This is a genomic window from Streptomyces sp. NPDC029138 (assembly GCF_055564375.1).
Genome location: NZ_JBVHWM010000028.1, coordinates 857 through 57626, shown reverse-complemented (window position 1 = coordinate 57626; position 56770 = coordinate 857). Strand labels below are relative to the sequence as shown.

General features: G+C 69.4%; 48 protein-coding genes and 9 pseudogenes (1 of these 57 only partly in view). 22 read left to right on the top strand and 35 right to left on the bottom strand.

Annotated features, from left to right (window positions below):
• On the top strand, nt 1-876 hold the 3' portion of the coding sequence (locus ACZ4WH_RS22225; RefSeq protein ID WP_468182967.1) for a LacI family DNA-binding transcriptional regulator. Its footprint begins 168 nt before the window's first position; 876 of the gene's 1044 nt are visible here — the last part of the coding sequence; its start codon lies off the left edge, out of view; it ends in the stop codon at nt 874-876.
• A 72-nt stretch (nt 877-948) separates the two neighbouring features.
• Here ACZ4WH_RS22225 and ACZ4WH_RS22220 read toward each other — a convergent pair.
• A pseudogene (locus ACZ4WH_RS22220) lies at nt 949-1320 on the bottom strand (thioredoxin domain-containing protein).
• A gap of 174 nt (nt 1321-1494) precedes the next feature.
• Here ACZ4WH_RS22220 and ACZ4WH_RS22215 point away from each other — a divergent pair.
• Nucleotides 1495-2383: pseudogene (locus tag ACZ4WH_RS22215) on the top strand (transposase); the annotation flags it as partial.
• 30 nt (nt 2384-2413) lie between these two features.
• Here ACZ4WH_RS22215 and ACZ4WH_RS22210 read toward each other — a convergent pair.
• Nucleotides 2414-2695, bottom strand: coding sequence for a YcaO-like family protein (locus ACZ4WH_RS22210; RefSeq protein WP_468183026.1), 282 nt, complete (start codon nt 2693-2695; stop codon nt 2414-2416).
• Here ACZ4WH_RS22210 and ACZ4WH_RS22205 point away from each other — a divergent pair.
• Entirely contained in the window at nt 2606-3103 is a 498-nt protein-coding gene (locus ACZ4WH_RS22205; protein ID WP_468183034.1) for a hypothetical protein, read from the top strand. The two genes, ACZ4WH_RS22210 and ACZ4WH_RS22205, sit on opposite strands and share 90 nt — an antisense overlap.
• Nucleotides 3104-3226: 123 nt before the next feature.
• Here ACZ4WH_RS22205 and ACZ4WH_RS22200 read toward each other — a convergent pair whose 3' ends face one another.
• Both ACZ4WH_RS22200 and ACZ4WH_RS22195 read right to left on the bottom strand, forming a co-directional pair.
• Entirely contained in the window at nt 3227-4099 is an 873-nt protein-coding gene (locus ACZ4WH_RS22200) for an IS110 family transposase (protein ID WP_468183024.1), read from the bottom strand.
• Between the two features lie 35 nt (nt 4100-4134).
• Nucleotides 4135-4815, bottom strand: a pseudogene (locus ACZ4WH_RS22195) (helix-turn-helix domain-containing protein); the annotation flags it as partial.
• Nucleotides 4816-4942: 127 nt separating this feature from the next.
• On the opposite strand from ACZ4WH_RS22195, the gene ACZ4WH_RS22190 reads away from it, so the two are divergent.
• Complete coding sequence (locus ACZ4WH_RS22190) at nt 4943-5725, top strand: FadR/GntR family transcriptional regulator (protein WP_468182965.1); 783 nt, start codon at nt 4943-4945, stop codon at nt 5723-5725.
• Here the strand turns inward: ACZ4WH_RS22190 and ACZ4WH_RS22185 are convergent.
• The 8 genes from ACZ4WH_RS22185 to ACZ4WH_RS22150 form a co-directional block, all read right to left on the bottom strand.
• Nucleotides 5710-6546, bottom strand: a complete 837-nt coding sequence (locus ACZ4WH_RS22185; RefSeq protein WP_468182963.1) for an amidohydrolase family protein — start codon at nt 6544-6546, stop codon at nt 5710-5712. The two genes, ACZ4WH_RS22190 and ACZ4WH_RS22185, sit on opposite strands and share 16 nt — an antisense overlap.
• The gene (locus ACZ4WH_RS22180; RefSeq protein ID WP_468182961.1) at nt 6543-6881 is read right to left on the bottom strand and encodes an L-rhamnose mutarotase; all 339 of its coding nucleotides are present in this window, start codon (nt 6879-6881) and stop codon (nt 6543-6545) included. The genes ACZ4WH_RS22185 and ACZ4WH_RS22180 overlap by 4 nt, the downstream gene beginning before the upstream one ends.
• Nucleotides 6878-8059 (bottom strand): mandelate racemase/muconate lactonizing enzyme family protein, encoded by a 1182-nt coding sequence (locus ACZ4WH_RS22175; RefSeq protein ID WP_468182959.1) that lies wholly within the window; start codon nt 8057-8059, stop codon nt 6878-6880. The genes ACZ4WH_RS22180 and ACZ4WH_RS22175 overlap by 4 nt, the downstream gene beginning before the upstream one ends.
• 31 nt (nt 8060-8090) lie before the next feature.
• Entirely contained in the window at nt 8091-8993 is a 903-nt protein-coding gene (locus ACZ4WH_RS22170; protein ID WP_468182957.1) for a carbohydrate ABC transporter permease, read from the bottom strand.
• A gap of 2 nt (nt 8994-8995) precedes the next feature.
• Nucleotides 8996-9949, bottom strand: coding sequence for a carbohydrate ABC transporter permease (locus ACZ4WH_RS22165; protein WP_468182955.1), 954 nt, complete (start codon nt 9947-9949; stop codon nt 8996-8998).
• Nucleotide 9950: 1 nt separating this feature from the next.
• Nucleotides 9951-11321 (bottom strand): ABC transporter substrate-binding protein, encoded by a 1371-nt coding sequence (locus ACZ4WH_RS22160; protein ID WP_468182953.1) that lies wholly within the window; start codon nt 11319-11321, stop codon nt 9951-9953.
• Nucleotides 11322-12475: 1154 nt separating this feature from the next.
• Complete coding sequence (locus ACZ4WH_RS22155; RefSeq protein WP_468182950.1) at nt 12476-13237, bottom strand: SDR family oxidoreductase; 762 nt, start codon at nt 13235-13237, stop codon at nt 12476-12478.
• Complete coding sequence (locus ACZ4WH_RS22150) at nt 13234-14253, bottom strand: zinc-dependent alcohol dehydrogenase (RefSeq protein ID WP_468182948.1); 1020 nt, start codon at nt 14251-14253, stop codon at nt 13234-13236. The genes ACZ4WH_RS22155 and ACZ4WH_RS22150 overlap by 4 nt, the downstream gene beginning before the upstream one ends.
• Nucleotides 14254-14405: 152 nt before the next feature.
• Here ACZ4WH_RS22150 and ACZ4WH_RS22145 point away from each other — a divergent pair, with 152 nt between their 5' ends.
• Both ACZ4WH_RS22145 and ACZ4WH_RS22140 read left to right on the top strand, forming a co-directional pair.
• Nucleotides 14406-15389, top strand: a complete 984-nt coding sequence (locus ACZ4WH_RS22145) for an aldo/keto reductase (RefSeq protein ID WP_468183022.1) — start codon at nt 14406-14408, stop codon at nt 15387-15389.
• 354 nt (nt 15390-15743) lie between these two features.
• Complete coding sequence (locus ACZ4WH_RS22140) at nt 15744-18155, top strand: right-handed parallel beta-helix repeat-containing protein (RefSeq protein ID WP_468182946.1); 2412 nt, start codon at nt 15744-15746, stop codon at nt 18153-18155.
• Nucleotides 18156-19144: 989 nt separating this feature from the next.
• On the opposite strand, the pseudogene ACZ4WH_RS22135 reads toward ACZ4WH_RS22140, so the two are convergent.
• Together ACZ4WH_RS22135 and ACZ4WH_RS22130 are read right to left on the bottom strand one after the other, a co-directional pair.
• A pseudogene (locus ACZ4WH_RS22135) lies at nt 19145-19666 on the bottom strand (hypothetical protein); the annotation flags it as partial.
• A 311-nt stretch (nt 19667-19977) separates the two neighbouring features.
• A pseudogene (locus ACZ4WH_RS22130) lies at nt 19978-20905 on the bottom strand (IS110 family RNA-guided transposase); the annotation flags it as partial.
• Between the two features lie 712 nt (nt 20906-21617).
• Here ACZ4WH_RS22130 and ACZ4WH_RS22125 point away from each other — a divergent pair.
• A complete protein-coding gene (locus ACZ4WH_RS22125) occupies nt 21618-23303 on the top strand; it encodes a ribonuclease J (protein ID WP_468182944.1) in 1686 nt (561 codons plus the stop codon).
• A 92-nt stretch (nt 23304-23395) separates the two neighbouring features.
• On the opposite strand, the pseudogene ACZ4WH_RS22120 reads toward ACZ4WH_RS22125, so the two are convergent.
• Nucleotides 23396-24012: pseudogene (locus ACZ4WH_RS22120) on the bottom strand (IS5 family transposase); the annotation flags it as partial.
• Between the two features lie 43 nt (nt 24013-24055).
• On the opposite strand from ACZ4WH_RS22120, the pseudogene ACZ4WH_RS22115 reads away from it, so the two are divergent.
• Nucleotides 24056-24301: pseudogene (locus ACZ4WH_RS22115) on the top strand (SCO5389 family protein); the annotation flags it as partial.
• Nucleotides 24295-25297: pseudogene (locus ACZ4WH_RS22110) on the top strand (GTP-binding protein). The pseudogenes ACZ4WH_RS22115 and ACZ4WH_RS22110, both read left to right, overlap by 7 nt.
• Before the next feature lie 239 nt (nt 25298-25536).
• On the opposite strand, the gene ACZ4WH_RS22105 reads toward ACZ4WH_RS22110, so the two are convergent.
• Entirely contained in the window at nt 25537-27141 is a 1605-nt protein-coding gene (locus ACZ4WH_RS22105; RefSeq protein ID WP_468182942.1) for a hypothetical protein, read from the bottom strand.
• 308 nt (nt 27142-27449) lie between these two features.
• On the opposite strand from ACZ4WH_RS22105, the gene ACZ4WH_RS22100 reads away from it, so the two are divergent.
• From ACZ4WH_RS22100 to ACZ4WH_RS22070, 7 genes are all read left to right on the top strand, one after another.
• A complete protein-coding gene (locus ACZ4WH_RS22100) occupies nt 27450-27908 on the top strand; it encodes a hypothetical protein (RefSeq protein ID WP_468182940.1) in 459 nt (152 codons plus the stop codon).
• A gap of 322 nt (nt 27909-28230) precedes the next feature.
• Nucleotides 28231-29403 carry a PP2C family protein-serine/threonine phosphatase gene (locus tag ACZ4WH_RS22095; RefSeq protein ID WP_468182938.1) on the top strand — a complete coding sequence of 391 codons (1173 nt, stop codon included), beginning with the start codon at nt 28231-28233 and terminating at the stop codon, nt 29401-29403.
• A 188-nt stretch (nt 29404-29591) separates the two neighbouring features.
• Complete coding sequence (locus ACZ4WH_RS22090) at nt 29592-30329, top strand: GAF and ANTAR domain-containing protein (RefSeq protein WP_468182936.1); 738 nt, start codon at nt 29592-29594, stop codon at nt 30327-30329.
• A 105-nt stretch (nt 30330-30434) separates the two neighbouring features.
• Nucleotides 30435-31763 (top strand): zinc-dependent alcohol dehydrogenase, encoded by a 1329-nt coding sequence (locus ACZ4WH_RS22085; RefSeq protein WP_468182934.1) that lies wholly within the window; start codon nt 30435-30437, stop codon nt 31761-31763.
• A complete protein-coding gene (locus ACZ4WH_RS22080) occupies nt 31760-31921 on the top strand; it encodes a zinc ribbon-containing protein (RefSeq protein WP_468182932.1) in 162 nt (53 codons plus the stop codon). The genes ACZ4WH_RS22085 and ACZ4WH_RS22080 overlap by 4 nt, the downstream gene beginning before the upstream one ends.
• Nucleotides 31922-31939: 18 nt before the next feature.
• Entirely contained in the window at nt 31940-32602 is a 663-nt protein-coding gene (locus tag ACZ4WH_RS22075) for a phosphoribosyltransferase (protein ID WP_468182930.1), read from the top strand.
• Between the two features lie 131 nt (nt 32603-32733).
• The gene (locus ACZ4WH_RS22070) at nt 32734-32928 is read left to right on the top strand and encodes a hypothetical protein (protein ID WP_468182928.1); all 195 of its coding nucleotides are present in this window, start codon (nt 32734-32736) and stop codon (nt 32926-32928) included.
• An 18-nt stretch (nt 32929-32946) separates the two neighbouring features.
• On the opposite strand, the gene ACZ4WH_RS22065 is transcribed toward ACZ4WH_RS22070, so the two are convergent.
• Together ACZ4WH_RS22065 and ACZ4WH_RS22060 are read right to left on the bottom strand one after the other, a co-directional pair.
• Complete coding sequence (locus ACZ4WH_RS22065) at nt 32947-33726, bottom strand: alpha/beta fold hydrolase (RefSeq protein ID WP_468182926.1); 780 nt, start codon at nt 33724-33726, stop codon at nt 32947-32949.
• On the bottom strand, nt 33723-35114 hold the full coding sequence (locus ACZ4WH_RS22060) for a hypothetical protein (RefSeq protein ID WP_468182924.1): 1392 nt from the start codon (nt 35112-35114) through the stop codon (nt 33723-33725). The genes ACZ4WH_RS22065 and ACZ4WH_RS22060 overlap by 4 nt, the downstream gene beginning before the upstream one ends.
• Nucleotides 35115-35506: 392 nt before the next feature.
• On the opposite strand from ACZ4WH_RS22060, the gene ACZ4WH_RS22055 reads away from it, so the two are divergent.
• Nucleotides 35507-35863: a hypothetical protein gene (locus tag ACZ4WH_RS22055; RefSeq protein WP_468182922.1), complete on the top strand. Its 357-nt coding sequence runs from the start codon at nt 35507-35509 to the stop codon at nt 35861-35863.
• Nucleotides 35864-35980: 117 nt separating this feature from the next.
• Here the strand turns inward: ACZ4WH_RS22055 and ACZ4WH_RS22050 are convergent, their stop codons facing one another.
• The 6 genes from ACZ4WH_RS22050 to ACZ4WH_RS22025 form a co-directional block, all read right to left on the bottom strand.
• On the bottom strand, nt 35981-36724 hold the full coding sequence (locus ACZ4WH_RS22050) for an alpha/beta fold hydrolase (RefSeq protein WP_468182920.1): 744 nt from the start codon (nt 36722-36724) through the stop codon (nt 35981-35983).
• Nucleotides 36721-37698, bottom strand: coding sequence for an SDR family oxidoreductase (locus ACZ4WH_RS22045; protein WP_468182918.1), 978 nt, complete (start codon nt 37696-37698; stop codon nt 36721-36723). The genes ACZ4WH_RS22050 and ACZ4WH_RS22045 overlap by 4 nt, the downstream gene beginning before the upstream one ends.
• 57 nt (nt 37699-37755) lie before the next feature.
• Complete coding sequence (locus ACZ4WH_RS22040) at nt 37756-38163, bottom strand: DUF2795 domain-containing protein (RefSeq protein WP_468182916.1); 408 nt, start codon at nt 38161-38163, stop codon at nt 37756-37758.
• 89 nt (nt 38164-38252) lie between these two features.
• Nucleotides 38253-38567, bottom strand: a complete 315-nt coding sequence (locus ACZ4WH_RS22035) for a plasmid stabilization protein (protein ID WP_468182914.1) — start codon at nt 38565-38567, stop codon at nt 38253-38255.
• Between the two features lie 162 nt (nt 38568-38729).
• Nucleotides 38730-39143 carry a DUF2267 domain-containing protein gene (locus ACZ4WH_RS22030; protein ID WP_468182913.1) on the bottom strand — a complete coding sequence of 138 codons (414 nt, stop codon included), beginning with the start codon at nt 39141-39143 and terminating at the stop codon, nt 38730-38732.
• A 117-nt stretch (nt 39144-39260) separates the two neighbouring features.
• A complete protein-coding gene (locus ACZ4WH_RS22025; RefSeq protein WP_468182911.1) occupies nt 39261-40604 on the bottom strand; it encodes an erythromycin esterase family protein in 1344 nt (447 codons plus the stop codon).
• A 272-nt stretch (nt 40605-40876) separates the two neighbouring features.
• Here ACZ4WH_RS22025 and ACZ4WH_RS22020 point away from each other — a divergent pair, with 272 nt between their 5' ends.
• The 4 genes from ACZ4WH_RS22020 to ACZ4WH_RS22005 all read left to right on the top strand — a co-directional run bounded on the left by ACZ4WH_RS22020 (nt 40877) and on the right by ACZ4WH_RS22005 (nt 44319).
• Nucleotides 40877-42112: a PP2C family protein-serine/threonine phosphatase gene (locus ACZ4WH_RS22020; RefSeq protein ID WP_468182909.1), complete on the top strand. Its 1236-nt coding sequence runs from the start codon at nt 40877-40879 to the stop codon at nt 42110-42112.
• Nucleotides 42113-42210: 98 nt separating this feature from the next.
• A complete protein-coding gene (locus ACZ4WH_RS22015) occupies nt 42211-42471 on the top strand; it encodes a GlsB/YeaQ/YmgE family stress response membrane protein (RefSeq protein WP_468182907.1) in 261 nt (86 codons plus the stop codon).
• A gap of 43 nt (nt 42472-42514) precedes the next feature.
• On the top strand, nt 42515-43294 hold the full coding sequence (locus tag ACZ4WH_RS22010) for an endonuclease/exonuclease/phosphatase family protein (RefSeq protein ID WP_468182905.1): 780 nt from the start codon (nt 42515-42517) through the stop codon (nt 43292-43294).
• A gap of 92 nt (nt 43295-43386) precedes the next feature.
• Nucleotides 43387-44319, top strand: a complete 933-nt coding sequence (locus ACZ4WH_RS22005; RefSeq protein WP_468182903.1) for an SDR family oxidoreductase — start codon at nt 43387-43389, stop codon at nt 44317-44319.
• A 53-nt stretch (nt 44320-44372) separates the two neighbouring features.
• Here the strand turns inward: ACZ4WH_RS22005 and ACZ4WH_RS22000 are convergent.
• The 8 genes and pseudogenes from ACZ4WH_RS22000 to ACZ4WH_RS21965 form a co-directional block, all read right to left on the bottom strand.
• Nucleotides 44373-44510: pseudogene (locus ACZ4WH_RS22000) on the bottom strand (VCBS repeat-containing protein); the annotation flags it as partial.
• Between the two features lie 98 nt (nt 44511-44608).
• Nucleotides 44609-46531 (bottom strand): ABC transporter ATP-binding protein, encoded by a 1923-nt coding sequence (locus ACZ4WH_RS21995; RefSeq protein ID WP_468182901.1) that lies wholly within the window; start codon nt 46529-46531, stop codon nt 44609-44611.
• Nucleotides 46532-46741: 210 nt separating this feature from the next.
• Entirely contained in the window at nt 46742-47200 is a 459-nt protein-coding gene (locus ACZ4WH_RS21990) for a carboxymuconolactone decarboxylase family protein (RefSeq protein ID WP_468182899.1), read from the bottom strand.
• 62 nt (nt 47201-47262) lie between these two features.
• Nucleotides 47263-47745 (bottom strand): cupin domain-containing protein, encoded by a 483-nt coding sequence (locus ACZ4WH_RS21985; protein ID WP_468182897.1) that lies wholly within the window; start codon nt 47743-47745, stop codon nt 47263-47265.
• A 15-nt stretch (nt 47746-47760) separates the two neighbouring features.
• On the bottom strand, nt 47761-48681 hold the full coding sequence (locus ACZ4WH_RS21980) for an NADP-dependent oxidoreductase (protein ID WP_468182896.1): 921 nt from the start codon (nt 48679-48681) through the stop codon (nt 47761-47763).
• Nucleotides 48682-48878: 197 nt separating this feature from the next.
• Complete coding sequence (sigJ, locus tag ACZ4WH_RS21975; RefSeq protein ID WP_468182894.1) at nt 48879-49769, bottom strand: RNA polymerase sigma factor SigJ; 891 nt, start codon at nt 49767-49769, stop codon at nt 48879-48881.
• 37 nt (nt 49770-49806) lie between these two features.
• Nucleotides 49807-50445, bottom strand: coding sequence for an HD domain-containing protein (locus ACZ4WH_RS21970; protein WP_468182892.1), 639 nt, complete (start codon nt 50443-50445; stop codon nt 49807-49809).
• A 227-nt stretch (nt 50446-50672) separates the two neighbouring features.
• A complete protein-coding gene (locus tag ACZ4WH_RS21965) occupies nt 50673-51500 on the bottom strand; it encodes an alpha/beta fold hydrolase (RefSeq protein ID WP_468182890.1) in 828 nt (275 codons plus the stop codon).
• 357 nt (nt 51501-51857) lie between these two features.
• Between ACZ4WH_RS21965 and ACZ4WH_RS21960 the strand changes: the two genes are divergently transcribed.
• Complete coding sequence (locus ACZ4WH_RS21960) at nt 51858-52346, top strand: SPW repeat protein (RefSeq protein ID WP_356340331.1); 489 nt, start codon at nt 51858-51860, stop codon at nt 52344-52346.
• A gap of 141 nt (nt 52347-52487) precedes the next feature.
• Here the strand turns inward: ACZ4WH_RS21960 and ACZ4WH_RS21955 are convergent, their stop codons facing one another.
• From ACZ4WH_RS21955 to ACZ4WH_RS21945, 3 genes are all read right to left on the bottom strand, one after another.
• Nucleotides 52488-53078: a hemerythrin domain-containing protein gene (locus ACZ4WH_RS21955; protein WP_468182888.1), complete on the bottom strand. Its 591-nt coding sequence runs from the start codon at nt 53076-53078 to the stop codon at nt 52488-52490.
• A gap of 11 nt (nt 53079-53089) precedes the next feature.
• Complete coding sequence (locus tag ACZ4WH_RS21950) at nt 53090-54289, bottom strand: hypothetical protein (protein ID WP_468182886.1); 1200 nt, start codon at nt 54287-54289, stop codon at nt 53090-53092.
• Nucleotides 54290-54531: 242 nt separating this feature from the next.
• Nucleotides 54532-56262 (bottom strand): RecQ family ATP-dependent DNA helicase, encoded by a 1731-nt coding sequence (locus tag ACZ4WH_RS21945; RefSeq protein ID WP_468182884.1) that lies wholly within the window; start codon nt 56260-56262, stop codon nt 54532-54534.
• Nucleotides 56263-56770: the final 508 nt, after the last annotated feature.

Here is a 56770-nt window from a genome sequence, read left to right as displayed (position 1 = left end):
CGGACCCGGACGATCGGTCTCGTTATCCCACCGGCCGGCAACCGGCTCACGCACATGCAGCTGGACTTCGTCGCCAGCGTGGTCGACGCCGCCGCCCGGGTGGACCTGGACGTGCTGCTGTCCTCCTCCGGCGGGGATCACGACCGTTCCTTCGAGCGCCTGGTCTCGGAGTACCGGGTGGACGGCGTGATTCTGATGGAGATCCGCCTGGAGGACCCTCGCGTGGGCCGCCTGCAGAAGGCAGGGCTGCCCTTCGTCGGTATCGGGCACACAGCCGGCGACCAGCAGATGTCCTGGATCGACGTCGATTACGCCGGCTTGATCCAGCACTGCGTGCGGCACCTCGCCGATCTGGGGCACCGCCGGGTGGCTCTGGTCACCCGTTCCCCGGAACTCATCGCGGCCGGCTACGGCCCCGCGCGCAGGGCCAGGGAGGGCTTCGAGACGGCTCTGACCGAACGCGGTCTCGACGGCATCGAAGTGTCTTGCGGGGACGATGCCCGCTCCGGCCAGGAATGCGTCGAGGCGCTCCTGCGCAGCCATCCGGACCTCACCGCGATCACCACCATCAACGAGGCCGCCCTGCCCGGCATCCAGCGTGCGCTGGCGGACACAGGCCTCGAAGTGCCGTACGACTTCTCCATCACCGGAGTGGCGGCCAGGACATGGGCCGAGGACTTCCATCCGCCGCTCACGGCGGCGGACGTACCGGCCCAGGAGATGGGCGAGAAGGCCGTTTCCCTGCTGGTGGAACGTATCGCCTCGCCGGACACTCCGCCTCGGCACATCCTGTTGACGCCCCCGATCTCACTGCGCTCCAGCACAGCCGCGGCACCCACCGCCCGGCCGTCGCGAGTCGATCGCGCGGCGCACTGACGCACTGAGCTTGTCTTTTAACCTCCGTGCGCTTGGGTGTGCAGGCGCGCCTCCGTAGGGTGCGGTGTTTGATCACGCGGAAGGGGAGAGCTGTTCGCGCACCCATTCGGGATCGAGGTTGGTGTGTGGCTGGCCCGCCACGACGACGGTCTGCACGATCTCGTTGCCGTCGTTGGCTGCTCTCACCGCTGCGGCTCCTGCCGGGTCGCGCCAGATGTTGACCCAGTGCTAGTGGCGGGCGCTGCTGCCCAGCCAGATGCGCAGTCGTATGCAGTACTTGCAGCCCGGCCGCCAGAAGACGACGGGTTGGCTGTCGACCGCGCTGCGGCGTTGTGCCTCCTGTGCACCTATCGACCTCGGGAAGATCAGGGGTGAGTTCACGCTGGCGAGCGCCAGGAATGCCAGCAGGAGTGCTGCGGCTGTGCCGGAGCTCCCCTTGAACATCTACCCAGTCGCGACGGCTGAGCCGCTGCGCACAAGCGGCATCGGCAGGATCCAAGCGCGCATCATGGTGATGCAGGCTATCGATGAGTCGAAATGCTCCTCGAACTAGGCCGCTCACCTGGTGTTCTCCGGACGCTGAGGCGGCCTTCGTCTGATCATGTGCTCCGACCAAGGATGCACGTGACCACGACGAAGGCCGTGAAGGTGAGTCCGCCGGGGGAAGCGTTCGCGAAAGCGTCATGCTTCCGAGAGGACGTATTCGACTGCCTGACCGCGCGCGGGGACGAACTGTTCGACCTCACCGACGCGTTGCTGTGCGCGGACGGACCGGTGACGGCCCCGGTGGACCTGACGTTGGCGGCTGAGCACCGGCGCGGGCACGGCGCGATGTACGACGCACTGAACAGCGGAAACATGGACGTGCCCCGGCTGCGGCGGGTTCTGACGGGCCTGCCCATGCCGCAGGCCGCCGACGGCCGCATGGTCCTCGCCGTCGACGTCAGCAACTGGCTCCGCCCCGACGCCCCGACCAGCGCGGACCACTTGTTCTGCCACGTCTACGGCCGCAGCGGACGGTCCTCGGACCAGTTCATTCCCGGCTGGCCGTACTCGTTCGTCGCCGCCCTGGAATCGGGCCGGACGTCCTGGTGCCAGTTCCTGGACGCCGTGCGTCTCGGGCCGGGCAATGACGTCGCCGAGGTCACCGCCGCACAGGTCCGCCGGGTGATCGTCGACCTGATCGAGATGGGCCGCTGGCACTTCGGCGACCGCGACATCCTCATCGTCTTCGACGCCGGCTACGGCGCCCCGCGCATGGCCCACCTCCTCGACAGCCTCCCGGTCGAGGTGTTGGGGCGGATGCACTCCGACCGCGTCATGCGACGGCCGACGCCCTCGCTCAAGTAGTACGCCCTGTCCTACCCCCAAGGCGGGCGACCGCCGAGGCGCGGCAAGGAGTTCCGCTTCGCCAAGCCGGAGACCCGGGGCGAGCCGGACGCGGCGACGGCCCAGGTCACCGACCGGTACGGCACCGCCCGCGCGATGGCCTGGGACCGGTCCCACAAACACATACGCCGGCACTTTCTCTCCTGCCTCAGGGGAACGATAGTTCCGGGACGATCACTTTCATCACCGGGATCCCCATGTCCGCTCTCGTCAGATCCATGAGCGCAATCTGTCCTATTCCTTCCTCGAGCAGAGCATCGAACAACTCGGCGGCATCGTCTTCGAACGAGGCGTGAGAATAAGTGGGGACATCCCGGAAGTCGCGCATCCCCTGCGCCTGGTGGAGGTCAACGCGCTGACGCGCGAGGTGTTCGACTGCGAGCCGTGGCTGTTCACTGCGGTGGAGTCCCGCCGGAGCGTGCGTATGGATGCCACGCTGGCCGCGTTCCAGGACCCGGGCCGGCGCTTCACGCACTGGCCCGAGCGCCACAGCGGTGTAGGCCGTCCGTTCCCAAAGGGTGTCTCACGACCCCATGACGTCCGGCGTCTGCGGAAGACCGCGAAGACGACCCGGGTGGTCGCGCTCGGCGGCACCTTGACCGACCTGGCCGGCGACGATCACAGTGTCCGCGTCTTCCAGCATCACTACGCTCACGGCACCACCGCACACGTACTGGCGGGGGCCGCGATGAACCGCGCCCAGTCCAAGGTCTTCGCCAAGGTCACCGGAAAGGCGACCTTGGTGCGGCCCGAGGATGAAGCACGCCTCGGCGAACTCGAGGTCGCCTCCGCGCTCGGTGTCACGCCGGAACAGGGGCGCCGAACTGCGCGACGGTGAGCTCGACATGGGCGTGAGCAACTGCAAGGACCCGCACAACTCTCCCCACTCGGTGCCCGGAAAGCTCTGCCACGTCGCTCCGGCGATGTACATGATCTGCGATAACGCCGTCGTCTTCGTCTCTCAGCTGCCCCAGCAGCTGCTGCTCTTCGAACACATCCAGCACATGCGTGACGTGCTGCCGCCGAAGACCTGGCACAGCGTGTGGGCACGGCAGGAGGCCGCGCTGAAGGACGCCTGATGCCGGTGTCCGCCGCCACTGAGACGAAACTCCGCGAGGCCATGGCCCGTCTGTCGGCCGGTGAGCCACTGCACACCGACGGCGCGCTGATCAAGGAGAAACAGAGCGGCGAAGGACGCCTCGGTGTTCAGCCGCTCAAGGTTGTCTCCCATGGTGATCGGGAGAGTGACGGCGCCGTCCGGGCCGATACCCACCGGGATGGGCAGTTGCGGGGCGTGGTGTTCGACGAGCCGGGTCAGACGCCGGTTCAGCTCATCGATCTGTGCGGTGAGCTGCTCGATGCGCTGGGCCAGCAGGCTCAGGGTGACGCGGGTGGCCTGGGCCACGGCGTCCTCCTCGCACCCGCTGTGTTCGCCATCGAGCGGGTTGAGGCGCGCGCAGGTGCGTAACAGTTCGCGGTTGCCCAGGCTGGACAGCCGCTCCCGCAGGGGCGGGTCCGCTATGACCAGGACGGCCTTGAGCTGGTTGATCGCCTGGGTGCGGGCCTTGACCGCGGAGTCTTTGGCGAGTTTGAACATCCGGGCGCTCTGCACCGGACCGTCCCCGGCCTTTGCCCGGGCCCGAGCGCGACCGCTGAGCACGGCCCGCGCGGCAGCCTGCGCATCGAGCGGGTCCGACTTCCCCAGCAGCCGGCGGGCCGAGCGGTCGGGCCGGTTCACCTCGTACAACTGGACGCGCTGAGCCAGCAGGTAGCGGGACAGGCCCGCTCCGAAGGTACCGGTGCCCTCCACACCGGCCCGGCGCACCCTCCCCAGCTTGCGGGCCCAGACGAGCAGCCGACCGTAGCCGGCCGCCGTGGCCGCGGCTTGATGTAGGTGTGGGCAAAGCTCTTGTCCAGTACGTGCCAGTGGAACGCCGACTGGAACTCGGCGCCGTTGTCCGTCTGAAGGACCTCGGCCTGGAACGGCAGCCGCAGGACGACGTAGTCGAGGAACTGGATGGCCGTGAACTGGAAGTATTTGTTGCGCCCGCCGCGGCGCCCTTGTGGCATCGAGGTGAGCGGCTCGATGAACTTCACGTCGATCTGCACGCGGTGGTCGGGCAGTTGCTTCTCGTACCGCTTCCATCGGCGGTCGTGGCGCTTGTAGCGCGGAAAGGCCGGCAGGCGGCCCATGCCGAGGCGGTTGAGTATGCGCCAGACGCCGGACTTGCTGATGGTGACGTCGTGGTATCGCTTGAGGTACATGGCGATCTTCTCGGGCCCGAAGTGGTAGTTCTGCCGCAGGTAGATGATCTTCCCGACCACCTCGACATGCGTCGTGTTCGGGCACTTCTTGGGCGCTTTGGAGCGGGTGCGCAGGTCTTCGACGCCCTCGGCCTGGTAGCGGCGGTACCAGGTGTAGTACGCCTGCCGCGAGATGCCGAAATACCGGCAGGACATCACGCCGTTTCCGCTGACCTCTTCGACGTGGCGTATGAGGGCCAGGCGCGGACTTCGGCGGCCGGCGTAGTGCAGTCCCGGATGTGACATGCCGCTGCCGAAGACTTCGACGTTGTATGTCGTGAACGCGTCTGACGCGGCCGTTGAACGTCGACGACATGTCGTGGACCAGGAACCACTTCGACAGCAGATTGATTGAGGCGATAAGGTCATACGTATGCCAAACGAGTCGCAGCCCGCAACCCGGCTGTTCCCGCGACGGCTGCCCGTCGGCCGCTTGGGTGTTGCAGTCGTTTCCGAACTCGTCGACCTCATCGTGACGGGGCAGTTGAAGGAAGGCGAGTTGCTGCCCCCGGAGGGTCCACTGAGCGAACACTTCGGCGTGAGTCGCACGGTGCTACGTGAATCGGTGAAGCGGCTCGAGGAGAAGGGCCTGGTGATCGTCTCCCAGGGTCGCGGCACCCAGGTGCGGGCGCCGGGCTACTGGAACATGCTCGATCCGGTGGTGCTGTCCGCGTTGATCGACAACGATGAGACGCTCGGTGTCCTTGACGAGCTGACGATCGTGCGGGCGAGCCTCGAGTCGGCGATGGCGGGCGCGGTTGCCGGTTCTCGCAGCGCAGATGAGTTGAGGAGGCTGGAGAACGCGTTGACCACGATGCGTGAAAGCGCGTCCGAGACGGATTCCTTCCGGCAGGCGGATGTGGTGTTCCACTACGCGCTCATGGAGATCTCCGGCAACCGGCTGGCGGAGAACATCGCCAAGCATCTGTACAAGCGAGCCGTGGAGTCCAGCCGCTACCAGGGCATCGACCCGCCTGATGCGTTCGTACTGACGCTGAAGGAACACGCGGCGATCGTCGATGCCATCTCAAGGAAGGACGTCGCGGCGGCCCAGAAGGCGATGCATGATCACATCCACGTCTCGTGGGAGCGTCGCCGGCTGCCCGACCACGCGCCACGGGCGCGTGGTCGGGCGCTCGATCAGGAGAGCGAGTAGACGTCGGCAGCGTTGCCGCCGAATACACGCGCGCGTTCCGAGGCGGAAAGCCCGTCGAGCAGGGCTTCCAGAGCGGACTTCCAGGGTGCCGCACCCCCGCCGAGCTCAGCCAGCGGCCAGTCGGAGCCGTAGAGCAGGCGCTCAGGGCCGAAGGATCCCAGGGCGATCGTCACCGGGGCGGCGAGATCGGCTGCACGCCATGATCCGGGGGCGAGGCCCGACGTGAGTCCCGAGACCTTCGCGACGACGTTCGGTTGCCGCGCGAACTCCCGCAGTCGCGATGCCCACGTGCTCCTGTCCTGACCGGGCTCGGGCGGACCGCCCAGGTGATCGAGCACGAAGCGGAGTCCGCCGTGACGTGCGGCCAAGCGGGTTGCCTGAGGGAGCTGCCACTCACGCACGACGAGGTCGAAGCAGAGATCCTCACGCTCGAGTACGGCGAGGCCAGCGCTGATCTCCTCGCGCATCATCCACTGCGGGTCCGGGTCGATGTGGGCCAGATGCCGCACCCCGACGACGGGGACAGCGGCGTTCTTGCGGATCTGGTCGAGCTGAGGTCCGACCTCCGCCGCGAGGTCGACCCACGCGACGAGGCCGGCGATGGCTGATGAGTCCAGCTTGGCGAGCCGGATGCTCTCATCGAGGCTGTTGCTCGACTGCACGACCACGGCACGGTCGAGTCCGGTCGTGGCCAACATCTCGCTCAGATCGGCGGCGCCGAAGTCGCGGGCGATCGGCGCCATGGTCTCCGCGTCGATCCAGTCCTGCGGGTCCACCGCTCGATCCCACAGGTGTACGTGGGCGTCAATACCGGCATTCATGCGAGGTGCCACACTTCCTCGACAGGCTGCCACAGCGCCCCGGGATCACGCTCCTCGGCGATCCTCACCTGGCACGGGTCGGTGCGCGTCCACCATTCCTGCGAAGCCGGGTCCTCGGCGATCCGTCGCATGTCCGCCTCGTGGTCCTCGCCGACGTACTCGTAGTAGGCGAACAGGATGTCGCCGAAGATGAAGATGCTGTAGTTGCGCACGTTGCACTCGGTGAGCTTTCGCTCGACGCTCGGCCACACGGCACGGTGCAGCGCCAGGTACTCCTCGCGCTTCTCGGGCCGCACACCCACGACGAAGGCCCTGCGCTCAGGTCGACGGGTCACGAGGGTCGGCCTCCGCGGTGCGACGGGTCATCCATCATGTCCGGCTCGGCAACCAGCCGCAGGGCAGCGCGCTCGGGCCGAATGTGCGGTCCGGTCGCCGCGGGCCGGGGCGTCACAGCACCGGCCGGTGACATCTGGGACTCGTCGACCACGATCCCGATGCCTGGGCGATCGCCCAGGACGATGCCTCCGTCGTCGAACTGCTGGTCGACGTCGAGACCGACGGGAAAGAGAAGATCCTGGACTTCGAAGGCCAGATGGTTCGGCACGGCGGCGGCGGCGTGCGCCACGGGGTTCGCGTTGTACGCGACGGGACTCACCGGCAGATCGTGGGCGTGCGCGAGCGTCGCAACGCGGAGGAAGTGGGTGATCCCCCACACGTTGCCGACCTGCACGATGTCGACCGCGTTGGCGTCCAGCAGGGGGCGGTACTGCTCCAGCCCGGTCAGGTTCTCGCCGCTTGCGATCGCCGCGCGCACCTTCCCGCGCAGCGCGGCCATGCCGGCCGCATCCCACCGGCGCAGCGGTTCCTCCACCCAGGTGAGGTCCATGCGCTGCTCGATGGCCGCGACATACCGGGCCGCCTGGGCATGGTTCCACGACTCGTTGGCGTCGAACATGAGCGCCGGACGGCGGGAGTTGCGGCTGAGAATGTCGCGCATGATCTCCAGCCGGGGCAGGTCGCGGTCGAGGTCGCGGCCGCCTTTGAGCTTGCCGGCCTTGAACCCGCGGTCCGCGAACCGAGTGTAGAGGTCGGCGAGTTCGTCCTCGGTCAGGCCGTACTCAAGACCGGACGCGTACCCGGGGACGAAGCGCTCGCGGGCTCCGAGGGTCCGCCAGAGCGGCTCGTCAGCGGCCTTGGCCTTGATGTCCCAGAGGGCCATGTCGACGGCCCCGATGGTGCCGAAGGTGGATCCTGAGTGACCGGCCTTGAACACCCAGTCGAGCATTCGGTCGTAGAGCGCCACGACCGACCGCGGGTCATCGCCCTCGATCGCGGGGAAGACACGGGCGATCTCGGCGTGGGACCCGAGGCCTACTCCCTCGATGCCGGTGTCGGTCTCGATGACGAGGACGGGGACCGGCGTGGCGTGGCTGGGCTGGACACCGTTGACATCCCCGGTGATTCTGCCCCAGTCGTGAACGGTGTTCAGGCTGCGGTACCCGGTGATCTTCATCGGCGGTGGTTCTCCTTGCATGTGCGAGCGGTCATTCCTTGGTTCCTCCAGCTGTCATGCCCGCGACCAGGAATCGCTGGGAGAACAGGAAGACGACCAGGACAGGCAGGATCGACACGATCGTCCCCAGCGCCAGGGTGGGCAGCTGGACGGAGTCGGATCCAGCGGAGCTGGGATTGAAAGCCGGGGTTGACGCCAGAAGCGAGGTGAGCCCGACCTGGATCGGGTAGCCGTCGCTCGAGGGCAGCATCACGAACGGGAGGAAGAAGTTGTTCCAGTTCTGTACAAAGCTGAAGAACGCCACCAGGGCGACGATCGGGGCGGCCAGCGGAAGGGCGACCCGGGTGAAGACCTGGAACCCGTTGCAGCCGTCGATGCGCGCGGCGGCGAGGATGTCACGAGGGATGCTGGTCGAGAAGTAGATGTAGGTGAGATAGACGCCGAACGGGAAGAACGACATGGGCAGGATCACCGACAGCGGGCTTCCGATCAGCCCGACGCTGTTCAGCTCGAGGAAGATGGGCAGTACCAGTGCGGTGCTGGGGATCAGCATGACGACGAGTGTCAGCACGAGCAGGGCCTGCCGAAGTCTGAACTCCGTGAGCGCGAGCGCGTAGCCGGCGGGGATGCTCACGAAGAGCGTGATCACCAGAGCGCCGATCGCGTACAGCGCGGAGTTCCCGATCCAGGTCGTCACCGCACCGTCCTGGAAGTCGAACAGCTGATGCCAGTTGGCGACGAGGTCCGACCACGACCCGAGCGAGAACGGGTCGGCGACGACGAGCGTCTTCGAGGATTTCGTGACCGCGAGGAGCAGCCAGACGATCGGGACGGCGAAGAACAGGACGAAGACGACGAGCAGGACGCCGGCGATGGACCGCCCGCTCCACCCGCTGAGGCTCGGCCGGCGGCGTCCGGCGGAGAGTGCTGCCATGGTCATTCCTTCTCGAAGAGGCCGCCGCGAGTCACGAACACCCAGGACAGCAGGAGTGCGACGACCAGCAGGATCAGCGAGATCGCGGCCGCACCGTTGAAGTCGTTCTGCTGGAACGCGTACTGGTAAGCCAGCTGGTTGAGCGAGTAGTCGTTGGGCACCACTGCGTTGCTGGCCTGGCTGAGCAGCTGTGGCTCGACGAAAAGCTGGGTGCCGGCCGCGAGCGACATGACGCCCATGTACGCAACCCACTTGCGCAGCATCGGAAGCTGGATCCGCAACGCGATCTGGACCGCGTTCGCGCCGTCGATGCGGGCGGCCTCGATCACTTCGGTGCTGATGTTGTTGAGGGCGCCGTACATGATGATGATCCACCCGCCGGCTCCGGTCCAGAACGCGATGATCGCGAAGATCGTCGGAAGATGGCCGGGTTGGATCACCTGCACGAAGCTGTCGAACCCCATCGCGCTGAGCAGACCGCTGACCGGGCTCGCCGTCGGATCGAGGACGAAGAGCCACAACAGGACGCTTGACGCGCCCGCGAGCGCGCCGGGCAGGTAGTAGACGAAGCGCAGGGTCGTGCTCACCCACCGCACACTGACGGCGTGGACCACCAACGCCAGGCCGACGACGAAGACGACCAGCCCGAGGAGCCAGATGATGAGATAGGTGGTGACGTGCAACACGGCCGGCCAGAACCGGAAGTCACCGACGACCTTGGTGAAGTTGTCGAAGCCCGCGAATCCACCGTCGGCGTTCGTGAAGGCCAGTAGTACTGCGTAGAGCGAGGGGACGATTCCGAAGGCGATGGTGAGCAGCGCGTAGGGCGAGACGAAGAGGTAGCCGATCGGACTGCGAGCGAAGGCGCGGCCGGCTGGCCGGCCTCTACCCCGGCCTGACCGCCGACGCCCTGAGGCGTCAGCGGTCGGCTGGTCACTCGGAGGAGCGAGGGTCATTTCACTTCACCCTGTATCCGTTGACCTCGGCCTGGTTCTCGATCGCCTTCTGCCAGGTCGGCAGCAGGTCCACGATCGACTTGCCGCCCGTGATCCCTGGGGTCATCGTCTTCGCCCATATCGCCTCCTGGCTGAATGTGGGGTAACCCCAGCCATCCCAGACTCGCGACGCTGCGGTCTCCACCGGCTGCAGCGAGGTGGCGTAGTACTTGCTCGCCTCCTGCTTGGCGATCCACTTCTGCGCGGCGGGCGCGTACGCCGGGTAACCCGGTGCGACATTGACCTGATACTCGTCGGCCGTGGTAACGAACCGGACGAACTTCTCAGCGGCCTTCAAGTTCTTCGAATGGCTGGAGATGAACCAGGTTCCGCCACCCACGTTGCCCGTCACCGCCTCACTCTCGCCCTTCCACGGCAGCGGCGCGGCGACGCCGAGCCGGCCGGCCGACATGTTGAGCGACTGAGGGTTGTTGAAGATCGCGCCGGCGTACCAGGCCGGGCCCGGCATCATCAGCACTTTGCCTGAGTACTTCTTCAAGAACTCGGGAGTGAACACGCTGACCACCGGAACGGTCCCGTTCTGGCGGAGGGCGTCGAGCATCGAGGCCGCCCGCTTGCACTCGGTCGAGTCGGTCTTCACGGTGAGGGACTTGGGGCCGGGCACGTCATTGGCCTGGCACTTGCTCGCCCACATGAACACCTCGGGCGTCCATGCATCCCCAGCCGTCCCGATGATGTAGCCGGGGTGCTCCTTGGCGACCTTCTCCCCGAGCGCCTGGTACTCCTCCCACGTGGTCGGGAGGGCGTAGCCGAACTGCTCCAGCAGGGACTTGTCGTACCAGAGCACCGCCTGGGCGAGGTCGTTGCGCAGGCAGTACACGCGGCCGTCCACCGTGCAGGGGTTGAGTGAGCCTTCGGTGAAGTTGCTGAGCGTGTCCTTCGGGACCAGGCCCTTGTCCAACACGGCCGCGAACGCCTGCTTGCCGGCGCTCTTCTGGCTGGCCCATGCCGCGTCGTTGTTCTGGCTGGAGAAGACGACGTCGGGCCAGCCACTACCGGCGCGGTCGAAGAGCTGCATCTTCGTCCGGAAAGAGTTGGACCCGTTGGCCGACCCGTCATAGGTGACGACCTTGATCTTGGTGTCCGGGTTCGCCGTCTGGAACGCCTTCGCGGCAGCCTGTCGGTCCGCGTCCACCCAGACGGTGATCGTCGAGGAGGCCTCCTGCTTGGCTTCGGGAAAGCCGTACGACCCGTTCGCCGAGCTGCCTTCGCCGCCGCAACCAGCGAGGGTCAGGAGCGCCGTTGCTGCGCACAATACGGCGACGGTCGACGCCTTACGGCGCGAACGCACCACAGTGCGGGTTCCGACCATGGGATGTCCTTGTCTTGTCGACTTCGTTGACGACTCTGCGCCAGGACCTTAGAGCATACGTATGATGTTTGTCATCACCTGAGTCGCTGACGTCGTTCTGATCTGGAGAGGTGCGCGTCGAATGGTGGTCTTGTTCGGTGGGCGCCGTCGGCTGCGGGCATGAAGTCAGGGCCCTTTGGCAGTTCGAGGTCGCGAAACCAACTGAGATCCCGCGACTCTGTCGCCGCGTTGTACGCGCTCACGCCGGTGGACTTCAACTCAGCCGCACCGAGGGGTGATTGTGCCGCTCAGCCGGAGGGGCACTGCCATCGGGCGGTACTGAAGTGATTCGCCTCCTCGTCGACGGCATCACTTGCGGGCGATGTCCGTCGGCTTCCCGCCGCGGGACCGAATCTGTGCGTCCTGCCGCCGTAGGCACGACCACTGGCCGGTGAGTCCCAGGACCGGTTTGCGCGCGGTGATCCGCGAGAGGCGCCGCGGCCCTTTCGCCCACCTCCTGCGCACTCGCGGTCTTGCCCGGCGACACCCTGGGCAAGCGTGAACCGGCCCGGCGCCACCTTGGCGAGCCGGCCTCGCGTGACCAGACGCCTCGCCCACGACCGCAGCGGCTCCACCCGCTGGCGCCACGTCCATGCGGAACACGGCGGCCGCCTCCGGGCAGGTCAGCGATCCTTGGCCAAGCCGGAGGCGGTCCGAGAGAGCCTGCAGAATGCGCTGGTGGTCCACCGCCTGCGCTGGCCGGGCCAGCCCTTCACGCCACACCGGCACCTGCGATTCCGGCTCCGCCGAATCCCGGGGCGTCGTCAGCCCGTCCGCAACCGGCGCATCCGGTACGTCGGCGCGTCGGGATCGACGGTGACGCTCGCGTTGAACACCTTGCCCTCCGGTGGCGCGAACAACCCGCCGACCCAGGGCGTTGGAGCCGACTCGTCCTACCCCGACCGCCTCAATGCCGAGCCGGCTGAGGCCCGTGGCAACGTTGCTGTCCCGCACACCAGTCGCGCTGCGAGCGCCGGTCACCTCGGCGGGGCGCCGACATCGGCGGCGCGGAACAGCGCCAGCGTCTCCCCACGGTCAGCACGTGCCCGCCTATCAGGCTGCCCTCACCGCTTCCTGCCGGAGCGTTGTCACCACCGGCGGGCGTTCGAAGAGCCTCATCGGCCAAGCCAGCCGCCGTCGACCGGCAGGATCGTCCCGGAGACGTAGCGCGCGGCGTCCGAGGCCAGGAACACGGCAGCGCCTGCAAGGTCCTCCGCCGTTCCCCACCGCCCTGCCGGTATCCGCTCGAGGATCGCGCGGGACCGGTCAGGGTCGTCCTGAAGCGCTTGGGTGTTGTCGGTCGCGATGTAGCCCGGTGCGATGCCGTTGACAGTCACACCGTATCCAGCCCACTCGTTCGAGAGCGCCCGGATCAGTCCCGCCATGCCGGACTTGGCCGCCGCGTAGCCCGGCACGTTGATCCCGCCCTGGAAAGAGAGCAGGGAGGCGGTGAAGACGATGCGCCCGTGCTGCGCATCCAGCATCCGCCGCCCGAGAACCTGGCTGAGCACGAACGTGCTCGTGAGATCGACTTCGAGCACCTCGTCGAACCATTCCAGAGGGTGCTCGGCGGCGGGAGCCCGGCGGATGGTCCCGGCGTTGTTGACCAGGATGTCCACAGGGCGCTCGCCTGCGGCGAGTTCCTCGGCGATCCGGATCACCTGCCGCCGGTCCGCGAAGTCGACGCGGTGTCCCGAGAATTCGCGGCCGAGCTGGCGCACGCGGTCGCCGATCGCCGATGACGCCGGATCGAGGGTGGCGGAGAGTCCAACGATGTCGGCACCGGCAGCGGCCAGAGCCTCGGCGACGGCGAACCCGATTCCACGCTTGGCCCCCGTCACGACGGCGAGGCGCCCGGTCAGATCGAACGGGTTCAAGACGCGCTCACCTCGACGAGCAGCTTCATGGCCTGCCCGGCCTCGAGGACACCGAAGGCCGATTCGAGCTCATTCAGGGGCACGATGCCCGTGATGAGCTTCTGGGCCGGGATGGCGCCCTCGGCCAAGAGTTCGATGGCGCGCTCGAAGTCGTGGCGCTGGTAGACCCGTGCTCCGAGCAACCTCAACTCCCGCCAGAACACGCGGTGCAGGTCAATGGGCCGCGGTTGCGAGTGGATGGCCACCACCACGAGCGTGCCACGGACCTTCGCCAAGCTGGTGGCGCCGAGCACGGCAGCGGCCGAGCCGGAGACTTCGAACACGACGTCCGCTCCGGCGCCGTCCGTCCACTCCTCCACCCAGGCGACCTGATCGACCGACGAGGGGTCCAGCGTCGTCAGCCCCATCTCCTCGGCGGCGGCCCGCCGGGTCGGGTCGATCTCGGCGATCACGACCTCGGCACCGAACGCGGCAGCGACGATCGCGATCAAAACGCCGATCGGGCCCGCACCGATAACGACCGCCTTGCCGCCTGCGACGAGTTCGGAACGCCGTACGTCGTGAACGGCCACCGCGACGGGCTCCACGAGCGCTGCGTCTCGCAGCGAGATCTCCGAGGGCAGCCGCACGAGTGTCGACGCCGGCACATTCCAGCGCTCCTGAAGGGCTCCCGGGCTGTCGATGCCGATGAAGTCCAGGTTCTGGCAGATGTGCTCGTTACCAGCACGGCAGGCCGGACAGGTGCCGTCCCAGGCCAGCGGCATGACGGTCACCGCATCACCCACCGACCAGCCCTCCACGCCGGCGCCGAGGGCGACGATCGTGCCTGACATCTCGTGTCCGATCGTCGCCGACTTGCTGACCCGACCGTCCATGTCCCCGTGGAACACGTGGAGGTCCGTGCCGCAGATTCCGACGTAAGCCACGGCGACTTGGACCTGCCCCGCACGCGGCTCGGCTGGTTCCCGCTGCTCCACCGTCATCGTGCGCGCGCCTACGTAACTTGCTGCCAACATGCCGATCGGCTCCTCCTCGTTCTGTCGCAGGCCGCACCGGCCCACAGCACTGCGCGGCCCACAAGAAACATAATACGTATGCTGTCGCCGTTATAGTCGGTCTCGTGACCAGCAAGCAACCACCGCGCGACCACGCATCCACGGAAGAGACGCTGCCGACCCGAGGACTGCGAACCGGGCACCAGCTCACGGAGTTGGGCCTGGGTGCAGCCCAGTTCGGCAACCTGTTCACCGAGACGACCGACGACGAGTCGCATCGCGCCGTCAAAGCCGCAGTCGAGGAAGGGATCCGCTACTTCGACACCGCCCCGCATTACGGCCTCGGGCTCTCCGAACGCCGCCTGGGGGACGCCCTGCACGCGGCCATTCGGCAAGGCGTGACCATCTCCTCCAAGGTCGGGCGCCTGCTCGTGGACAGCCCGGACATGAGTCACCGGCTCGACGACGACGGGTTCATCGTGCCAGCGACGAAGAGGCGCGTCTGGGACTTCAGCCGCGACGGGATCCTTCGCTCCGTGGAGGAGTCACTAGCTCGGCTCGGGACGGACCGACTCGACATCGCCTACCTGCACGATCCGGACGACCATTGGGGTCCGGCATCGTCGAGCGGGATCGCCACTCTGGCCGAGCTTCGGGACCAGGGCGTCGTCGGCGCCATTGGCGCCGGCATGAACCAGGCGGCGATGCTGGCCGAGTTCGTGAGGCAGACCGACGTCGACGTGGTGATGGTCGCCGGGCGATTCACTCTTCTTGATCAATCGGCACTGGACGACCTGCTACCCGTCGCCAGCGCCCGCGGCGTCGGCGTCGTCGCCGCGGCGGTCTACAACTCCGGACTACTGAGCAGTACGACCGTGGACGGCTCGGCGACCTACGACTACAGGGCAGCGCCGCGGGCCGTCGTCGAACGTGCCGCCCGCATTGCCGCCGCCTGTGAGCGACACGGCGTGGAGCTTCCCATGGCCGCCGTTCAATACCCGCTGCGCCATCCCGCGGTCACCTCGGTGGTGACAGGGATGCGCACTCAGGAACACGTGCGAAGCAATATCGCGCGGTATCGGGCCGTGATCCCAGAGGCGCTCTGGGAGGAACTGCACTTCACAGGACTCGTCCCTGACCCCACCCGCACAAGCTAGCGCTCAAGGGCACAAGTAAACATCATACGAATCTTGTCGCAAACATCATACGTATGCTAACTCTGTGGCGGGCATCAATGCCTCAGTCACAGGAAGCGATCGAACATGACATCGACGTCAGACTCGACACGCTCGGTAAGCAGACGATGGAGGCGCAGGGCGAGCACCCTGGCAGCGCTCGGCGTCTGCGCCGTCATCGCATCAGCGCTCATTCCCATGCACGCACAAGCCGCGCCTCGGACGGTGTACTTCGCAGCGCCGGACGGCAAGGACTCCGGACGCTGCAGCCAGTCGCAGCCGTGCTCGCTCGAGCAGGCTCAGCATGTGGTCGGCCCGGCCGCCAAACATGGTGACGTGAGCGTTCAGCTTGCCGACGGCACCTACCGCCTCTCCGAGCCTCTCCGGTTCGGACCCGGCAACGACGGCGGCGACCACACCATCCACTGGAACGCCGCCCCGGACGCTCACCCCGTCATCACTGGCGCCTCGAAGGTCACCGGCTGGTCCAAGTCCGAGGCAGGGTCAGGCATCTGGGAGGCGGATACCCCCAGCGGCCTCGACACCCGCCAGCTCTACGTGAACGGCGTGATCGCTCCGCGCGCCGCCATCCGCCTGGCCAACGCGGACGTCACTCCCACGGCAACCGGTCTCACCATCAAGAACCCGGCCCTGAGCTACCTCGCCACGCTCCCCGACCAGGGACGCATCGAGTTCGAGTCCCTCGGCGACTTCACGAACCGCTACTCACCGGTTCAGAGCATCAGTGCCACCGAGATCACGATGGCACAGCCGGCGTGGGACAACAACACGTGGGGCTGGGACACCGTCCAGAACTCGTTCCTGGCCGGTCCGAGCTGGTACCTGGACAACTCACTGAGCTTCCTCACCCAGGTCGGCCAGTGGTACATAGATCCAGGCGCCGGCAAGCTCTACTACAAGCCGGCGAACGGGGTCGACCCCAACCGGCTCGACATCGAGCTGCCCCGCCTGGAGACACTGATCAGCATCGGCGGGACGTACGGCAAGCCGGTGACCGGCCTTGCCTTCAAGGGCATCCAGTTCTCCGGAACCTCCTGGCTCGGCCCCTCGACCGACGGGTATGCGGACCAGCAGAACGGCCTCTTCATCAAGGGCACCTACGACTACCGCCCTGCTGACGCCTTCACCAGCTGCTCGCGCGGATGCGAGATGTTCGAGCGAGCGCGCACCAGTTGGTACCAGGAGCCCGCCGCCGTGCAGGTCTCCGCTGCCAGCCGCATCTCGTTCACCGGCAACACGTTCACCAACCTCGGCCAGTCGGCGCTGGGCGTCGGAAACGACGCCAACGCCACGACGACCGGCGTCGGGCTGGGCGCCAGCGACATCGACGTGGTCGGCAACCGGTTCATGGAGAACAGCGGGCACGGCATCGCGGTCGGCGGCGTGCTGCCTGACGCACACCACCCCAGCGACCCGAGGATGACCAACCGGGACATCCTGATCTCCGACAACACGATCAATCGCGTGGCGGTGGACTACAAGGACAACAGCGGCATCTTCAGCACTTACGTCACCAATGCCCGCATCCTGCACAACGAGGTCTCCAACGTCCCCTATGACGGCATCGACACCGGCTACGGTTGGGGCATCAACGACGCCGGGGGATCGAACGACTACGTCGACCGCGGCTACTACAAGTGGAACACGCTTTACACGACGCCGACCACGCTCAGGGACAACCGCGTCGAGGGCAACCTCGTGCACAACACGAAGGCACGCTTCGCCGACGGTGGATCGGTCTACAACCTCTCCGCCAGCCCGGGGACCGTGGTCGCCAGGAACTACCTGTTCAACATCTCAGGAGTCGGCCTCTACCTCGACGAGGGCTCGCGCTCAATGACGTACGAGAACAACGTGGTCCAAGGCGGTTCCTTCCTCTTCACCAACGCGTACAGCCTCCGCAACAACACCAGCGACAACGTCATCCAGAACAACTGGTACAACTCGGGTGGAGCGTCGACGCCGAACGCTGAGGCGCACAACAACAAGCTGATCAACAACGTGAAGGTCGCCGACGTCAACTGGCCCGGGGGCGCACGAGACGTGATCTGCCAGGCGGGCGTCGCCCCGAAGTACCGGACGTCGCTGAACGCGAACCAGTTCGGCTTCAGCGGGTGCGCGGTTCATGCACCGGTCGCACCCGGCCTCGCCACTGCCGGAGGCTCGGCCGTCAGCTCGTACTTCGGCCAGAGTGGTGAAAGTTTCGGGATCGCGGCGGCCGGCGCCGACGTGTGGGGCGCCGGCGGTCAACTCGACGACCAGTTCGGATCGATCTACCGGGCCGGTTCGTTTCACGCCGACTCGAGCGTGTCTACCCGGGTAGTGTCGGTCAACGACGCCAACGCCTGGGCCAAGTCCGGGGTCATGGTCCGCAACGACATGACCAAGGCGGGAGAGTCGGCCGGGTACGCCGTCGTCGCGGTTACCGCCCGCAACGGCGTCGTGTTCGAGTGGGACAGCAACGGCGACGGGTACCTGGACACCGACGCCCGCGCCAGCGTCGACATCTACCGCCCCATCTGGGTGAAGCTCACCCGATCAGGCACCTCGTTCAGCGCCTCGTACTCCTACGACGGTGCCAACTATGTCCCGATCGGTCAGCCCGTGACGTTGGCCTCCGCCGCAGCGAAGCAAGACGCGGGCATCTTCTCCACGTCCCACGACACCGCCCAATCAGCGATCAACCAGTTCGACTCCGGCGCCGTAGCAGCCGCAACGACGCCGTAGGCGCCTCACGGAGGGTCGACGACAGGCGCGGCGGATGCTTGTTTCTAGCGCGCTGCCAGACTGGCGGTTCGGGGACTCTGGCTGCGGGCGCACGAGAACACCAAGCGTGACCTGTTGTCGACCATCCGGCCGTGCGGCCGGATGGCCCAGTGCGGTGGGCCGCAGTCAGCCGAAGCTGCCACCTGTGCGTTCAGTGCGTTCGTGATGATGGGTCGGCCGTCTCACGGCTCCCGACGGAGACCCCGACAGAGTGCTCCCCGGCGCGGCCTCGCCCCATCACCAGTGCTGTCACGACGGCCCCTATGAGCGGGGTCCTGGCTGCAGCTGTCCGACCAGGTGGAAGACCTCCCGGGCCGCGTAGCGCTTGAGGCAAGGGACGATTTCGCGACGGGACTTACCCTCCTTGATCGGCGCTCGTAGTAGTCCTGAGCGCGCGGGGTCGACGGCCCCGCAGGAGCGATCACCATCACCATCCGCGGAGCATCCCCGCGGGGGCGCGGGGTCGACGCGACTGATCAAAACTACGGTCGACGTGTACGGGCACCTCGTCCACCCGCCTGGGACCACCGCGAGACGATCCTGCGAGCAGCTGTTCGGCCCGCCTCCACGTCCACGTCGGACGAGAAGTCGCATCCGGGAGACGCAACTCGCCCACAGATGCCAGCGCTGACTCCCGTCGTCGCCGGGCGGTCGTTCACCGAGGCTCGCCCATGCCAGGCGGGGAGCGGAAGCGGTTCAAAGCGACAGCTCGGTCGTGGAACCGGGAACGGGACATCCGAGAGACCATCCGCCACATTTCTCTCTCTTCTGCGATGTCCTGTGGCAGGTCAAGGCCCATGGCTTGAGCCAATGGGTGGCGCCCCAGGTTGACCAGTGCGCGGACGGCTGCCGCCCATTCATCAGTCGCTGCGACCACGGCCCGATACCAAAGCGGGCACAGAGCGCAGAGGACGCCGGCCGTGCTGAGGAGAACTGGAGGATCGGCACTATCAACCGATGTGGCAGGAAGAAGTCGACGCTGGTGCGCGCGGTGTCGACCTGCCGGCGAGCTTGCTCGGGTGCCATCGCGGTGAGCTCGTTCCAAAGCACCTGAGAATCCAGTGACCTGAGTCAGAGATTCGTCGGCAGTAGGCGGCCACTTTGTCGAGGATCTCGTCGGCGGTCTTGGTCCATGCGAAGGGCCTGGGGTGCTCGTTCCAGTCGGCGTGCCAGTTTCGGATGTCGCGTTCGAGGGCTTGGACGGAGCGGTTCGTCGGTGTGAAGTGCAGACGGAAACGCGGGTGTGCCAGCAGCCACTTCTTGATGGCGGGTGTCTTGTGAGTGACGTAGTTGTCCAGGATGAGGTGGACGTCGAGCCCGGCAGGGACTTCCTTGTCGAGCTTGGCCAGGAACTTCTTGAACTCCACGGCTCGGTGGCGCCGGTGCAGGGAACCGATCACCTTGCCGGTGGCGGCGCCGCCCGCTGCGGGCAATCGAGGCGTTCGCAGACGCCGCAGCGGCATCGAGGAGCGGACCTTGCCACTGAGGAACGCTGAGGCACCCCCCAGCACCTGCCCGGCGGGGGCCTCAGCGACCATCACGTGTCACGTTGCTGTCACCAACCCCGTCGACGCACATGGACCACAAAGGCCCCACCCGCGTGAACGGCATCGATCTAGACCATGTGGACGCCAAGAGACGGTTTCGCCTACCTGTGCCATGTGGTACCCAGTGAGGGACCCGGGATCAGGACCGGGGCCTCTTTTGGCCCGTCAAAGCGGTATTGCAGGGTGTTCGGGGGTGTCTCACTCACGCCCCAGACCCTCTCACGTCTCAGACGCCCCTATGACGAGGGGGCGCTGGACGCCGTCCGGACCAGGTTGAACACCTCGCGGGCGGCATATCGCTTGAGGCACCGGATGATCTCACGTCGGGTCTTGCCCTCCTGGGTGCGGCGTTCGTAGTACGCCTGGGTACGGGGCTCGAAGCGCAGCCGGGTGAACACGATGCGGTGCAGGGCCGCGTTGGCCCGGCGGTCGCCGCCGTAGTTGAGCCGACGCGTGCTCCGCCAGCCCGACGAATACTCGACCGGGCTGACCCCGCACAACGCAGCGAACGACGCCTCAGTGCCCAGCCGCTCGGGATTGTCTCCCATCGTGATCAGCAGGGTGGCGGCGCTGTCCGGGCCGATGCCCACTGGTGCCAGCAGCTGCGGGGCGTGGCGTTCGACGAGCCGGGTCAGGCGTTGGGTTCAGCTCATCGATCTGCGCGGTGAGCTGTTCGATGCGCTCGGCCAGCATGCGCAACGTCATGTGGGTGGCCTGGGCGACCACGTCCTCGTCTTCCCCACCGTCGGGCGGGGTGAGGCGCGCACAGGTGCGGATCAGCTCGGCGTTGCCCAAGCTCGACAACCGCTCCCGCAGGGCGGGGTCGGCGATGACCAGGACGGCTTTGAGCTGGTTGATCGCCTGGGTGCGGGCCTTGACCGCGGAGTCCTTGGCGAGCTTGAACATCCGGGCGCTGTGCACCGGACCGTCGCCGGACTTGGCCCGGGCCCGGGCGCGACCGCTCAGCACGGCCCGCGCGGCGGCCTGTGCGTCGATCGGGTCCGACTTGCCGAGCAACCGGCGGGCCGTGCGGTCGGGCCGGTTCACTTCGTACACCTGGACGTGCTGAGCCAGGAGGTAGCGGGACAAGCCCGCTCCGAAGGTGCCGGTGCCCTCCACGCCGGCCCGGCGTACCGTCCCCAGCTTGCGGGCCCAGACGAGCAGCCGGCCGCTGTGGCCGGAAAGGACTCGTCATGGTGGGTCGCCTCCCGGTGGTGAAGTGCTGGGTGGGGTGGATGGCACCGGACTGCTCGGGCGGTCTCAACCGTGATGGCGCCTGATCGTCGGCAAGGCCCCTATTGGGACACGCCCTGTGGCTCGGTGACAGCAGGCACCATCCCGCAGCGACAGTCGACAAGCCCGTGACTGGACACTTCGGTCATAGATCTCATGCGTCGGGCAGGCCGGTTCACGTCGTTCCACGTCCTGGGCCAGCATGCAGCGGGCCAGGGCCGCCCCGATGGAACCGGCCCCCTCCGCTCCCGCTGGCCGGGAAAACCTCGGTGCCGATCACTTCCCCCACCACTGAGAGCGCGGTGGCCACATGAGCGTCCCGGTGCGTGTCCACTCCAAGGACCGCCTCCCCTGTCGGCCGACGTCGGCGGGTACACGGGGCGGAGGACGTACCGGTCACGCTCGTTCACCTTCCGACCCGACGGCTCATCGCGTAGTTGGCACCGACCGCACGGACGGTCAGAACAGTGACGGCGCCTGGTCGGCAAGCCCCTGTCGAGACAGACCCCTCGGCATCAGCAACGCACCCTCCCCGGCCAGCGGTCGACGAGCGGCAGTACGTCGTCGGCGGTGGGTCGTATCGAGCGCTCAGATCCCGCAGGCAATGGATCACCCTGCCCCACTCTCCGGGTACCGTCAGGGTATGAGTCATCCACACCCCGAACTGAAAGCCGCCCCGCCCCTTCCCGAAGGAGGGCTGCGGGTCATCGCCCTGGGCGGCCTGGGTGAGATCGGCCGCAACATGACCGTCTTCGAGCACGCGGGCAAGCTGCTGATCGTCGACTGCGGCGTGCTGTTTCCCGAGGAGACCCAGCCCGGCGTGGACGTGATCCTGCCGGACTTCACCTCGATCCGGGACCGGCTGGACGACATCGTGGCGGTGGTCCTCACCCACGGTCACGAGGACCACATCGGTGGCGTTCCGTACCTGCTGCGCGAGCGGTCCGACATTCCCGTCGTCGGCTCCAAGCTGACGCTGGCGTTCCTGGAGGCCAAGCTCAAGGAACACGGCATCCGGCCGCGCACCGTGCGGGTGCGGGAGGGCGACCGGCGCGGCTTCGGGCCCTTCGACTGCGAATTCGTGGCTGTCAACCACTCCATCCCCGACAGCCTCGCGGTCGCGATCCGCACCCGGGCCGGGATGGTGCTGCACACCGGCGACTTCAAGATGGACCAGTTCCCTCTCGATGACCGGATCACCGATCTGCGCGCCTTCGCCCGCCTCGGCGAGGAGGGCGTGGACCTGTTCCTCACCGACTCCACCAACGCCGAAGTACCCGGCTTCACCACCTCCGAGCGTGAACTGAACCCGGCGATCGAGCAGGTGATGCGCACCGCGCCGCGCCGGGTCATCGTCTCCAGCTTCGCCAGCCACGTGCACCGCATCCAGCAGGTCCTGGACGCCGCCCACCAGCACGGCCGCAAGGTCGCCTTCGTCGGCCGGTCGATGGTCCGCAACATGGGCATCGCCCGTGACCTGGGGTATCTGAAGGTGCCATCCGGTCTGGTCGTGAGCACGAAAGAGCTGGAGAAGCTCCCGGACCACAAGGTCACTCTGGTGTGCACCGGCTCCCAGGGCGAACCGATGGCCGCGCTGTCACGGATGGCCAACCGCGACCACATGATCCGCATCGGCAAGGACGACACCGTCCTGCTCGCCAGCTCCCTCATCCCCGGCAACGAGAACGCCATCTACCGGGTGATCAACGGACTCACCCGGTGGGGCGCCCACGTGGTCCACAAGGGCAACGCCAAGGTGCACGTCTCCGGGCACGCCAGCGCCGGCGAACTCGTCTACTGCTACAACATCGTCAAACCGCGCAACGTCATGCCCGTGCACGGCGAATGGCGCCACCTGCGGGCCAACGGCGACCTCGCCATCCGTACCGGTGTCGACCCCGACCGGGTCGTCATCGCCGAGGACGGCGTCGTCGTCGACCTCGTCGACGGACGCGCGTCCATCACCGGCAAGGTCCCCGCCGGCAACGTCTACGTGGACGGCATGGAAGTCGGCGGCGCCACCGAGGCGTCCCTCAAGGACCGTCTCACCCTCGCCGCCGAAGGCGTGGTCACCGTGGTGGCGATCGTCGACGCGGACACCGGCGCGCTCGCCGAGGCCCCCGACTTCCTGGCCCGCGGCTTCGTCCACGACGACACCACTTTCGAGCCGGTCATCCCCGTCATCGAGAAGACCCTGGCCACCGCGGCCGAGGAAGGCGTCGGGGACGCACGCCAACTCGAACAACTCCTCGCCCGCGCCGTGGCGAACTGGGCGTTCCGCACCCACCGCCGCAAGCCCCTCATCATCCCCGTCATCATCGACGCCTGAACCACAGCCCGGCAGCACGGTCCCCGGTTCCGGTCGCGGCCCCACGGGCATCGAGGTCGGGCCCGGGAGCCAGCAGCACCCAGGAGACCGGGTGCGAGCCCGGACATGGTGCGTTCGATGGTCCACCTGTGGCGGCCCAGCCGTTGCGAGGACTCAATTCCCTTGCGGACGATACGGTGGGTGATCCCGCGCTGCCGTAACCATCGCCGCAGGTGGTCGTAGTCGTATCCCTTGTCGGCGTGGAGCTTGCCCGGTCTGCGCCGTCGGCGTCCGCGCCGGGAGCGGATCGGCGGTATGCCCTTCACCAGCGGGATCAGCGCCTGTCTGTCGTGGAGGTTCGCCCCCGAGATCCTGACGGACGGGGGCAGACCGGTCCACTCGGTGATCAAGTGGATCTTCGAGCCGTACTTGCCCCGGTCCACAGGATTCGGACCTGTCAGGTCCCCCTTTTCAAGGCCCGCATGTTCACCGAGTCGATCGCGCAGCGGGACCAGTCCAGCTCGTCGAGGACCAGGCGGTGGAGCTTGGCCCACACCCTGGCCTTCGTCCATTCGGCGAAGCGTCGATGGGCCGTGGCACGCGACGGCCCGAACGACGCCGACGGCAATTGCTGCCAGGTGCAGCCAGATGCGAACACGCTCGCAGCCAGCACCTCCCGGTCACCGTGCCGACGCCGGCCGCCGCCTTGAGGCCGCGACGGAGCCTCCGGGAACCTCATCGCCCGCCTCGCCGAGGAACTGCGGTCCGGCACGGCGGAGTTCGCCGACAACCAGACCCCTCCGCCCTCCGAGAAGGAGCGCGGCCAGCTCCTGCGCGCCCTGTCCAGCGACGCCATCCGCGGCAGCCTGGAACGGCACTTCGGCATCGCCCTCGCCTTCCAGAACTGCCACCGCGTCGCCGCCTTCCACCCCGAGGCACGCGGCGGCGCCACCCACATCCGCTTCACCTCCCTGCGCGCGCAGATCCTCAACCAGTCACCGGAGTTCCGGGACTGCTGAACACTGCCGGCCGAGACCGCCGACTGCCGGAACCGGCGTTCGACGCCGCCCTGGTGCGGGGCGGCGAGGCGGCCCTGTCGCGCACCGGAGGAACGCCTGGTCGGGATGACCAACGGCTGCATCTGCTGCACCCTGCGCGACGACCTGCTTCAGGAGGTCGACCGGCTGGCCCGCGAGGGCCGCTTCGACTACCTGCTCATCGAGTCGTCCGGCATCTCCGAACCCATGCCGGTCGCCGCGACCTTCGCCTTCGCCCGCGACGACGGCGCCACCCTCGGCGACCTCGCCCGCCTCGACACCATGGTCACGGTCGTGGACGCCGCGAACTTCCTGCCCGAGCCGGCAAGCGGCGACGAACTCGTCGAGCGCGGCCTGGACCAGTACGAGGACGACGAACGCACCGTCAGCGAGCTGCTCGTGGACCAGATCGAGTTCGCCGACGTCATCGTCCTGAACAAGCTCGACCTCGTGGACAGGGAGTCGGCCGACCGGCTGCGGGCGACACTCACCCGCCTCGACCCCGCCGCACGCCTCGTCCCGGCCGTCCGCGGCCGCGTGAAGGTGGGAGACGTGCTGGGCACCCGTCTGTTCGACCTGGAACGCGCCCAACAGCCCCCGGCCGGGTGAGGGAACTCAACGGCGACCACATACCCGAGACGGAGGAGTACGGCATCTCCTCCACCGTCTTCCGCTCCGAACTACCGTTCATCCGTGCCGGTTGTGGACGTTCGTGACCGAGGAACTCGACAGCGGCGCATACGGACAGATCCTGCGCTCCAAGGGCAGCTGCACGCGACACCGACCAGCCCCGAGTGCCAGGAACTGGTTTTCATCGGCACGCACCTGCACGCGGACGCCCTGCACGCGGCAATGACCGATCGCCTCATGACTGGCGACGAGAGACTGCCGCCAACGGACCCGTTCCCCACCTGGGACACCTACGACATCGACGAGACCTGCGACCACGAGCATCCCGAACTCGTGGCGGGCCCCTGAGGACCCCGGTCGGGTGGCCAACACAGCCACGGCGCCGCCCGGCCCGGTATGGACACCAAGAGCTCCGGATGAATGCGCTGGGCTGACCGGCCCCCGCTGCCGAACTCGCCGTGGAGCTTCATCCTTTGGCACGGCTTCCAGATGGTCCGGTCGGCGTCGGTGCCCGGGACATCCCGTCGGCGTACGCCGTGAACGCACCCGCCACGACAGCCCGGACCACATCGCGTCAGCTGTTTTCATCAGTTCCGCTTGAGCACCCCGCTCAGCCCCGCCGCCACGGCCGTGGTCAGCACCCAGCCGGCACCGGAGAGGAGCCAGGAGCAGTACAGGGCACTGCCGGTGGGCAGCCATGCCTTCTGCTGTCCGAGGTCGATGATCGGTACCAGGACGTCGAGGGTGTAGGCGATCGGATGGAAGGCCGGGGGCGGGGTAGCGGCGGCGGCCATGTGCTCCGGGTAGGCATGGGTGAAGACGGCGGCGCCGAAGGCGAGCAGGGCGAGCAGCCACAAGGCGGCGAGCCAGGTCCGGTAGCCGTAGCCGACGGTCAGGTACAGCAGCCGGTCGAGCGTCCTTCCAGCCGGGTTGAGTGTGTGGCGGCGGTGCTGCTGCTTGTGGATGGCCACGAGCCGGGCGGCGTCCTCCTGACCGGCTCGGCGGTAGGCGGCGGCGAGCTGTTCGTAGGGTTGAGGGGCGTAGCCGTGTGGCTGCCGTCGCAGCCAGCGCAGTCGGGTCCGCACGGGGATCTGGCCGCCGACCAGCGTCTGGTAGGTGAGTCCGCGCAGGTCCAGACGGTCGGGCCAGGTGTCGGGGTCGTCGTGCAGGGTGCCGATCTCCGCGTGGCTGAGGTCGACGAGTCCGTCCGGTGCCTGGTGGGGCAGCAGGTACAGGGCCGAGGCGTTGAGCCTCTCGAAGTCCAGGGCCAGGCCACCCGCGTTGGTGAGGATGGCCCCGCGCAGGTCCACTCGGGCGCCTACCTGAGCGCCGTACAGACTGAACTCGCCTCGTGCGGTGAATCCCTCACGGCAGGAGACCTGGCGGTCCACCGTGAGCCAACCGCCTTCCAGCGCGGAGCCGCCCGGATTGTCGAGCCTGGCTCCGTCGAGCACGAGCGCGCCGAGGTGCGCCGCTCGCAGATCGATGCCGCCGCGCGCGACGAAGCCGTCACCGAGGTGCGTCTCCTGCGCCACCCGCATGGCAGGGGCAGTCAGCGCCCAGTTCCCGGAACCGGCGAGACGGGCTCCGGCGAGACTGAGCGATCCGCCGACACTCGCGCCGGACACCTGTACGTCGCCTTCGGCGTTCAGCCCGTTCGCGAGCACGTTCTGGGCGATCTGCGACTGGCCGGCGGCAAGAGCCGTGCCGTCCGGGTTGATGATCCGCGCGCCGGTGAGGACGAGGTCTCCGTTGATCTGGGCGCCGGCGAGGTGGACCCCGCCGCGGGCGACGAAGGCGTGGTCGAGACGCAGATGGTGGCCCACCGCGACCCGCGCCGCCTCCAGCGCGGTCCCGCCGGGATGGTCGAGGACAGCCCCGGCCAGGGACAGTACGCCGCCTATCCGGGCACGTGTCACCTTGACCGGGCCGCGCGCAGTGAACCCATGGTCCAGCGAGAGGTCTGCGTGAGTCTGGAGGTTCTCGGCGTCCAGGCCAGGAAGGTGGCAACCGGTCATGCGGATCAGGGGGGCGGTGGCGTGGGCGAGGATGACGGGTTCGTCCAGCCAGCAGTCGGTCAGCAGCAGCCAACGGCCGAGCTCGGCGCCTTCCAGGTCCAGCCGACCGGTGACGCGGGCGCCGACCAGGCGGAGCGGGGTGCGCACCTCGGAGTCGGTCGTCAGCTGGGCCACCAGTGCGGCCCGTATCGTCCGCTCCGGCCCCCATGACGCACCGCGCCCCGGGTCGTCCGAAGCAGCGCCGCTTCGCAGATCCGCGGCCTGTCCGCGGGCCGCCGCACGCACCAGTTCCCGTTCCGCTGCCGTCAGTTCACCGGCGGCCGGCATCGTCCCCCCAAGGTGTCGGCTCTGAACCGCAGAAGCCTACCCATTGTGCGAACTCTTGTAGGACCCCGCATCCGCCCCCGGACGGGCCGAGGCCGTCCCGGGGGCTGCCTCGAGCGGGCCCGCTTCGGGCCGTCGGACGGGGGAACCCGCCTGGCATGTTGCAGAACATCGTGCGCGGTGGCGCGGCAGGCGCCGCCGGGACAACCGTCCTGAACGCTGTGACGTACGCGGACATGGCCGTGCGGGGCAGACCATCGAGCGAGGCACCCGCCCAGGTCGTCGACAAGATCAGCCAAGACGTGGGGCATCCGGTCCCCGGGTCCGACGACACCCGGGCCAACCGGCTCTCCGGCCTGGGCGCGCTGTCGGGCATCGCCGTCGGCTGCGGTACCGGAGTGGCTGTCTCCCTGCTGCGTCGGGCCGGCATCCGTATGCCCTGGTGGCTCGGCGGTGTGGTCACGGGCGCCCTGGCCATGGCAGCGAACGATGTGCCCATGGCGCGGCTGGGAGTGAGCGATCCGACGAGCTGGTCCGTGCGGGACTGGGCATCGGACGCGGTGCCGCACCTGATGTACGGGGTCGTGACCTACGGCATCGTGGCCGCCTCCGACTGAGCGGCGATCCGAGCGGCCGGTGCGCTGAAGACGGCGCACCGGGTGGACGAGGGTGCGTCCGGGGTGCACCCGCCCGGTCCGAGAGGCGGATGCACAGCTGTCGCGGTGTCGCGAGCGTTGACGGCCATCGCCGGGAGATCCGTCGCCGCCGGCGCCGGGACATCGGACGTAGGCCGGTGCCAACAGCCGTTCCCGGGCTTCTCGTCTTCGTCTGCCGCAGGCAGGTCCTGACTTCCCTTTCGGTGAGGTCGACGGACGGACGCGGGCAGTCCCCTTGATCGATGGGGGCCCTGCTGTGGCAACGTACGAGGATTCGTGCCGGATGCTGGCCATCCTGCTGCGGGCGAGCCACCTGACCGTGTTCGAGGAGCTGCCCCGCCTGCTGGCCGCTCACGCGGGCCGGGCAGGTCTGGGATCGGTTTCCCTCTTCCTCGCCGACCTTCAACAGGAGGTGCTGCGCGAGGTGACCGGCCGCGGCATGGATGCCGGGCATGGCGGTGAAACCCTGCGCATCGACGCCACACTGGCCGGCCGCGCCTTCCGCAACGGTATGGGCGGGTCCCTCGCCGACGGGCGCGGACGCCACTGGATCCTCGTCGCCGACGGAACGGAACGGCTCGGTGTCCTGCGCGTCGATGCGGCGGCGAACGGCGGGGCGGACGGTCAGGCGATGCAGGACCTGGCGTCCGTGCTGGGACTGCTGCTGGTGTCCAAGCGCAGTTTCAGCGATTCCTACGCCCGCCTGACCCGCACCCAGCCGATGAGCCCGTCGGCCGAGATGCAATGGCCGCTGATGCCGCCGCAGACGTTCGCCAGCAACGCGGTGACGATCGCCGCCGCGATGGAGCCGGCCTACGAGACGGCCGGCGACGCCTTCGACTACGCCCTCGCCTCCCAGGTCGCCCACCTGGCCGTCTTCGACGCCATGGGACACGACACGACCGCCGGGCTGACCGCGCAACTGGCCGTTGCCACCTGCCGCAGTCACCGCCGCCACGGCGCCGGCCTGGCCCAGATCGGCGCTGCCATCGAACAGAGCCTGCTGGAGGAGTTCGCCCACGAGCGCTACGTCACCGGCATCCTGGCCGACCTCGGCCTGGGCACCGGTCAGCTGTTATGGATCAACTACGGCCACCCGCCGCCCGTGCTCGTCCGCGGCGGCCGCTGGACCACCACCCTGGCCCGCACGCCCACCCACCCCCTGGGTACCGACCTCGGCCTGCCCGTCACCCTCGGCCGAGAGCAGCTGGAGCCCGGCGACCGGCTGCTGTTCCACACGGACGGCATCACCGAAGCCCGCGACGACAAGGGTCACGAGTTCGGACGCGACCGCTTCGTCGACTTCGTCATCCGCCACCACGCCGACCACGTACCGCTGCCGGAGACCCTGCGCCGCCTCATCCACGCGATCCTCGACTACCACCACGGCCGGCTGAGCGACGACGCCACCGTGCTGTGCTGTCAGTGGAACGGCGCCCCCGATCGCACCAGCTGACCCGGAGGCGGTGATCTACCGGCCTGACCGGAGTAGCGTGGGCAGCGAAGGCCGCGCTGCGCCGACTGATTCAGCCGGCGTCAGGCAGTGGTCACGCTGAGGTGTTCCGTCGGACGTGGAGATCCGTCGCCCCGGTGGCACGACACGTTGCCGACCAGCAGGGCCAAGGGCCCGGCGGAGGACGCCCGGTGAATGACGACAGTGCCGGCCAGCGCCCGCACGAGGACTTCGACCTCACTCAGTGGCTGCTGCAAACAGACTCTCTGGAGGGCTTTTTGCAGCAACTGGCCGACGCCGCCCTGGACCTCTCACACGCGCAGGGCGCCGGGGTCACACTCCAGCGGGACAGCCGCCCCCTGACCGTGGTCAGCTCCGGAGAAGGGGCGACAGACCTGGACGAGAAGCAGTACGGCCAGGACGACGGCCCCTGCCTCCAGTCGCTGCGCACCGGCGAGGAGGTCCTCGTCCGAGACATGCTCGACGAGACCAGGTGGGGCCCCTATCCCGCCTACGCCACCGCCTGCGGGGTCCGCTCCTCCTTCTCCTTGCCGATCGCCGCCCACACCCACACGGCCGGCGCCCTCAACCTCTACGCCGCCCCGCCCGGCGCCTTCGACAACGCGGACCACGCCGCCCTCCGCTCCCTGGCCGCGCAGGCCACCGGCGCCATCGCCCTGGCCCAGCGCATCAGCGACGCCCAGGAATTCGCCGACCAGCTGCGCACCGCCATGCAATCCCGCACCGTCATCGACCAGGCCCTCGGTGTGATCATGGGCCAGCGCCGCTGCACCGCCGAGGAAGCCTTCGGCGTCCTGCGGACCGCCTCCCAGCAGCGCAACATCAAACTCCGCGACCTGTGCGCCGAACTGATCACCAACGTCACCGGCCGGCCCCCCAGCACCCCTGACCTGCGCCCCCGCCCCTGAGCGACCGCCCCACCGTTTGGGCGCCGTCCCGCAGGAAACCCCGGACCGCAGGGGGACCGGCCATCCCCTCCCCACCTGCCGAGAATCCGTGGAGGGAGCGTTCGCATGAAGGCTGTCGTATGGCACGGACCGGGGGACATCCGTCTGGAGGACGTGCCGGAACCGACGATCAAGGACCCGTACGACGCGATCGTGCGGATCACGACGTCCGCCATCTGCGGCACGGACCTGCACTTCGTCCGCGGCACCATGCCCGGCCTGAAGGAAGGCCGCATCCTCGGCCACGAGGCGGTCGGCGTCGTGCAGGACGTGGGTTCCGGCGTGCGCAATCTCCGCCCGGGTGACCGCGTGGTGGTCCCGTCCACCGTGGCGTGCGGGACGTGCAGCTACTGCCGTGCCGGCTACTACGCCCAGTGCGACAACGCGAACCCGGGAGGTCCGCAGGCGGGCACCGTGTTCTTCGGCGGGCCGGAGGCGGCGGGCGGGCTGGACGGTTTGCAGGCCGAGTACGCCCGGGTCCCCTTCGCCCACGTGGGGCTGGTTCCCCTGCCGGACACCGTGGACGACGCGCAGGCGATCCTGCTGTCGGACATCTACCCCACCGCGTGGTTCGGCGCACGGCTGGCCGAGGTCGGCGACGGAGACACCGTGGCCGTCGTGGGTGCCGGTCCGGTCGGTCAGGCCGCCGTCGCCTGCGCCCGCCTCCAGGGTGCCGGCCGGGTCATCGTCGTCGACGGTGTGGCCGACCGGCTGGACGTGGCTCGTAGCCAGCACGCCGAGACCGTCGACTTCAACGCCGAGGACCCGGTCGAGGCGGTGCGTGAGCTGACCGGCGGGATCGGGGTCGACCGGGTGATCGAGGCCGTGGGCGTGGACGCGCAGCGGCCGCGGGGCGGGCCGGCCGCCGACGCGCTGCGCGAGCGGGCCGGGCAGTTCGATCACGAGCGCGACGAGGTGGCGCCCGAGCGGAATCCGGACGGGGACACCTGGGTACCCGGTGACGCGCCGTCCCTGGCGGCGCGCTGGGCGGTACAGATGGTGGCCAAGGCCGGCACGGTCGGCACCGTCGGCGTGTATCCGCCGCAGGTGCAGCACTATCCGTTCGGTGAGGCGTTCATGAAGAACCTCACCCTGAAGTCGGGAAACTGCAACCACCGACGCTATGTGCCCGACCTGGTCTCACTCGTGGCCGCCGGGCGGCTGGACCCCACGCCCCTGGTCACCCGCTGGGGTGACGCGCGGAACGCGGTCGAGGCGTACCGCCGTTTCGACCGGCGCGAGGCGGGCTGGACCAAGGTCGTCCTCGGCGTCTCGGACGAGGGAGCGGTGGCCCCTGGGCTCGGTGAGGCGGCGGGCACGGGCGCGGCCACCACCGCGGGCACACCAGGTCCCACCGCGGCCGAGGCGACGAACCGGGAGGTGAGGCCGTCATGACGGCGAAGGCCGGCGAGAAGGCGCAGAAGACCGGGGACTTCTACTGCGCCAGTTGCAGCGAGAAGGTCCACGTGAAGCAGGGCGACGAGATTCCGCCCTGCCCCAACGGCCACAAGAACTTCGAGACCCGGCGCAACGAGCCGGACACCAAGTCCTGAGGAAAGCAGGTGCGGATCATGCGATTCCCCGACCGCCGTCACGCCGGTCAGGAACTCGCCTTACGGCTGATGGAGTGGTCGGCCGACGGTGATCTCGTCGATCCCGTCGTCCTGGCCCTGCCCCGGGGAGGCGTCCCGGTCGCAGCCGAAGTCGCCCAGGCCCTCGGGGCACCGCTCGACATCCTGGTGGCCCGGAAGATCGGCGTCCCCGGGCGCCAGGAGACCGGCGTCGGCGCGGTCGTGGGTGACGATCCGCCGCTGTTCGACCGGCGCGCGCTGGAGATGCTCGGTCTGAGCGAGGACCGGCTCGGCCCGGACGTGGCCCGAGAGCGGACGGAACTGCGCCGGAGGGAACTGCTGTACCGCGGCGACCGGTCCACGCCTCGCGTCGAAGGCCGCGCCGTGATCCTGGTCGACGACGGTCTCGCCACCGGGGTCACCGCGCGTGCCGCTCTGCGCCATCTGCGGCGCCAGCGGCCCGCCCGGCTGATCCTGGCCGTCCCCGTCGGCGCGCCCGAGACCGTGGCGGAGATGCGCTCGGAGGCCGACGACGTCATCTGTCTCGATCAGCCATCGGACTTCCGGGCCGTCGGCCTGTGGTACGACGACTTCGACCAGGTCGGCGACGAGGAGGTCACCCGGGCCCTGCGCGAACACAGCGCGCCCGCGGGCAAGGACTGAGCTGAGGCGGCGGTCAGGGCGGCGAACACCGGGAAACGACCCCGGCGGCGCGGACGCCCGGTGAGGGCCGCTCCTTCACGGGCCGTGGCTCGGGGCCGTACACCGAGACGCGCGAGCAGGTCTTCCAGGCCTTGAGCCGCACCCGGCAGGAACACCAGGGCGAGGCCGTCCACCTGGACGAGGTGGCGCGCGCCTCGGGGCTGCCTCCCGAGGAGACCGCCGGTCTGCTGCACGACCTGGTGACCGTGCACGGCCTCGCCACCGAGCTGGCCGTATCCGACAGGCCGGACATGGGGCCGCGGTTCGAGGTGAAGCCACGGCTGTGACCTTCGGTCGGTCGGCGCTCAGTGGTGCGGGCCGACTCGTGCCGCGAGTCGCCGTACCGGCGCCGACCAGGCGTGCGGGTCGAGCCAGGGGAAGGTGTGCGCGCCGGGTACGTCGACGCATTCGCCGTCCGGCACCAGTGCGGCCAGGTGGCGGGCCCAGCGGGCGGTGCCGATGCGGTCCTCGCGGCCGTGGATGACCAGCAGCGGCACGTCCAGCTGGGCGACGGAGTCCTCCAGCGCGTCCTTCAGGTGCACGTGCGCGGTGTGCACCAGCCGGCGCGGGCCCGCGCGGCGCCATTCCGGGCGGTGTGACTCGCTCAGTCCGTCGGGTTCGCGCCGGGAGTCCAGCCGCCAGCGGACCAGCAGCCGTACCCATCCGCGTGCCACCGGGTCGACGGTGGGGCTCGCGAGTACCACGGCGGCGACGCCGGGGTGCCCGATCGCCGCCCTGGCGGCCACCTGTGTGCCGCTGGAGTGCCCGGCGAGGATGACGGGCTCCAGCGCCCGTGCGCGCAGCCAGTCGGCGACGCATCGCCCGAACTCCGGCACGTCCAGTTCGTGCGGCGGGTCGCCGCTGCCGGCGAATCCGGGCAGTTCCACCAGGTGGGCGCGGGTCCACTGCCCGAACGCTCCCAGCCCCGGCAGCAGGTAGTCGGACACTGCCATGCCCTGCACCAGGACGACTTCGGGGACGCCGGGGCGCGGCCGGCCGACGGCCCGGCTGCGCATCCGCCCCAGTACCCCGTCGTGGTAGGCCGTCACCGTCTCCTCGGGGAAGGGTGGTTCGCTGCCGCTCAAGGCGATCCCTTCCTCGGACGGCCGGTGGCGGTCTGGAGCGTGTCCAGCCGCACCTGCCCGGCGGACGGGGTGTCCCGCGCTTCGTCGAGGAACACGTCCAGCTCGTCGACGGACACCGGCGGCGGAAGCGGGTATCGCTGGGGCAGCCCGGCCAGCGCCGGCTGGTAGCGGAGCGTACTCCCCACGTCCTCGGGGAACGCCGCCTCGTCCACCCCGATGGTGCCGCCCGTCCCGGTGGCGTACCGGCGGGCGATATCGCCCCACTCCTCGGCCGGAACCTGGCCGACCGACCGCAGGCCGTTGGAGAACAGGTTCACGTCGATACGCCGGTACGGGTCACTCCGCCGCAGGTAGCGCTCGAGCCAGTCGTACGAGGGCCTGGCGGTGAACTGCACCCAGAACGGGACAGCCCCCAGCCGCAGAGCCCAGTACGGCTCCCACTGGTTGTACGTCTCCACGAGCAGCCGGTCCGCCGGCAGGCCACGGCGCCGGTACCACCAGCGGTGGAAGTCGGCGACCAGCGGACTGAGTTGTTCCGGCTCGCCGACCCGGATTCGGCGCACGGTGTAGCCGCACCGGGCGGCGACGGCGAGGACATCGGCGGTGAGGGTGTCGTCGTAGCCCCATTCGGCCTCCGGATACGTGCCGTCGGCCGGTGGCGCGTCCCAGCGGCGCAGGGCCGAGCCCTGCTCGGCGAGGTGCCTGGCCAGACGCTCGCTGCCTGTCCGGTACTCCTCCGCGTCCATGCCGCCCAGCGCGCCGAACTGGAAACGGTGCCGCTCGCCGAGCACCGACACCGGCCAGGTCAGTGTCGCGTCCAGGATGAAGATCGTCGCACCGGGGGTCAGGCGCTGTTCCAGGAACCTTTCCAGGGTCGCGCCCAGACGGAGCCGCTTGAACCTGAAGTACGCGAAGCGGACGATCATCGCCCGGTCCTGGCTCGGGTCGTGCATGCGGCACAGCGACAGGTCCGGGTTCGCCTCGACCAGCCGCCGCCCGAGGTCGAGGCCCGCCTCCAGGGCCGCGCGCGGCCGGTCCGGGTCGATGCGGGCCCTGACCGGTACGAGGTAGGTCTGGGGCAGCACGGGCGCCCGCAGCGCTGCGGCCAGATGGACGGCGGCGCCGCTGCCCGAGCCGATGATCGCCGCCGGATACGGGCCGGGCCCGTACTGGTCCGCCGTCCACGCCGCCAGGTCCTCGGCCCTCAGCCTGCTCACCCGGGAGACGGGCGCCCCCTGCAACCGGGCGCCCAGGACGAACGCACGCCGGCGTGCCCGCGACGGGAGACGCGCGATCAGGTCGGCCAGGCACGCCGAGCCCGGCGCGACGCCGAGACCGGGGAAGTCCTCGCCCCGCAGGAACCGGCTCACCGCCCGTACCGCCGCCACCGAGGAATCGAAGTCGCACAGACAGCGAGCTGCCCTCAAACGCCGGCGCACCCGTCCTCCCTCCGTCCTGGTCCGGCACCGGCGGCCCTCGTGTGCGCCCGTGCGGAGTCGTGGAGTCCCCGTCCGTAAGGCGACTTCCCGTCCGCGGCCCTCCCACTCGATCGCCGGCCCATTGGTTGCCGTCGGCGCCCCGATGTGACGCCGATCGCCGCCAGGTGCCTCCTTGCTGTACCCCTGGCTGCGCCGGTGGGCCGCCCGGGCGCGGGTTTTCCGCACGGATGGCGGCGGTCAATGCCCTGCACGCACCCACCGCGGGAGCGCCCGTATGGCGGGGTTGGCACCCGGGTACCCGGTGGGTGAACCGACCGTGAAGGGAAGGAGCGCTGGCCGCGATGCTCTCTCATGCGATGGAGCAAGGGGTGCTTGTCATCAGGGTGTACGACGATCCGGGCATCGGCGCGCGGGCCACGCTCCTGACGAGGATCAGCGACCTGATCCACGTGTACCAGCCGGCCTCCGTTGTCATCGTGCTCCACGAGCCGGCGGCAGGCGCCCCCATGGTCGGTGTGGTCCTGCGGGTCCACCGTCTGTGCGGCCGCCTCGGGCTTCTGATGTCCGTGGCCACCCACAACGCCCCGGCACGGCGCCTGATGGAGGCCGGAGCCGAGGCGAGCGGTACCCGCCTGGTCGTCCATGCCCGTATCGACGCCGCGATCGCCGGCGCCGCCGCCCTCGCCATGGCCGCGTGACGGTTCGCGCCGCGACGTTCCGCCGGACCGGCGCGAGTCGCTCAGGCGCCGATCGCTCAGGCATCGATCGCTCAGGCGCCGATCGCTCAGGCGCCGATCGCTCAGGCGCCGATCTCCCTAGGAGAGCAGCGTCCGGGTGATGCGGGCGAGTTCCAGCGGCGCCGAATAGTTCAGGGTGTGCCCGGCGCCCGGCACCGACGCCGTCCGGCCGTCCGGAAGAAGCCCGGTGACCTCCTCCGCCCAGGCCCTCGGCACGATCGGGTCCCTGGTCCCGCGGACCACGATGACAGGTGTGCGCAGGTGGTGGAGTTTGCGTTCCACCGGATCGCGCAAGGCCAGCAGATAGGTGCGCAGGGCCCGGCGCAGGCCGCAGTCGGCGTAGCTCGCGGCCAACGCCACCGCGAGCGACGGTCGTTCCCACCGGGCGTCACGCAGGAGCCGCCACCCCTGGGTCAGGACCGTACGGGCATGGCGGTCGAACGTCGGACCGTTCAGCACCACCGGTCCCACCAGCTCGGGAGCGTGAACGGCCAGGTCCACCACGATCTGGCAGCCGGCCGAGTTGCCGACGAGTACCGCCGGTCTCCGGCCGGCGGCACGCAGCCAGTCGGCCAGGGCCAGCGACAGGCCGCGGACGTCCAGCGCACGCCTGGGCCCCCGCGTGCGGCCGAACCCGGGCAGGTCCACCGCGACCGTCCGCGCATGCGGAGCGAGGGCCCTGGCGAAGGGCAGCCAGTAGCGGTAGGAACAGCCAAGACCGTGGACACACACCACTTCGGGCGCCCCGGGCGGTCCCAGTGCGGCGGCATGGACGCGGGTGCCCCCCGCAGCCGTGAACTCGTGGGCGTCCCAGCGACTCACCGGCTCCGCACCCGCCGCGCGACGCCCGCCGCCGCGCCCGCCAGCAGTGTCGCGGTGGTCAGCCGACGCACGGTGGTACGACGCCGTCCGCCCCAGCCGCCGTGGACGTCCCCCGGGCCGGGTGCGGGAACGTGCAGGTTGCCGTGACCGGCCGGAGCAGGTTCCTCACGGGACAGGTGGCTCCTTTCCACCTGGCGGGCCATCATCCGCTCCACCAGCCCCGGCATCACCCTGGACTGCAGCACCATGGCGCGTCCCATCGGGCCCACCACGACTTCCCTCCGTGGCACACGGACCAGATCCACGACGGCCCGCGCCACCCGTTCGGGGCTGTAGACCGGTGGCATGGCGACGGGCTTGCGGCCCGTGTAGTTCGCCGCGTGCTGGAACAGCGGCGTGTCGATGCCGGCGGGCAGCACCGTGCACACATGGATGTGCTTCTCCTTCTGAAGCCGCAGTTCCTGGCGCAGGCCGGCGCTCAGCGCGCGGATGGCGTACTTCGACATGCCGTAGGCGTGGGTGTACGGCTGACTCACCACACCGACGACGGAGGAGATGTTCACCAGCGTGCCCCACCCCTGTTCCCGCATGACGGGCAGGACGGAACGGGCACCGTGCACATACCCCATGACGTTGACGTCGAGGACTTTCCGGAAGTCCTCCAGGGGGACCTCTTCGAAGGGGCCGAAGACCGTCACGGCCGCGCAGTTGACCCACACGTCGATACGGCCGAAGCGCTGCACCGCCCGCCGGGCGAGATCGTCCACCGCTCCTGCGTCCGTGACGTCGGTCGGCACGACGAGCACCTCCGTCCCACGGTGGCGTGCGCATTCCCGCCGGGCGGCTTCCAGCGCCTCCACCCGCCGCGCGGCCAGGACCACCGCCGACCCGCGGCGGGCGAAGGCGAGGGCGGTGGCCCGTCCGATGCCACTGGACGCTCCGGTGATCACGACCACGGAATCACGCACGCGCATGGAGGACCCCTCCTTGGCGGCCGACCGATCCAGGACGGCGGCCGATGGTCGTGGCAGTCACCCCGTCTGCCCAGGACGGAGCGCCTCGACGATCTCCGTCACGTTGGCGTACTCACCGCTGTCGGGCAGCCTGCGCGCGGCCTGCACCACGGCCTCCGGCGCGTGGTGCGCCTCCAGAGCGTCCAGCACTGTCCGCCGGTCGGCGGGGAAAGCGGCTCGCTCCAGGTGACGCGCCAGTTCGCTGCGCAGGGCTTCCGCCTCGGCCTCCGCCTGGGCCCTCTCACGTTCCTCACCGGGCGGGGGCACCGGTCCGCTCGGGTCCACGCGGACATCGTCGTCCGCCGGTGGCTCGGGCTCGTACGCCTCTTCCACGTGCGTGGGCTGACCGGAACGCAGTCGGCCTTCCATTTCATGCTTCATCTCGTCGTCCTTGCGGGGACTGACGGGATTGCTGCCTCTCTCCATGTCCCGTACTTCCTTGATCTTCGAGAGCGCCTGGAAGTCGCCCGGCGAGGGGACGCGGCGTGTTCGTCAATTTCCAGGCTCCGGGAATGTCAGCGGCCCAGTGCCCGGGCCAGTTGTTCCTTGTTCATGGAGGAACGGCCCTCGATCCCCCGGCGCTTCGCTTCCTCGTACAGTTCGTCGCGGGTGGCCCCGCCGCCCTGCCGTGAGGACGTGCGCTTGCCGGCTCCGCCGCTGGAGGACCTACCGCCGCCGGACGACTTGGTCTCGCCGGCCTGAGCACGCTGCTTGTTCACCGTGCGCGCGGCCATCTCCTTCGCGCGCCCTGACGACGCGCCGCGTTCCTGTGCGCCCTCCTTGATGTGTTCATACTGCCGTTCCCGCTTGGATCCGGATCTCGACGGCATGGTTTTCTCTCCTTATGGCTGGCGGGCCGCCGCCGCATTCCTGCGGTGGCCTCGTCCCGGTCTCCGGAGTTTCCTCCGCTGTGGCGCCAAAACGGTCCCCAAGGGTCAAAAGCCGACCGTGGCTGACGCCCGAAGCTGGTTGTGATGTTCCGTCGCGGCCGGTCAGCTGATGCTTCCGCTGCTGCCGGCGAAGAGGACCTGGGCGAGTTCGTCGTCCAGGGACTGGCGGATCCTGTCGGTCAGTCCACCCTGGGTGGCCTCGCCGGCGACCTCCATGACGGTGCGGGCCTCATGAGTGGCCTTGGCCTTGTCCGCGCCCGCCCGCTGAGCGACACGGTCGAGGAACTCGCCGTACTCCATCCGGACACCGGTGTCCGGCTGGTCGGGGGCGGTGGCCACGCGGCGCAGGTGCTCACCGATCTCCTGCGGCAGCTGGGCGGCGAGGTTGTCCGCCAGGGACGCGGGGATGCGCTCGGCCAGGGTCTCCAGGGTGGCGCGGGTGGCGGACTCGGCCGCTCCCCGGCTGTCGAGGCGGGCCCTCGCCTGTACCTGTCCGATGAAGGTGTCGTGATCCATGATCGTCCTTTGGGCAGCGCGGAACGGCACCGTATGCCGGGAATGTGCGGTTTCAGTGTGCTGTGGGCGGCCCGGTGCCGCACCCGGGGATCACCGGTGTGCCACGGCCGCCGCCTGTCACATGCCGGTGGGCCAGGTCTCCTCCTCGCCGGTGTCCGGAGCGTCGGGGTGCAGCGGGGTGAGTGCCGTGGTGCGGTCGAGGTAGCAGAAGGCGTCGTAGCGTTCGCCGAGGCGGGTGGGCACGTAGTTGCCCCACTTCTCCCGGGACGGTCGGTAGACGACGCCGATCGCACGGTGATCGCTCTCCCGCGCGAACCACGGCTGCGCGCCGACGGCCGCGCGTTCGGCCGGCGGGAAGACGAACAGGCTCTGCCGGCGGGGCAGCACGTGGTGCAGGCGGTGTTCCAGGCTGCCCGTGCGGGCCGGCGGGACCCGCATGACCCGTGGCCGGGCGCCCCAGAAGTCCGCCGCCATCACGGTGCCCTCGTACGAGCCGAACCCCACGAGGACGACGTCGCCGGCCGGGTTGCGTTCCCTGACCAGCTGGCCGACGTTCACCATCCCGGCGTCGGCCATGTCGGTGGCCCGCGCGTCCCCGATGTGGGTGTTGTGCTCCCACACCACCGCCTTCGCACCCGAGCCGTGGTAGGCCATGAGCCGGTCGAGCGTGTCCGTCATGTGCCGGTCGCGGATGTTCCACGACTCCGGGCCACCACGCACCATCGCCCGGTAGTACGCCTCCGCCCCGGCCAGCACCTCGGCATTCTGCCGGGCCGAGAACTCCGCCAGGGTCTCCGGCTCGTCCCTCCGCGCTGCCGCGCGACGCTGCTGGGTGAGCAGGGCCAGCACCTCCGGCTCACAGCCAGACGGGATCAGCCGGGTCGCCCGCGCGTACTCCTGCGGATCCTCGGCATACGGCTCGAAGCAGACGTACGCTCCCAGGGCCGTATCCACCCGGTCGGGATCGTGCGTGCGCACGTGGTGCAGGACGGCGTGCAGGGACTCCCACAGGCTGTAGACGTCCAGGCCGAAGAAGCCGACCCGCTCGTCGGGCGGCCTGCGCACGTTGTGCCCGCGCAGCCAGCGGGCGAAGTCGGCCACCTCGGTGTTCGCCCACATCCAGCGCGGCCAGCGGGTGAAGTCCTCCAGCGCCGACCGGGGATCGCCCGGGGCGCCGGGAGCGGCGGTCACCGAGCGGTGCACGGACAGGCAGTCCGGCCAGTCACCCTCCACCGCGACGAACGAGAAACCCTTCTCCTCGATCAGCCGCCGGGTCAGCACCGCCCGCCAGCGGTAGAACTCCGCCGTCCCGTGCGACGCCTCACCGATCAGCACATGGCGGGCATCGCCGACGCGGTCCATCAGGACATCCAGTGAGGCCGCGTCCGCGAGCGGCCGGGCGTCCTCACCGATGGACCACGGATCTCCGTGCGCGGCCGTCTCGTCAGCCGGAACGCTCATCGCCCGCCCCCATCGCTCAGTCGCGTGTCGTGATCGTCATCGCTGTGCTCCCGTCACGTCGCGGTCGGGTGGGCTGGCCCCCGGTTCCCGCCGGGTTGCCGTCACCACCCGGAGGCAAACGCCTTCCTCCCGGATCGAAACGCACGGTGACCCACGGGCCGGCGCGGTCGAAGAGCGGTTTCAGCAGCGACGCCGGACGCGCGGCACCACAGGCCGCGAAGTGAAAGGCAGCGGACTCGGGGAAGAAGCAGCGGCAGCGGAGGGAGGCTGCCGTGGATGACGTATTGGGGCTGGGAGACGTCCTGGCGGAGGCGGAGGACGCCTCGCCGGTGGAGTCCGTCGATGTGGTGGCGCGGAATCTGTTGAAGCGATTCGGAGCGACCTGCGTGTCGTTCCTCTTCGTCGATCTGATCGGGGAGCAGCTCGTACGGCTCACCACGGCCGACGGGACGCACAACGGACACAGACCGACGCGCATCGGCCTGCGGGGCAGTGTGCACGAGAAGGTCCTGAGGTCCCAGCGTCTCCACGTCCAACCGGACGAGGCGGGCGGCCACCGGGCCATCTCGCCCGTGACCAACCGCGGCGACTGCGTCGGGGTACTGGAGATGACGTTGCCGCACGCCGACGAGACGGTACTGCGTCAAGTCGGCGAAGCGGCGCACGCCTTGGCCTACATCATCGTCACCGACCGGCGTTTCACCGACCTCTATCACTGCGGCCGGCGCACCACGACCACCAGTCTGGCCGCGGAGATCCAGCATCAGCTGCTGCCGTCCGCCGCATGCTGCGAAGCCGCGCAGTTCGCCGTGGCCGGCGGCCTGGTGCCGGCCGACGACATCTGCGGGGACACCTACGACTACGCCCTGGACCGGGACACTTTGCACCTGTCCATCACCGACGCCATGGGGCACGACACCGAATCCGCCCTGCTGGCCACCCTCCTGCTCGGCGCACTGCGCGGCGCCCGGCGCGCCGGACACGACATCGCGGAGCAAGCCCGCCAAGCGCATCAGGCGCTCCTCGACCACGGCCGCGGTATGGCCACCGGCCAGTTGCTGCGCATCTGCCTCGACAGCGGCAGCGTGCGGCTGGTCAACGCCGGTCACCCGCGACCGCTGCGCCTGCGCGACGGCACTGTGGAGGAACTGCCCCTCTTCGCCAACCTGCCCTTCGGCGTCGTCTCCCCCACCGCCTACCGAGTCCAGGAGCTGGAACTGCGCCCCGGTGATCGGCTGTTCCTGCTCACCGACGGCATGCAGGAACGCGGCGCTGCACACGTGGACCTGTCCGGGCTCATCCGCGACACCCGCGCTCTCCACCCGCGCGAGGCTGTCCGGGACCTGGTCACCACCGTCCGCGACGCCTGCGGAGGCCACCTTGAGGACGATGCCACCGTCCTGTGCCTGGACTGGTACGGCACCCGGCCCACCGACCGCCGCACCGACGCCCACGGCATCGAGGGCCTGACGTCACAGGTCTGGCCGCCACGCTGTTGCGCCCCATGACCGGCGCAACGGCCCGTGTGACAGACGCACGCTTATGGCGGCCTCCGGCGGGCACACGGAGTCATGCCCGAAAGGGGCAACGAACGGAAGGAGTTGTCGTGTCGTTCCTGTGGGCCATCATCGCGGGCCTCATCATCGGCCTGCTGGCCAAGCTCGTCGTGCCCGGGCGTCAGCCCATTCCTCTGTGGCTGACGGTCATCATGGGCATCCTCGGCGCCGTCGCCGGCAACGCGCTCGCCACCGCCTTCGGGGTGCGCGACACCGGCGGCATCGACTGGATCCGCCATGTCTTCCAGATCGGCATCGCCGCCGTCCTCATCGCATTCGTCACCCCGCTCTGGGCCCGACGACACGCCTGACACCGCACCCGGGACCCGCTTCTCCCCAGGGCAGGCCGTCCACATGCGAGTAGTGACGTGGAACCTCTGGGGCCGCTTCGGGCCCTGGCGGCAGCGAGCTCCACGGATCGAGGCGACGCTGGAAGAGCTACGACCGGACGTCGTGTGCCTACAGGAGACATGGAGCACCCGCGGAACCAGCCAGTCCCACGAGTTGGCCGCCCGGCTCGGCCTGCGGGCGGTCTTCGCTCCGAGCCGCATGCCGGAGCCACAACCGGGCCCCGACGCCGCGCCCCTCGGTCTGGCGGTACTCGGCCGCTGGTCCGTTCTGGAGCACCGCCGGGAGAAGCTGCCCGACGGGCCGGACGGCCCCCCGCCACACAGCGAGCCCTCGGTGGCACTTGTCGTCACCTTCGACCATCCGTCAGGTCCCCTCCATGTGACGACGGCCTGCCTGGACTGGCACGTCGGTGGTGATGCCCGGCTCGCCCAGGCCCAAGCGCTGGCGGCCCTGCTCAGCGACCCCGCGCTCGACGGCCCGATGCCCGTCATCCTGGTCGCCGACCTGAACGCGCGTCCGGACGCACCGGAATTCCAGCCGCTGGCGGAGGTTCTCGTCGACGCCTGGGCCGCCGCGCGTCCCGCGGAGCCCGGCCACACCTTCACCACGAGGAACAGCTTCGTGGGGGATCAGGAGTGGCTCGCAGACGGACGGATCGACCACATCCTGGCCCGCCCCGGCACGCCTGACCGTCCACTCACGGTCCGGGCCGCTGCTCTCGCCGGCGCCGGTGAGCCGCCGCCGTCGGATCACTACGCCGTGGTCGCCGATCTGGACTGGTGAGGTCCATGGTGCGTGCGGGGTTGGTTGGCTGCCGCCGGACCGGGCACGCGATGCACGGAAGCCTGGCGCGGCACGCGCGAGCATGGCCCGCCGTGAACAACTCCGTCGAAGGGAAAGCCTTGCTGCCCGAGCAGGAACCGTCCGCACCACAGGTCGTCTCCGAGCCCGCCCCGCCCTACGACCCCGACAAGCAGCAGCGACCCGGCCTGGAGGCCGACATGCGCACCTCGCCGCGCTATCGGGCGAGCCGGTACCGCGCCGGCGGAAAGCTGGAGGACAAGGTCGCGCTGATCACCGGTGGTGATTCCGGCATCGGACGCGCGGTCGCATTGCTGTACGCGCGCGAGGGCGCCGACGTCGCCATCGTCCATCTGCCGGACGAGCGGGTGGACGCAGAGCAGGTACGGCGCGAGGTGGAGGAGCAGGGCCGTCGCTGCCTGCTGCTGCCCGGCGACCTCACCGATCCGGCTTTCTGCCGCGAGGCCGTCGAGCGGACCGTGGCCGAACTCGGCGGCCTGAACATCCTGGTGAGCAACGCCGCTTATCTCAACAGCAAGCTGGAGCTGGAGCAGCTCACCGGCGAAGACTTCGACCGGACGTTCAAGACCAACGTCTACGCGTACTTCCACTTGCTCATGGCGGCGCTGCCCCACCTGGAGCCCGGGGACGCGGTCATCGCCACGGCGACGGAGGAGGCCCTCAAGGGCAGCGAGACGATGATCGATTACGCGGCGTCCAAGGCGGCGTTGATCACCCTGACCAAGTCCGTCGCCATACACCTGGCCCGGCGGGGCGTGCGCGCGAACGTGGTGGCACCTGGTCCGACCTGGACGCCGCTGAACGAGGCGGACGAGCACATGCCTCCGGACGGCCTGGCGCAGATCGGGAGCGAAGCACCGCTGGGCCGCGCGGCACAGCCGGAGGAGATCGCGCCGACGTATGTCTACCTCGCCTCGGACGCCGACTCGAGCTACACCGTCGGCGAGGTCATCGCGGTGACCGGGGGCATCGTCGACACCCGGTGAGAGGACGTGGCCGAGGGCGCGCGCCCGCCCGTTCAGCACCGCCCGGGCCGCGTTCATCGGGTCCTGAAGCGGCGGAAGAGGTTGCGGGCCACGTACACTCCCGGGCCGCCGAAGCCGACGATGTCGACGCGTCCGTCACCGGTTGTCTCGGCGAGGAAGCGGGGATGCTTGCCTGCGAGCCACCCGCCGGCCGCCGTGATCTTTCGGACCCGGTGACGACAGAGTCGAAGCCGACAGAGGTATCAGCGGGGCTCCCTCGGCGGTCGAGGATGTCCGGGAACCGACTCGGTCATGTGGACCCGGTGCTCGTACGAGCGTGCGACGACGTCGTGCGGCCCCCGTCCGGCGCCGGGTCGGCCGGTCCGGGCAGCCCGCTGGAACCGGCTTCCGGGACCAGGCCTCCGAGGGCCGACTCGGTGTTCTCGCCGAGGAAGCCGCCCGACTGGTGCTGCCACAGCTTGGCGTAGGCACCGTCCGCCGCGAGCAGTTCCTCGTGGGTGCCCTGCTCGACGACGCTTCCCCGGTCGAGAACGACCAGACGGTCCATGCCGGCGACGGTGCTCAGACGGTGGGCGACCACGAGGGCCGTACGTCCGTCCATCAAGCGCCACAGGGCGTCCTGGACGAGGAGTTCGCTCTCCGAGTCCAGCGCGCTGGTCGCCTCGTCGAGCAGCAGGATCGGGGCGTCGCGCAGGATGGCCCTGGCGAGGGCGACGCGCTGGCGCTGGCCGCCCGAGAGTTTGACTCCCCGCTCCCCCACCAGAGTGGCGAAGCCGTCGGGGAGTTGGTCGGCGAACTCCGTGACGTGCGCCGCCGCGGCCGCCGCGTGGATCTCCTCGTCGGTGGCGCCGGGCCGGGCGAAGGCGATGTTGTCCCGCAGGCTGCGGTGGAACATGGCGGGTTCCTGGGGGACGTAGGCGATCAGTGAGCGCAGGTCGGTCTGGCGCAGCCGGCTGATGTCCTGACCACCGATCAGGATGCGTCCGTCGTCAAGGTCCGACATCCGCAGCAGGAGCCGGGTGAGCGTGGTCTTGCCGCCGCCGGACCTGCCGACCAGACCGATCCGTGCGCCTGCGGGCACGTCCAGGTCGAGTCCCTGGAAAATCGGCTTCGTACCCGCGTGGGCGAAGGTCACCGCCTCGAAGCGGATGCCTGTGTGCCGAGGTGCGAGCGGTTCGGGTGTCGCCGGGTCGAGCACGGTGGGCGGATCCAGCAGCAGCTCCGTGAACTGCGCGGCCTCGGTCATCGAGCTTTCCAGACGCCGGTAGATCTGGTTGAACTCGAACATGATCTGTGTGGCGTTGGAGTAGTAGGTGAACGTGACGACGATCTCCTCGACTCCCTGGCCCGAGCCACCGAAGGCGATCGCGACCAACAGCCCCAGCACGTTGGTCAGCACGGACATGGGGGCGACCAGGGTGTCGACGCGCAGATTGCCGTAGTCCCAGGACCTCAGCGTCAGGCGACGGGAGTCCGCGACACGGTCGCGGTGTTCGTCGGCCTCCCGCCGCTCCGCCGCGAACGCCCGGATGGTCTCCATGTTCATGAGGCTGTCGGCGACGTGGCCGGAGACCCGGGCGATCGCCGCCTCACGGTCGTTGACGAGCCGCTGCCTGCGACGGATCAGAGGCGTCGCGGCCACCACGGTCAGCGCGATCATCACAAGAAGGCCGGCGACGAGCATCGGTTCGTAGGTCCACAGCACCACGGCACCGAACACCAGGGGGACGAGACTGCCCACGATCCGGTACGTCACCGTGTCGACGAAGTCCTCGAAGCGCTTGCCGAAGCTGAGCACCCGTTTGGTCAGGGAGCCGGCGAAGTTGTCGTGGAAGAATGCCGCGTCCTTCGCCAGGAGTTCGTCCATGCCGCTCACGTACAGGTGTTCCATGCCGAGGGCGTCCACGCGGTTCAGGCAGTGCTGCCCGATCCGCCACACGGCCTCGGCGAGCAGCAGCGTCACGCCGAAGCCCAGCACGTACGGCAGCGCCGAGCCGAGGGTGAGACCGCCGTGGTCGGCGGCCTGTCCTGCCAGTTTGGCGATCAGCAGCGGGGCGACGTAGCGGATGCCGATGTTGCCGACGGCCGGCAACAGCAGCGCGGGCAGGGTCAGCAGTCGTAGTCGCAGCAGTTCCCGGCCGTAGCGGCGTAGTGCCAGAACGACCGCGCCCCTGCCCGGCGCCGGCCCTCGCGTATCTGTTGTTGTCCCCATCACACTCCCGGAGGTTCGGAAGTCGGAAGTCTCCCGTCCGCGGAGTTTCTCAGTCCAGGCATTTACCGCGGACCAGCGAGAACCGGACACCGCCGCGCGTGCCCGGACATGCCGATCCGGTCATGGGGGCGGCGTACGTGCCGGCGGGATGGGAAGCCGGCTCCCCCGGCCGTTCCCGTGCGCGTACGCCGTCGGACGCCTCCGCGCGTTTCAGCTGCCGACGGGGTAGCGGCTGGTGATCGCGACGCGGTTGAAGGCGTTCATCACGGTGGCCAGCCAGGCGACTGCCGAGATCTGGTCCGTGGTGAGTACGGCCGCGGCGGCGTTGTAGTCCTCGTCGCTGACGTGTCCGTCCGGCACGCGTGTGATCGCCTCGGTCAGGCGGAGGGCGGCGCGGTCGGTCTCGGAGAAGTAGCCGGTCTCCGCCCAGCCGGGCAGCACGGCGATCCGGTCGGGGTTCTCGCCCTTCTTGAGGGCGTCGGCGGTGTGCATGCGCAGGCAGAACGCGCAGCCGTTGATCTGGGAGGCGCGGATTCTCAGCAGCTCGACCAGGAGCGGGTCGAGGCCCGCCGCGGCGGTGGCCTGTTCCACCTCGGACGACAGGGCGATGAGGGTCTTGTAGGCGGCCGGGTGCTGCTTGCCGATGTTGACGCGCTGGGTGTCGGTCATGGTTCCTTCGATTCGTTCGTGTGGTGCGCGCCCGCCCTTCGGGCGCGTCTTGGTGTCCCGGGCTATGACTTCGGGTCGTCGACCTTGAGCTTTTCTCCGGTGTTGGAGACGAAGACGACCAGGAGCCTGGCCCGCTTGGTCGGGCTGGTGTTCTCGGTGAGGACGTGGTGGGCGCCCGGCTCCTCGACCCAGTTCTCGCCCTGGTGGTAGGTGCTCACGGGCTTTCCGTCGAGTCGGCTGCGCACGGTGCCTTCGAGGACGTAGGCGTAGACGAACGCCTGGCCGTGCCGGTGCGGCAGCGCCTTCGCGTTGGGCGGGAAGTCGACGATCACCGAGGTGAACGCCTTGCCCTTCACATTCGGAAGGGCCTGCTGGAGCAGCGGCTTGAGGGTTTCGGAGGGGCGCGTCGACGCCATGGCCGCTGGCGATGCCGCGGCCGCGGTCGGCCTGTTGGCGTGGGCCGGCTGGTTCGAGGTCGAGCAGGCCGTGGCCGCGGCCAGGGCGGCGACGGCCAGCAAGCCGCCGGCGATCCGCGATTTGATCATGATCGGTCTCCTGGTTCAGTCTTCCGTGACGCGGATGATCGTCTTGCCGGGGGTGCGCTTGCCGGGGGCGAACGCGGAGGGTGCCTCGGCGAGCGGCCGCACCGCACCGACGTCCGGCTTGAGCCGGCCGTCCCTCAGCCGCGTGGCGAGATCGGCGAGCCGGGCGCGGTCGGGTTCGACGACGAAGAAGATCGCCCGCCCGTCCTTGGGCCGGACCTCGGGCGGCGTGACGATGGTGACGAGTGTGCCGCCGGGGCGGACCAGGGCGGCCGAGCGGTCGAGGATGTCGCCGCCGATCACGTCGAACACGACGTCGGCCTCTCCGGCGTCCTCGAGCTTCTCGGTCTGAAGGTCGATGAAGGTGTCGACGCCCAGGGCGAGCGCCCTTTCCCGGGCGGCGGACCGGCCGGTGCCGATGACGCGGGCGCCGGCCTCGCGGGCGAGCTGTACCGCGATCGAGCCGACGCCGCCCGCGGCACCGTGGATCAGAACGGTCTGGCCTGTGGTGAGGCGGCCGTGGTCGAACAGGCCCTGCCAGGCGGTGAGCCCGGAGATCGGCAGCGCGGCGGCCACGGTGTGGTCGACGTCCGCCGGCAGCGGGGCCAGGTTGCGGGCTTCCACCGCGGTGTACTCGGCGAGGGTGCCGTCGCGGGCCCAGTCGGCCAGGCCGAACACCCGCTGTCCGACGCTCAGGCCGGTGGTGCCGTACCCCAGCTCCACGACGACACCGGACAGCTCGTGCCCGGGCACGCTCGGCGTCCGGTCGCGGCCGGCGCGATCGGTCCACGTGGCGGGCCAGTCCAGCTCTCCGGGGGTGAAGCCCGCGGCGTGCACCCGCACGATGACGTCGTTCTCGGCCGCATGGGGGTAGGGCATGTCCGTCAGGGACATCCCGGCGAGACCGGCGTTACGGTCCCGAACGGTGATGGCTTGCATAGGGATCCTTACTGGGAGGGGCGACTGAGGCGCGCGGCCCGTTCGGACACAGGGCTCACAGCGGCTCGTCATCGGGAAGACGGGGCAGGTAGATGTATGCCGTCCCGCATGATCGATTTCACCTGTTCGCGCGTTCCTTCGTCGCCCGTCGTGCGTTCTCATCAGGGAGACGAGGTAGCCCCCGCGGGTGTGACAGCTCAGAGGCGCACGAGTTTGTCCGGGTTGATGACCCTGCGGTACGCGGTGATCAGACCGTCTGCGATCTGGACCGTGTCGACGGAGTAGACCCGGCCTTCCCGGTGGAACACGAGGGCCGGCTCGCCGCCGACCTCGGCCAGGTCGATGCGGTCCGGGTGCCACCGGTGCCCCGTGCGCACCATGACCTGGGCGACGCGCTCGCCGCCGTGTATGAGCTTGCGTGCCGCGGAGACCTTGCCGCCCCCGTCGGTGACGTAGACGGCGTCCGGGTGAAGGAGCCTGACCAGGCCGGCCAGGTCCCCGGCCTCGTAGGCGGCGCGGAAGGCCGTGAGGACGCGTTCGCGCTCCGTCTTCGACGCCTGCGGCGTGGACTGCTTCGCCTTGGCCACCCGCCGTCGGGCCCGCGAGGCGAGCTGCCGGGCGCTCGGCGCGGAGACGTCCAGCACTTCGGCGATCCGGCCGAACTCAAGACCGAAGACGTCGTGCAGCACGAAGGCCACCCGCTCCGGCGGGCTCAGCTCTTCCATGATCAGGAGCATCGCCGAACTGACGGACTCGTCGACGAGTACCGGCTGCGACGCGTCCGTCCCTGTCAGCAGCGGCTCCGGCAGCCACGGCCCGACATAGGCCTCCCGGCGGAAACGGGCACTCCTGAGAATGTCGTACGACCGTCGCGCGGCCACCGTCACCAGCCAGGCCCGCAGATCACCGATGTCCGCCAGATCCGCTCCGGCCGCGCGCAGCCACACGTCCTGGGTCACGTCTTCGGCATCGGCCACACTGCCCAGCAGCCGGTAGGCCACACCGAAAACCGCGGGCTGGTGCCTCTCCCATTCGCCTCCGAGCGGGTCCTCCCGCTCGGACCGTCCGGGCCCGTGCCGGTCACCCATACAGATCGCAGCCTCCTCCAGCGGCCAGGGGTCCTGATCAGCTCGGCCAGGGAGCGCCGATGATGCGTTCGACCGTGGTGGTGCGACGGAAGCCGGGAACGAAGTGCTCCAGTACATCCGAATTCACGGTTCCGTTCGTGGTCTCCGGGCGGTGCTTGAGTCCGTCGACGAAGGCCTGCAAGAACTCGTTCTTGAAGTCGCCCCGTGGATGGACTGCGGTGATCTCGTCCACCTGGCTGCGATCCAGCTCGTCCAGACCCAGACCCAGCACGTCGGTCAGAACCCCGAGATTCGTAATGGCTATCTCCGCGCCCATCCGCCCGGGAATTTCCGGGGTCGTGTGCAGCGCGATCGCCGTCCACACCACGTCGGCGGCCGTGGCGGGGAAACCGTGGTCGAGCATGAACTTGCGTGCGTGGTCGGCTCCATCGACCTCGAAGCGCTGCTCCACGTCGGAGAACGGCGTCATGAGGCCGGTGTCGTGGAACATGGCGGACAGGTAGAGAAGCTCCGGGTCGGGCTCCACACCGAGCCTGCGAGCGTGAATGACACCGAAGACGAAGACGCGGCGGGAGTGATGGTAGATGAGGGGGCTGGTCATCTTCCGCATGAGGCGGGTGGCTTCGGCGACCGCCGCCGTCTCGGGAATCTCGACCCCCGCGATGATCTCGCTCATGACCTCTGAACCTTCCGATATCAGTGCGCTCCGGATGGACGGTGTGTCCGTCTTCCACACTGCCGACCACCCGGTGTCCGGCGCCGCCTCGGTCCGGCCATGAGCCACCCGAATCCGGACGCGCGGGCGGGCAGCGGGGGTGGGGGCTCCGCCACGCGTCGGGTCGCGAACCCGACCCGATCCACGTCCGTGACGGCACCACCCGCGCCTCGGAAGGGCGTGGCCGGTCAGCCCCGGGCGAATTCCAGCAGGTCGGCGTCGAACCGTTCCGCGAACTCGGGGACCATCGACAAGCCGTGCGGAGCACCTGGGTAGACCTTGAGGATCGCGTCCTTGACGATCTGCGACGACTTGTTCGCGGATGCCACGATAGGGACGATCTGGTCGTCGTCGCCGTGGATGATCAGCGTGGGGACGTCGAACTTCTTGAGATCCTCGGTGAGGTCGGTCTCCGAGAACGCCTTGACGCAGTCGTGGGCGCCCTTGATGCCCACCGACATGCTCCAGAGCCAGAACTGGTCGCGGGTCCCCTGCGAGACGGTCGATCCCTCGCGGTTGGCGCCGTAGAAGGGAGCGCTGAGGTCCTTGTAGTACTGGGAGCGGTCCGTCAGCACGCCGTTTCGGATCTCGTCGAAGACGTCGACCGGCAGCCCCTCAGGGTTCGCTTCCGTCCTGAGCATGAGCGGGGGGATCGCCCCGAGCAGGACCACCTTGGCGACACGGCCCGAGCCGTGCCGGCCGATGTAGCGCGTGACCTCTCCCCCACCGGTCGAGTGACCGACCAGGATGACGTCGCGGAGCTCGAGGGTCTCGATGACCGAGGCCAGATCGTCGGCGTACGTGTCGAGGTCGTTGCCCTGCCAGGGCTGGCCCGAGCGTCCGCCCCCGCGCCGGTCGTGGGCCACGACCCGGAAGCCGTTGTCCGCCATCAGCTTCAGCTGCGGATCCCACGAGTCCGCGACCAGTGGCCAGCCGTGGGAGAAGACCACCGGTGGGCCCGACCCCCAGTCCTTGAAATAGATCTGTGTGCCGTCCTTGGAAGTGGCAAAGGCCATGATCGCCCCTTCAGCCTTGTCCGGAATCGCGCAGTCATCAGGGTTCGGTGCCCGGGCCGCATGCGGGATGTCACGCCGCGGGGGACGACGGACAGGCGCGCGGAGGAAGGCGGCCGATGAGCACGTCGCGGGTCCCACGCTACTCGGGAGCCCCCGCTTCAGCGCGCCGGAGGACTCACCGGACGCGCCGGCTCTCCCGGACCGGGAGGCCCCGAGGCTGGTATTGCGCGCCCGTCCCGGACTCGCCCGGACACCCACGGACACCCACCGACAGTCATTACCCTTTGTCCGAGGTTGCTCGCCTCTGTCCGGGTACTCGCGGAAGTGGACGTACAACACTCTCCGAAGGTGAAGACCATGACCACTTCCCCCAGGCCATCCATGGAGACGCACCCCGACATCGTCGACATGCGCCTTCGGCACGAGATGGCCGAGCGCGCCACGAGCACGCCGCAAGGCCAGGCCATCGAGACCATGGCGCTGCTCACCGGTCTGTACCTCGCGGCATCGCCGTGGATCACGGGCTTCAACAACCTGTCCACCCTGGCCGTCACCAACCTGCTCACCGGTATCGCCTACGCGGTCCTGATGAGCGGCGGCTTCGGCCGTGCCTACGAACGCACCCACAGCATGGCGTGGGCATCCTGCGCCCTGGGCGTGTGGGCGATCATCGCGCCGTGGGTGGTCGCCGGCAACGTCAGTACGACGAAGACGATCGTGAACAACGTCATCGTCGGCGCGCTGGCCCTGCTGCTGGCCCTGGCCGCCAGCGCGGCCGCGCGAGCGGCGGAGTCGTCCGAGGCGCGGCGCGGCATGTCGGCGTCGTACGCGCCTGGTCGCGGCTGACGCCGTACGGCGATCAGAGGTGAACGCGCGGGATCACCGGGCCGGAGCCGGTGATCCCGCGCGTCTTCGCTGGGGCCCTACGAGTCTTCGCTGCGGCCTTACGAGGCTTCGCTGAGGCCTCTGCCGGCCGGTACGCGCCTCTCAGCCGTTGCCCATGGCCTTGCGGACGGCGTCCTTGGTGCGGTCCATGAGGGCGGCCACGGGGCCGAGGGCCACGTTGGCCGCGGCGGACTCGACGCCGGGGTGCGGCCGGGTCGGCGCCATGGCCTCGGCCGCCTTGACGGCCTTGGCCATGGCGGCGAGGTTGGTGACGTCGGTGCTGCGCCGGATGTGCGCGAACTCGTAGCGCTCCTCCGCCCGGGCGTGCTCCTGCACGTCGGTGCGCAGCTTCATCAGCCGGGGCAGGAACTGCGGGTCGTCGGTGTCCATCTCGTCCATGGCCGCGAGGGTCTCCTTGGCCGACTTCTCCTCCGCGAGACGGTCCCGGACGATCTGCTCACCGCCTTCCACCGCGCGCCGGACGAAGGGGTGGACGACCTCCTCCTCCGCGGTCTCGTGCACGGCCAGCAGACGGACCAGGCGGTGGTACGCGTCCCGGCGCGCCTCGCCCTCGCTCTGCTCGACCTCGTCGAAGAGGTTGCGGATGTCGCCGTGCTGGCGCATCAGCAGGGCGACCACGTCGATGTCGGGGGCCCGGTCGTCGCCGGCCTGGGGCGTGTGCGGTGCGGACATCTCGGGCCGCCTCACTTCTCGCGCTGGGCGGGGTCGGGGTGCCCGCCCTCGGTCTGGACGCGGTACTCGCGGCCGAACATCGCGTCGTGCTCGGCCATGACCCTGTCGCTCGGCGGTGCCTCGCCGCCGTGGATCTGCTCCTGCATCTTCTCGAACCGCTCGTGGGCCTCCCGCACATAGCCGGCGCCGAGAGTCGTCAGGTCCATCTGGGTGTCCAGCAGTTCACGCAGGTACTGCTTGTTCGGCTCGAAGGTGAGCACATTGGGCAGCTCCGGGGCCAGGACCTCCTGCGGCTCGCGGCCGTCGATGCGGCGCATCAGGTCACAGGCCGTGTGCAGGTGCTCCAGCTCCATGTTCAGGTGCAGCTCCCAGATCGCCTTGACCTTGGGGTCGGTCTCCTGCTCCATGAAGGAGTAGTACAGGTAGCACTCGTTGTACTCGTGGTTGACCAGCTGCTCCCACCACGTCTCGCCCGGGTCGACCAGGGACTCGTAGTGCGTGACGTGCTCTTCCTCGATCAGCCCGATCTCCTGGTAGAGCTGACGGGCGATCGGCTCCATGTAGGTGGGGCCGGTGTTCATGTAGAAGTTCATCGTCTGCTGCTCCGCCGACATGATCGTCAGCGCGTGCAGCTTCGACAGCGGGTCCGTCGCGTTCTTGTCGTACGGGTCGCGGACGTTGTCGACCGGATCGCGGTGGTGGAACCGCGTGGGCCTGCCCGGCATCACCTCGGTGAGGTTGTCCACGATCGACTCCGCCTTGCGGTGCTCGATCATCTCGTAGAGGTTGGCGTACCGGTACAGGTGGTCGAAGTCCTCCAGCACGCCGAACTGGTACGCCTGCTTCAGATAGGGGTCCGGCTCCATGCGCGCGACCCACGCCGTCAGGTCCACCGCGACCTGCTCGTAGGCGATGGTCGTCTCCAGCACCGAGGAGACGCCCGGCAGCAGCCAGTTCACGACCTTCTGCTGCTGAGCCTCGATGTACCGGGTCCGCGCCAGCTGCCGCTTGACGTCGGGGTCGACCGTGTTCCGGGCGAGCTGGTGGCTGAAGAGGATCGCCTCCACCTCGATCCCGTTCATCGTGATGATCCGGCACCGGGTGTAGGGGTCGCATCGGTCCGGGTCGATCGGCTGCACGTTCAGCTCACGCCAACTGCGCAGCTGACGGTCGAGCGGGATACCCCGTTGTTCCAGTGGGTTGAAGGTCATGCGGGTGCCTCCATGCGGGTGCCTCCTGACGCAGGGCGACTCGTGCGCCCGCGGGTACCCCGCCGCGGACGACGAGCACAGGTCCGTCATCGAGTCTGGCCACCACCGATGTGTTCCGGCCACTCGGGGACGCCACCGGGTGCGTGGTTCCCTCGGCCGGGTCAGTCCGGTTGACAGCCCCACGGCTCGACGGCCCCACGGCTCGACGGCCCCACGGCTCCGGTCGGTCAGGTACTCCGCTGTCAGGTCTCCGGCTGTTCCTCGCCGGGGCGGCGCAGGACGGTGAGCAGGTGGTCGTGGTCCGCCACGGCTTCCAGGGAGAGCGTGTGGTACCCGGCTCGGTCGAACAGCACGGTGATACGGTCCGGTTCCTCGCTCAGCACCGTGCCCTCGCCCCACTGCTCGTGCCGGACCTCGGTCCCGGTCGGGTAGGGGCTGGCGGTGGGGTGCCCGGGCCGCTGGTCGCGGCTCGCGCCACGGTCCGCCGGGGCGGCCTCCTCGGCCCCCTCCTCGCACGTGTCGCAGTTCCCGCACGGGGCTTCGTACGCCTCGCCGAAATAGCCGAGGAGGAAGTGCCGTCGGCAGCCGGTCGTCTCGGCGTAGGCCCGGGCCATGTCCACCCGCGACCGGTCCGTACGGCGATGGGCCTCGGCCGCCCGCTCCGCCCGCCGTACCGCCCGGCCGGGTGACACGCCCTCGGCCGGGCGCACCTCGCCGCCCTCCGCCGTGGTGACGGCTCCGGCCTCCTCCAGGAGGTTGACCGCGGCGGTGACACGGTTCCGGGACAGTCCCGTGTCCTCGCGCAGCTCGTTCAGGTCGAGAGGGTGCCCGCGATGCCGATGGACGGCCTCGGCCACCTGGGACAGGATCGCGCGGCCCGGGGTCCTGCCCGCGAAATACGTCTGCATCCCGGTGTCCTGCGACCGGTGGTGCAGCACCGCGAGGGCGGGGTGCCCGTCCCTGCCGCAGCGGCCGATCTCCTGGTAGTAGGCGTCCAGGGAACCGGGCAGCGAGGCGTGCAGGACGAACCGTACGTCCTCCTTGTCGATGCCCATGCCGAACGCCGAGGTCGCCACGACGACGTCGGTCTCACCGGCCAGGAAGGCACGGTGGACGCGGGCGCGTTCGGCGGCGCGCAGTCCGGCGTGGTAGGCCTCGGCGGCCAGCCCGAGAGAGGCGAGTTCGGCCGCGTACTCCTCGCTGTCCTTGCGGGTCGCCGCGTAGACGATGCCCGGCTTGGGTTCGGCGGCGGCCCGCTCGATCACGGCCTGTCGACGCTCGTCGTCCTCCAGGAAACGGCGGACCTCCAGCCGGATGTTCGGCCGGTCGAATCCGGTGATCATCAGCCGGGGCCGGCGCATGCCGAGGCGCTCGGTGATCTCCCGGCGCACGGGCGGGGCGGCGGTCGCGGTCAGGGCCAGGACCGGCGGTCTGCCCACGCGGTGTGCGGCCTGTTCCAGGCGCAGATAGTCGGGGCGGAAGTCATGGCCCCAGGAGGAGACGCACTGGGCCTCGTCCACCACGAACAGGGCCGGACCCGCCCCGGCCAGCACGTCCAGGACGTCGTCCCTGGCGAGCTGCTCCGGTGCCAGATAGACGAAGCGGGCCCGGCCCGACCGTACGTCCTCCCAGGCCGCTTCGGTCTCCGCCGCGCCCAGGTCCGAGTTGACCGCGACGGCACCGGGCGCGTCGTCGCCCTCGGGAAGACCGGCGATCTGGTCCCGCTGGAGCGCGAGCAGCGGTGACACCACGACGACCGGGCCGGACAGCAGCAGCGCCGGCACCTGGTAGACGGCCGACTTGCCGGACCCCGTCGGCATGACGACCAGGGTGTCGTGGCCTTGCAGCACCCACTCCATGGCCGTGAGCTGCTCCGGCAGGAGGTGCTCCCAGCCGAAGACGTCCGCCGCCGTCCGGCGCAGACGTTCGGCCTGGCCCCGGCTCTTCGTCCCCGGTCCCGCCTTCCTGGTCATGTACATCGCTCCCTGGACTCCCTCGGCCCACCGGGTACCCGACGGGCCTGGGCGTACCACCTCGCCGGCGGCGCTCCACGCGGCGGGGCTGAACAGCGAGAAGGCCGAACAGTAAGAAGCTCGCCCAGTTGCTGCCCTGCGCCGGGTACGGCCCAGGCGGCGCCTGGTCCGTCAGCCGGGGTGGGGGCGCGTGTACCGCTCTGGCTCGGCGAGGACCCGGCGGCCTGGCCGGTCGGCCTTGGTCGGTGCGGGTGCCGCATCGGCTCGGCGATGATCAGGCGGCCTGGTCGGTCAGCCTTGGCCGGTGCGCGTACCGCTCCGGCTCGGCGAGGATCAGGCGACCTGGTCGGTCAGCCTTGGCCGGTGCGCGTACCGCTCCGGCTCGGCGAGGATCAGGCGACCTGGTCGGTCGGCCTTGGCCGGTGCGCGTACCGCTCCGGCTCGGCGAGGATCAGGCGACCTGGTCGGTCGGCCTTGGCCGGTGCGCGTACCGCTCCGGCTCGGCGAG

Bases quoted from the DNA above. Each gene is read 5' to 3' on its own strand.
- ACZ4WH_RS22010 (WP_468182905.1), top strand. From the start codon at position 42,515: ATGCGAGTAGTGACGTGGAACCTCTGGGGCCGCTTCGGGCCCTGGCGG.
- ACZ4WH_RS21955 (WP_468182888.1), bottom strand. From the start codon at position 53,078: ATGTCCGCACCGCACACGCCCCAGGCCGGCGACGACCGGGCCCCCGAC.
- ACZ4WH_RS22085 (WP_468182934.1), top strand. From the start codon at position 30,435: ATGAAGGCTGTCGTATGGCACGGACCGGGGGACATCCGTCTGGAGGAC.
- ACZ4WH_RS22045 (WP_468182918.1), bottom strand. From the start codon at position 37,698: ATGCGCGTGCGTGATTCCGTGGTCGTGATCACCGGAGCGTCCAGTGGC.
- ACZ4WH_RS21965 (WP_468182890.1), bottom strand. From the start codon at position 51,500: ATGGCCTTTGCCACTTCCAAGGACGGCACACAGATCTATTTCAAGGAC.
- ACZ4WH_RS21945 (WP_468182884.1), bottom strand. From the start codon at position 56,262: ATGACCAGGAAGGCGGGACCGGGGACGAAGAGCCGGGGCCAGGCCGAA.
- ACZ4WH_RS22055 (WP_468182922.1), top strand. From the start codon at position 35,507: ATGCTCTCTCATGCGATGGAGCAAGGGGTGCTTGTCATCAGGGTGTAC.
- ACZ4WH_RS21990 (WP_468182899.1), bottom strand. From the start codon at position 47,200: ATGACCGACACCCAGCGCGTCAACATCGGCAAGCAGCACCCGGCCGCC.
- ACZ4WH_RS22175 (WP_468182959.1), bottom strand. From the start codon at position 8,059: ATGAAGATCACCGGGTACCGCAGCCTGAACACCGTTCACGACTGGGGC.
- ACZ4WH_RS21995 (WP_468182901.1), bottom strand. From the start codon at position 46,531: ATGGGGACAACAACAGATACGCGAGGGCCGGCGCCGGGCAGGGGCGCG.
- sigJ (WP_468182894.1), bottom strand. From the start codon at position 49,769: ATGGGTGACCGGCACGGGCCCGGACGGTCCGAGCGGGAGGACCCGCTC.
- ACZ4WH_RS22080 (WP_468182932.1), top strand. From the start codon at position 31,760: ATGACGGCGAAGGCCGGCGAGAAGGCGCAGAAGACCGGGGACTTCTAC.
- ACZ4WH_RS22100 (WP_468182940.1), top strand. From the start codon at position 27,450: ATGTTGCAGAACATCGTGCGCGGTGGCGCGGCAGGCGCCGCCGGGACA.
- ACZ4WH_RS21950 (WP_468182886.1), bottom strand. From the start codon at position 54,289: ATGACCTTCAACCCACTGGAACAACGGGGTATCCCGCTCGACCGTCAG.
- ACZ4WH_RS21980 (WP_468182896.1), bottom strand. From the start codon at position 48,681: ATGCAAGCCATCACCGTTCGGGACCGTAACGCCGGTCTCGCCGGGATG.
- ACZ4WH_RS22030 (WP_468182913.1), bottom strand. From the start codon at position 39,143: ATGGATCACGACACCTTCATCGGACAGGTACAGGCGAGGGCCCGCCTC.
- ACZ4WH_RS22025 (WP_468182911.1), bottom strand. From the start codon at position 40,604: ATGAGCGTTCCGGCTGACGAGACGGCCGCGCACGGAGATCCGTGGTCC.
- ACZ4WH_RS22035 (WP_468182914.1), bottom strand. From the start codon at position 38,567: ATGCCGTCGAGATCCGGATCCAAGCGGGAACGGCAGTATGAACACATC.
- ACZ4WH_RS22170 (WP_468182957.1), bottom strand. From the start codon at position 8,993: ATGGCAGCACTCTCCGCCGGACGCCGCCGGCCGAGCCTCAGCGGGTGG.
- ACZ4WH_RS22160 (WP_468182953.1), bottom strand. From the start codon at position 11,321: ATGGTCGGAACCCGCACTGTGGTGCGTTCGCGCCGTAAGGCGTCGACC.
- ACZ4WH_RS22125 (WP_468182944.1), top strand. From the start codon at position 21,618: ATGAGTCATCCACACCCCGAACTGAAAGCCGCCCCGCCCCTTCCCGAA.
- ACZ4WH_RS22190 (WP_468182965.1), top strand. From the start codon at position 4,943: ATGCCAAACGAGTCGCAGCCCGCAACCCGGCTGTTCCCGCGACGGCTG.
- ACZ4WH_RS21970 (WP_468182892.1), bottom strand. From the start codon at position 50,445: ATGAGCGAGATCATCGCGGGGGTCGAGATTCCCGAGACGGCGGCGGTC.
- ACZ4WH_RS22185 (WP_468182963.1), bottom strand. From the start codon at position 6,546: ATGAATGCCGGTATTGACGCCCACGTACACCTGTGGGATCGAGCGGTG.
- ACZ4WH_RS22040 (WP_468182916.1), bottom strand. From the start codon at position 38,163: ATGGAGAGAGGCAGCAATCCCGTCAGTCCCCGCAAGGACGACGAGATG.
- ACZ4WH_RS21960 (WP_356340331.1), top strand. From the start codon at position 51,858: ATGACCACTTCCCCCAGGCCATCCATGGAGACGCACCCCGACATCGTC.
- ACZ4WH_RS22165 (WP_468182955.1), bottom strand. From the start codon at position 9,949: ATGACCCTCGCTCCTCCGAGTGACCAGCCGACCGCTGACGCCTCAGGG.
- ACZ4WH_RS22095 (WP_468182938.1), top strand. From the start codon at position 28,231: ATGCTGGCCATCCTGCTGCGGGCGAGCCACCTGACCGTGTTCGAGGAG.
- ACZ4WH_RS22075 (WP_468182930.1), top strand. From the start codon at position 31,940: ATGCGATTCCCCGACCGCCGTCACGCCGGTCAGGAACTCGCCTTACGG.
- ACZ4WH_RS21985 (WP_468182897.1), bottom strand. From the start codon at position 47,745: ATGATCAAATCGCGGATCGCCGGCGGCTTGCTGGCCGTCGCCGCCCTG.
- ACZ4WH_RS22150 (WP_468182948.1), bottom strand. From the start codon at position 14,253: ATGTTGGCAGCAAGTTACGTAGGCGCGCGCACGATGACGGTGGAGCAG.